General features: G+C 69.1%; 55 protein-coding genes and 2 pseudogenes. 9 read left to right on the forward strand and 48 right to left on the reverse strand.

Features of this window, described 5'->3' with window-relative positions:
* Window positions 1-645: 645 nt before the first annotated feature.
* Window positions 646-2463, forward strand: coding sequence for a DUF2637 domain-containing protein (locus AB0D12_RS33735; RefSeq protein ID WP_362691737.1), 1818 nt, complete (start codon window positions 646-648; stop codon window positions 2461-2463).
* Between the two features lie 183 nt (window positions 2464-2646).
* A complete protein-coding gene (locus AB0D12_RS33740; RefSeq protein ID WP_362691533.1) occupies window positions 2647-3087 on the forward strand; it encodes a hypothetical protein in 441 nt (146 codons plus the stop codon).
* Between the two features lie 32 nt (window positions 3088-3119).
* Here the strand turns inward: AB0D12_RS33740 and AB0D12_RS33745 are convergent, their stop codons facing one another.
* The 21 genes from AB0D12_RS33745 to AB0D12_RS33845 form a co-directional block, all read right to left on the reverse strand.
* Window positions 3120-6551, reverse strand: coding sequence for a hypothetical protein (locus AB0D12_RS33745; RefSeq protein WP_362691536.1), 3432 nt, complete (start codon window positions 6549-6551; stop codon window positions 3120-3122).
* Window positions 6551-7003, reverse strand: coding sequence for a Tad domain-containing protein (locus tag AB0D12_RS33750; protein ID WP_362691539.1), 453 nt, complete (start codon window positions 7001-7003; stop codon window positions 6551-6553). The genes AB0D12_RS33745 and AB0D12_RS33750 overlap by 1 nt, the downstream gene beginning before the upstream one ends.
* Entirely contained in the window at window positions 7003-7455 is a 453-nt protein-coding gene (locus AB0D12_RS33755; protein ID WP_362691542.1) for a TadE/TadG family type IV pilus assembly protein, read from the reverse strand. Before AB0D12_RS33755 ends, AB0D12_RS33750 begins: the two co-directional genes overlap by 1 nt.
* A 5-nt stretch (window positions 7456-7460) precedes the next feature.
* The gene (locus AB0D12_RS33760) at window positions 7461-7886 is read right to left on the reverse strand and encodes a TadE/TadG family type IV pilus assembly protein (protein ID WP_362691545.1); all 426 of its coding nucleotides are present in this window, start codon (window positions 7884-7886) and stop codon (window positions 7461-7463) included.
* Window positions 7886-8101, reverse strand: a complete 216-nt coding sequence (locus tag AB0D12_RS33765; RefSeq protein ID WP_362691548.1) for a hypothetical protein — start codon at window positions 8099-8101, stop codon at window positions 7886-7888. Before AB0D12_RS33765 ends, AB0D12_RS33760 begins: the two co-directional genes overlap by 1 nt.
* A 47-nt stretch (window positions 8102-8148) precedes the next feature.
* Window positions 8149-9033, reverse strand: coding sequence for a type II secretion system F family protein (locus AB0D12_RS33770; protein WP_362691551.1), 885 nt, complete (start codon window positions 9031-9033; stop codon window positions 8149-8151).
* Window positions 9030-9980 (reverse strand): type II secretion system F family protein, encoded by a 951-nt coding sequence (locus AB0D12_RS33775; protein WP_362691554.1) that lies wholly within the window; start codon window positions 9978-9980, stop codon window positions 9030-9032. Before AB0D12_RS33775 ends, AB0D12_RS33770 begins: the two co-directional genes overlap by 4 nt.
* Window positions 9977-11476 (reverse strand): CpaF/VirB11 family protein, encoded by a 1500-nt coding sequence (locus AB0D12_RS33780; RefSeq protein WP_362691557.1) that lies wholly within the window; start codon window positions 11474-11476, stop codon window positions 9977-9979. The genes AB0D12_RS33775 and AB0D12_RS33780 overlap by 4 nt, the downstream gene beginning before the upstream one ends.
* A complete protein-coding gene (locus tag AB0D12_RS33785) occupies window positions 11466-12293 on the reverse strand; it encodes a hypothetical protein (RefSeq protein WP_362691560.1) in 828 nt (275 codons plus the stop codon). The genes AB0D12_RS33780 and AB0D12_RS33785 overlap by 11 nt, the downstream gene beginning before the upstream one ends.
* Entirely contained in the window at window positions 12293-13000 is a 708-nt protein-coding gene (locus AB0D12_RS33790) for an SAF domain-containing protein (protein WP_362691563.1), read from the reverse strand. The genes AB0D12_RS33785 and AB0D12_RS33790 overlap by 1 nt, the downstream gene beginning before the upstream one ends.
* Before the next feature lie 21 nt (window positions 13001-13021).
* Complete coding sequence (locus AB0D12_RS33795) at window positions 13022-13909, reverse strand: ATP/GTP-binding protein (RefSeq protein ID WP_362691566.1); 888 nt, start codon at window positions 13907-13909, stop codon at window positions 13022-13024.
* Entirely contained in the window at window positions 13855-14460 is a 606-nt protein-coding gene (locus tag AB0D12_RS33800; protein ID WP_362691569.1) for a hypothetical protein, read from the reverse strand. The genes AB0D12_RS33795 and AB0D12_RS33800 overlap by 55 nt, the downstream gene beginning before the upstream one ends.
* Before the next feature lie 819 nt (window positions 14461-15279).
* On the reverse strand, window positions 15280-15603 hold the full coding sequence (locus tag AB0D12_RS33805; RefSeq protein ID WP_362691572.1) for a hypothetical protein: 324 nt from the start codon (window positions 15601-15603) through the stop codon (window positions 15280-15282).
* Between the two features lie 211 nt (window positions 15604-15814).
* Window positions 15815-16255: an NUDIX domain-containing protein gene (locus AB0D12_RS33810; protein ID WP_362691575.1), complete on the reverse strand. Its 441-nt coding sequence runs from the start codon at window positions 16253-16255 to the stop codon at window positions 15815-15817.
* Complete coding sequence (gene tmk / locus AB0D12_RS33815; protein WP_362691578.1) at window positions 16252-16908, reverse strand: dTMP kinase; 657 nt, start codon at window positions 16906-16908, stop codon at window positions 16252-16254. The genes AB0D12_RS33810 and tmk overlap by 4 nt, the downstream gene beginning before the upstream one ends.
* Entirely contained in the window at window positions 16905-18446 is a 1542-nt protein-coding gene (locus tag AB0D12_RS33820) for a radical SAM protein (protein WP_362691581.1), read from the reverse strand. The genes tmk and AB0D12_RS33820 overlap by 4 nt, the downstream gene beginning before the upstream one ends.
* Window positions 18447-18458: 12 nt before the next feature.
* Window positions 18459-19262 carry a hypothetical protein gene (locus AB0D12_RS33825; protein ID WP_362691584.1) on the reverse strand — a complete coding sequence of 268 codons (804 nt, stop codon included), beginning with the start codon at window positions 19260-19262 and terminating at the stop codon, window positions 18459-18461.
* Window positions 19263-19297: 35 nt separating this feature from the next.
* Window positions 19298-20575, reverse strand: a complete 1278-nt coding sequence (locus AB0D12_RS33830) for a hypothetical protein (protein WP_362691587.1) — start codon at window positions 20573-20575, stop codon at window positions 19298-19300.
* A gap of 350 nt (window positions 20576-20925) precedes the next feature.
* Window positions 20926-21654 carry a hypothetical protein gene (locus AB0D12_RS33835; RefSeq protein WP_362691590.1) on the reverse strand — a complete coding sequence of 243 codons (729 nt, stop codon included), beginning with the start codon at window positions 21652-21654 and terminating at the stop codon, window positions 20926-20928.
* Entirely contained in the window at window positions 21651-22079 is a 429-nt protein-coding gene (locus AB0D12_RS33840) for a DUF6415 family natural product biosynthesis protein (protein WP_362691593.1), read from the reverse strand. The genes AB0D12_RS33835 and AB0D12_RS33840 overlap by 4 nt, the downstream gene beginning before the upstream one ends.
* A complete protein-coding gene (locus AB0D12_RS33845) occupies window positions 22076-22555 on the reverse strand; it encodes an ATP-binding protein (RefSeq protein WP_362691596.1) in 480 nt (159 codons plus the stop codon). Before AB0D12_RS33845 ends, AB0D12_RS33840 begins: the two co-directional genes overlap by 4 nt.
* A gap of 291 nt (window positions 22556-22846) precedes the next feature.
* Here AB0D12_RS33845 and AB0D12_RS33850 point away from each other — a divergent pair, with 291 nt between their 5' ends.
* The gene (locus AB0D12_RS33850; RefSeq protein ID WP_362691599.1) at window positions 22847-24175 is read left to right on the forward strand and encodes a DNA-binding protein; all 1329 of its coding nucleotides are present in this window, start codon (window positions 22847-22849) and stop codon (window positions 24173-24175) included.
* 1 nt (window position 24176) lies between these two features.
* On the opposite strand, the gene AB0D12_RS33855 is transcribed toward AB0D12_RS33850, so the two are convergent.
* The 13 genes from AB0D12_RS33855 to AB0D12_RS33915 form a co-directional block, all read right to left on the reverse strand.
* Window positions 24177-25193 (reverse strand): NAD-dependent epimerase/dehydratase family protein, encoded by a 1017-nt coding sequence (locus tag AB0D12_RS33855; protein ID WP_362691602.1) that lies wholly within the window; start codon window positions 25191-25193, stop codon window positions 24177-24179.
* Window positions 25081-26418 (reverse strand): tyrosine-type recombinase/integrase, encoded by a 1338-nt coding sequence (locus tag AB0D12_RS33860; protein ID WP_362691605.1) that lies wholly within the window; start codon window positions 26416-26418, stop codon window positions 25081-25083. Before AB0D12_RS33860 ends, AB0D12_RS33855 begins: the two co-directional genes overlap by 113 nt.
* Window positions 26415-26846, reverse strand: coding sequence for a hypothetical protein (locus AB0D12_RS33865; protein ID WP_362691608.1), 432 nt, complete (start codon window positions 26844-26846; stop codon window positions 26415-26417). Before AB0D12_RS33865 ends, AB0D12_RS33860 begins: the two co-directional genes overlap by 4 nt.
* A gap of 362 nt (window positions 26847-27208) precedes the next feature.
* A complete protein-coding gene (locus AB0D12_RS33870) occupies window positions 27209-28123 on the reverse strand; it encodes a replication-relaxation family protein (RefSeq protein ID WP_362691611.1) in 915 nt (304 codons plus the stop codon).
* Window positions 28120-30750 (reverse strand): ATP/GTP-binding protein, encoded by a 2631-nt coding sequence (locus tag AB0D12_RS33875; protein ID WP_362691614.1) that lies wholly within the window; start codon window positions 30748-30750, stop codon window positions 28120-28122. Before AB0D12_RS33875 ends, AB0D12_RS33870 begins: the two co-directional genes overlap by 4 nt.
* Window positions 30726-31370: a hypothetical protein gene (locus AB0D12_RS33880; protein WP_362691617.1), complete on the reverse strand. Its 645-nt coding sequence runs from the start codon at window positions 31368-31370 to the stop codon at window positions 30726-30728. The genes AB0D12_RS33875 and AB0D12_RS33880 overlap by 25 nt, the downstream gene beginning before the upstream one ends.
* Complete coding sequence (locus AB0D12_RS33885) at window positions 31367-32473, reverse strand: bifunctional lytic transglycosylase/C40 family peptidase (protein ID WP_362691620.1); 1107 nt, start codon at window positions 32471-32473, stop codon at window positions 31367-31369. The genes AB0D12_RS33880 and AB0D12_RS33885 overlap by 4 nt, the downstream gene beginning before the upstream one ends.
* Before the next feature lie 41 nt (window positions 32474-32514).
* Window positions 32515-35226 (reverse strand): hypothetical protein, encoded by a 2712-nt coding sequence (locus AB0D12_RS33890; RefSeq protein WP_362691623.1) that lies wholly within the window; start codon window positions 35224-35226, stop codon window positions 32515-32517.
* A gap of 1 nt (window position 35227) precedes the next feature.
* Window positions 35228-35584, reverse strand: coding sequence for a hypothetical protein (locus AB0D12_RS33895; RefSeq protein ID WP_362691626.1), 357 nt, complete (start codon window positions 35582-35584; stop codon window positions 35228-35230).
* A complete protein-coding gene (locus AB0D12_RS33900; protein ID WP_362691629.1) occupies window positions 35581-38274 on the reverse strand; it encodes an ATP-binding protein in 2694 nt (897 codons plus the stop codon). The genes AB0D12_RS33895 and AB0D12_RS33900 overlap by 4 nt, the downstream gene beginning before the upstream one ends.
* Window positions 38271-38846, reverse strand: a complete 576-nt coding sequence (locus AB0D12_RS33905) for a hypothetical protein (RefSeq protein WP_362691632.1) — start codon at window positions 38844-38846, stop codon at window positions 38271-38273. Before AB0D12_RS33905 ends, AB0D12_RS33900 begins: the two co-directional genes overlap by 4 nt.
* Complete coding sequence (locus AB0D12_RS33910) at window positions 38843-39184, reverse strand: hypothetical protein (RefSeq protein WP_362691635.1); 342 nt, start codon at window positions 39182-39184, stop codon at window positions 38843-38845. The genes AB0D12_RS33905 and AB0D12_RS33910 overlap by 4 nt, the downstream gene beginning before the upstream one ends.
* Entirely contained in the window at window positions 39181-40113 is a 933-nt protein-coding gene (locus AB0D12_RS33915; RefSeq protein ID WP_362691638.1) for a conjugal transfer protein, read from the reverse strand. The genes AB0D12_RS33910 and AB0D12_RS33915 overlap by 4 nt, the downstream gene beginning before the upstream one ends.
* A gap of 716 nt (window positions 40114-40829) precedes the next feature.
* Between AB0D12_RS33915 and AB0D12_RS33920 the strand changes: the two genes are divergently transcribed.
* From AB0D12_RS33920 to AB0D12_RS33930, 3 genes are all read left to right on the forward strand, one after another.
* Window positions 40830-42296: a hypothetical protein gene (locus AB0D12_RS33920; protein ID WP_362691641.1), complete on the forward strand. Its 1467-nt coding sequence runs from the start codon at window positions 40830-40832 to the stop codon at window positions 42294-42296.
* 235 nt (window positions 42297-42531) lie between these two features.
* On the forward strand, window positions 42532-42822 hold the full coding sequence (locus AB0D12_RS33925) for a transposase (protein ID WP_362691644.1): 291 nt from the start codon (window positions 42532-42534) through the stop codon (window positions 42820-42822).
* 10 nt (window positions 42823-42832) lie between these two features.
* On the forward strand, window positions 42833-43756 hold the full coding sequence (locus AB0D12_RS33930; RefSeq protein WP_362691740.1) for an IS3 family transposase: 924 nt from the start codon (window positions 42833-42835) through the stop codon (window positions 43754-43756).
* Between the two features lie 380 nt (window positions 43757-44136).
* On the opposite strand, the gene AB0D12_RS33935 is transcribed toward AB0D12_RS33930, so the two are convergent.
* The 5 genes from AB0D12_RS33935 to AB0D12_RS33955 all read right to left on the reverse strand — a co-directional run bounded on the left by AB0D12_RS33935 (window position 44137) and on the right by AB0D12_RS33955 (window position 47109).
* Window positions 44137-44310 carry a hypothetical protein gene (locus AB0D12_RS33935; protein WP_362691647.1) on the reverse strand — a complete coding sequence of 58 codons (174 nt, stop codon included), beginning with the start codon at window positions 44308-44310 and terminating at the stop codon, window positions 44137-44139.
* A 38-nt stretch (window positions 44311-44348) separates the two neighbouring features.
* Window positions 44349-44492 (reverse strand): RCC1 domain-containing protein, encoded by a 144-nt coding sequence (locus tag AB0D12_RS33940; RefSeq protein WP_362691743.1) that lies wholly within the window; start codon window positions 44490-44492, stop codon window positions 44349-44351.
* Between the two features lie 2 nt (window positions 44493-44494).
* Window positions 44495-44941 (reverse strand): hypothetical protein, encoded by a 447-nt coding sequence (locus tag AB0D12_RS33945; RefSeq protein WP_362691650.1) that lies wholly within the window; start codon window positions 44939-44941, stop codon window positions 44495-44497.
* A 73-nt stretch (window positions 44942-45014) separates the two neighbouring features.
* Window positions 45015-45839 (reverse strand): hypothetical protein, encoded by an 825-nt coding sequence (locus AB0D12_RS33950; RefSeq protein ID WP_362691653.1) that lies wholly within the window; start codon window positions 45837-45839, stop codon window positions 45015-45017.
* Window positions 45840-46656: 817 nt separating this feature from the next.
* The gene (locus AB0D12_RS33955; RefSeq protein WP_362691656.1) at window positions 46657-47109 is read right to left on the reverse strand and encodes a DUF6444 domain-containing protein; all 453 of its coding nucleotides are present in this window, start codon (window positions 47107-47109) and stop codon (window positions 46657-46659) included.
* A 319-nt stretch (window positions 47110-47428) separates the two neighbouring features.
* Here AB0D12_RS33955 and AB0D12_RS33960 point away from each other — a divergent pair, with 319 nt between their 5' ends.
* Window positions 47429-48631 carry a hypothetical protein gene (locus tag AB0D12_RS33960; protein ID WP_362691659.1) on the forward strand — a complete coding sequence of 401 codons (1203 nt, stop codon included), beginning with the start codon at window positions 47429-47431 and terminating at the stop codon, window positions 48629-48631.
* Window positions 48632-48738: 107 nt separating this feature from the next.
* Here AB0D12_RS33960 and AB0D12_RS33965 read toward each other — a convergent pair.
* Together AB0D12_RS33965 and AB0D12_RS33970 are read right to left on the reverse strand one after the other, a co-directional pair.
* Window positions 48739-48879 (reverse strand): annotated as a pseudogene (locus tag AB0D12_RS33965) (IS30 family transposase); the annotation flags it as partial.
* Between the two features lie 114 nt (window positions 48880-48993).
* A pseudogene (locus tag AB0D12_RS33970) lies at window positions 48994-49173 on the reverse strand (IS110 family transposase); the annotation flags it as partial.
* A 35-nt stretch (window positions 49174-49208) separates the two neighbouring features.
* Between AB0D12_RS33970 and AB0D12_RS33975 the strand changes: the two are divergent.
* On the forward strand, window positions 49209-49340 hold the full coding sequence (locus tag AB0D12_RS33975) for a hypothetical protein (RefSeq protein WP_362691662.1): 132 nt from the start codon (window positions 49209-49211) through the stop codon (window positions 49338-49340).
* 268 nt (window positions 49341-49608) lie between these two features.
* Window positions 49609-50043, forward strand: a complete 435-nt coding sequence (locus AB0D12_RS33980; RefSeq protein ID WP_362691665.1) for a hypothetical protein — start codon at window positions 49609-49611, stop codon at window positions 50041-50043.
* Window positions 50044-50249: 206 nt separating this feature from the next.
* Here AB0D12_RS33980 and AB0D12_RS33985 read toward each other — a convergent pair whose 3' ends face one another.
* From AB0D12_RS33985 to AB0D12_RS34015, 7 genes are all read right to left on the reverse strand, one after another.
* A complete protein-coding gene (locus AB0D12_RS33985) occupies window positions 50250-50498 on the reverse strand; it encodes a hypothetical protein (protein ID WP_362691668.1) in 249 nt (82 codons plus the stop codon).
* The gene (locus AB0D12_RS33990) at window positions 50495-50878 is read right to left on the reverse strand and encodes an ice-binding family protein (protein WP_362691671.1); all 384 of its coding nucleotides are present in this window, start codon (window positions 50876-50878) and stop codon (window positions 50495-50497) included. Before AB0D12_RS33990 ends, AB0D12_RS33985 begins: the two co-directional genes overlap by 4 nt.
* A gap of 183 nt (window positions 50879-51061) precedes the next feature.
* Window positions 51062-52777, reverse strand: a complete 1716-nt coding sequence (locus AB0D12_RS33995; protein ID WP_362691674.1) for a YncE family protein — start codon at window positions 52775-52777, stop codon at window positions 51062-51064.
* 51 nt (window positions 52778-52828) lie between these two features.
* Window positions 52829-53746 (reverse strand): peptidase, encoded by a 918-nt coding sequence (locus AB0D12_RS34000; RefSeq protein ID WP_362691677.1) that lies wholly within the window; start codon window positions 53744-53746, stop codon window positions 52829-52831.
* Window positions 53747-53816: 70 nt separating this feature from the next.
* On the reverse strand, window positions 53817-55193 hold the full coding sequence (locus AB0D12_RS34005) for a YncE family protein (protein ID WP_362691680.1): 1377 nt from the start codon (window positions 55191-55193) through the stop codon (window positions 53817-53819).
* Window positions 55194-56055: 862 nt separating this feature from the next.
* Window positions 56056-56730, reverse strand: a complete 675-nt coding sequence (locus tag AB0D12_RS34010; protein WP_362691683.1) for an ISAs1 family transposase — start codon at window positions 56728-56730, stop codon at window positions 56056-56058.
* Window positions 56649-57317 (reverse strand): transposase family protein, encoded by a 669-nt coding sequence (locus tag AB0D12_RS34015; protein ID WP_362691686.1) that lies wholly within the window; start codon window positions 57315-57317, stop codon window positions 56649-56651. Before AB0D12_RS34015 ends, AB0D12_RS34010 begins: the two co-directional genes overlap by 82 nt.
* Window positions 57318-57407: the final 90 nt, after the last annotated feature.

The following is a 57407-nucleotide window of genomic DNA, read 5'->3' on the forward strand; positions in this document are numbered from 1 at the left end:
GCCGCCCGCTGCCTGCCCCTAACCCTCCGCGATCATGCCCTGCACACCAAGAAGCCCCTGCTCTCGAACAGGGACTCCCTTTGCCACGACGCACTAAGCACGGCATGCCCACAAAGCCGTGCCCCAGGCTTTCTGCTACATCGGGCGGGCCGAGTACGCCGTCGCCTCCCGTCTGCGGGATCTCTACAAGTCCGACAGCCTCGCCCCAGCTGACCCAACAGGGGGACGACCCCGTCGAGCTAGTGCCGCGTCAGCCAAGGTTCCGCCCCGTCGCGGCGCCCGGCATGCACTCTCGCCGCACCGGCTGAAAACAAAGCTTCCCGCAGGACCCCATGGAACATGGTGCCTCTCTTCGTACCGGAGGGTCTGCGCCCGGGTGACGTCATTACGTTCCGCTGCGGTGGCACCGACTGCTGTCCGTGAGCAGGGCAGCACGGACCCGGAGCGCCTACTGCTTTCGCGGACGATCCGCCCAGAGCCGATCCCGAAGGGCCACAACCCGCCGCGCATCGTGGGAGTGTGAGAACAGCTCAGTTGTGAGGCGAGACAGGGGAGTGGGACGTGAGCACGGGGAGCGGCGAGATACGCCGACCGGGCAGGGGGAACCGGATCGTGCTGACTCGGGCACACCGGATCCTCATTGGCATGGTCGTCACCGGCGCAGTCATCATCGCCGGGATCGGGTTCGCGGGCTCGTACGCGGCCGTCCGCGAACTCGCCCTCCAGAAGGGCTTCGGGAACTTCTCCTACGTGTTCCCCATCGGCATCGACGCCGGCATCTGCGTCCTGCTCGCTCTGGACCTGCTCCTCACCTGGATCCGCATCCCGTTCCCCCTCCTGCGCCAGACGGCCTGGCTGCTCACGGTGGCCACTATTGCGTTCAACGGCGCCGCGTCATGGCCGGACCCGCTGGGCGTCGGCATGCACGCCGTGATCCCTGTGCTGTTCGTCGTCTCGATCGAAGCCGCCCGGCACGCGATCGGCCGCATCGCCGACATCACGGCCGACAAGCACATGGAGGGCGTCCGGCTCACCCGCTGGCTGCTCTCCCCCGTGCCTACGTTCCTGCTGTGGCGCCGGATGAAGCTTTGGGAGCTGCGCTCCTACGAACAGGTCATCAAGCTCGAACAGGAGCGCCTGGTCTACCAGGCCAGCCTCCGCTCCCGCTTCGGCCGCGCATGGCGGCGCAAGGCCCCCGTCGAAGCCCTGATGCCGCTGCGGCTGGCCCGGTACGGCGTCCCGCTCGCGGAGACCGCGCCTGCCGGTCTCGCCGCCGCCGGCATCGACGAACCGCCGATCCTCTTCACCGTCGAGCGGCTCCCTGCCCCCGCCCAGCCCGAAAGCTCCGCGCTCGAGGCCACGCCAGACCAGGAGCCGCAGACAGCGGAACTGGCGAGCCCGGAGACGCGAACCGCACAGGCTCCGGCCGCTGTGCCCGAGCGGCCAAGTGAGCTGGAAGGATCCGCCGAGGAGGAAGCCGAGCGGTTCGCTGAGGCCTATCAGGCGTTCATCGCACAGTTCCAGGTCGAGCCGACCGCCACGCAGTGGGCCCTCTGGCTCCGCGACGCGTACGGCATCACCACGGGGGCTGGCGGCCCACTCTCCGAGGAGCAGGTGCAGTCCCTCCTCCAGGTCCTCCAGGAGCGCTACGCGGCGCACGCCGGGGAGCCGGCCGCCTCCGACGAACCGCAGCCGGCGGACCAACCGACCGACCAGTGGTACGACTACTTCTACAGCGCCTGGCGCACTTACGCGCAGGAGCGCGGCGCCTACCCCGATGCCGCTGCCCTTGCGGCGTTCGTCTACGAGCGGGACACGATCACCGGAGACGGCGGTCGGGCTATCATCGGCGACGACTTGGCTGACTTCGTCACGAGCTTCCAGGAGTGCCAGTTCGGTGGCAGGGGACCGGCAGCCGAGGAGTCAGCTGCCGATCCTGGCGAGCAGGCCGAGCCCCTCGCTCAGGAGGACCCCGAGGCGGTGCCCGCGGGCGCGGGTGCGCAGGCCGCGAAGGAGAAGCGCAGCCCTCGGGTGGACGCCGCCATCGACGGCCCGCCGCCAGGACCGGAAGGCTCAACGGGGGAGCGCAGTGTCCTCACGACGGTTGACCGTTACCACCTGGCGTGGATGGAGTACCAGACCGAGCACGGTGATGAACCGACAGCCGAGCAACTGTCCGCTTACGTTGCGGAGAAGGGCATGCACGGCCGTGGTGGAAAGCCGGTCAGCCCGGCAAACCTGCGCCGCTACTTCCTGCCGTCCCGCGTCTACAACGTCTGGGCCGAGTACCGGATGCGCAGTGAGGAGCCCGCGGCGGACACCGTTGCGCAGGAGTGCGCAGCCCGCGGAATCACTGCCCAGTACAACAAGCCCGTCACCCCCGGCTACATCACCGAGAACGCCTACGACTTCGAGCGGCGCTGGCAGGCTCTCACCCGCAACCACGCCGACGCGCAGCAGTAAGCCCGCGACCGCGCACTGGTTGCGCGTCGGGCATCCCATCAGGTCAGGCCCAGCAGTCTGCGCAATCAGCAAAACCCCTGATCAGCCAGGCATTGCGCAGACAGGGCGATCATTGCGCAGCCCTGAGTGTCGAGCCTCAACGCACTGCGCAGCCCCCACCCCCGCGAACGATGAGGAGGACCCATGCGAGCACTGCGCATCGACCCGGACGCCACCGTCACAGAACTTGATCTCCCCGCGACTGATGCGCATTCGGCGATCCGGGAACACGTCGGAACACCGGACGCCGTCGATCAGGGCGCCTATCACCGGCGGGCTGTGCTGCACATCCACGGCACGGGCCAACAGGCCGGGCTCCCGCAGAACCTGGCCGCGTGGGCCCTCGCGAGCGCTTGGCGCGGCATGGCCCTGTATCCGCTGGCCGGGCCCATCGTCATCACGGGCCTCACAGCGGCCGGGGACGTGACAGCACTCGACGACGACCTGGTCCAGCATGCGACGGCCGTTGCACAGACCGTTCGGGAGACGCTGGCGCAGTGGCGTACGCGACCTCCCGCCTCCAACGAGGCCGCCATCAGTGAACTGCTCGCCTACGCAGCCCGCGACGTCGCCCACAGCGGATAGCCGCGCGCGCTGCGAACCCGACTACCCAGCGGCTACCGGAACTTGCGCACTGGCCCGCCCGGGCCGCTTAGGAGCTCGTTGATGAGCTGCTCGGTTGCCATCTCAAGTGAACAGTCCAACGCCCGGTTGACCTGCTGGACGCGGGTGATGGCGGTGTGCAGCCCCTGCCGGTTCCCGGCCGCATGCTCGATCCGGAGCCAGTCCCGGTACAACAGCTCCGCCGTGTCGTCGACGTCGAGACCGGTCGCGACGGCCTGGCGTGCCGCGCTGAGATCGTGGTGCGGACCCGCGGGGGTGCGGTAGGTGGCCACCGTGTGCGCCACGTCGATGATCCGCGTGATCATCTCCTGCCGGTACGGCTCGGCCCAGGGCAGCGGCGTGCCTCCGAACGGCCTGCCCCGGACCAGGGTGAGCGCCTTCTCCAGATCGGTCAGGCCGGCCGGGCCCAGCGGCAGAGCGCGTTCGACGAGCTGAAGGAAGCGGGTCCAGTCGCACCGCACTCCGAGGGAGAGCCGGTAGGGGTCCTCGCCGGACCTGCGGCGCGGCACGTAGGGGTTGCCGGCGGGATCGCTGCCCAGGGAACGGCGCAGGCCCTGCATCCGGGCGTTGAGGGTACTCAGTCCCCACGGACTGACGGGATCCATGTCGGAGCACACGGCGTCCGCACTCCGCCCGGGCCGGAAAAACAACAAAGCGGCAAGCTGTGCCAACCGCGGGCCGTGGCCGGTGCTGTCCACTCCCGTCACCTCGACCGGGCCCAGAACCCGGATCTCCGGCGCGTGCAGGTCATGCGCCGCGCACTCAACCGCCCCCGCCTCCTCCGCCGTGCCCTCCTCAGCGGCATGTCCGGCGTCAGTTTCCTTGGCCTGCCGAACCTCTGCGGCCGGGGCCACCGGAGTCTCGGCGCCCGGTTCGTGTTCCTCTTCGGCCTGAGGTGTCGGTGTGGCGGTGGGCAGGAGACGAAGTCCGCTCGGGCCGGTGGTGGCGGCGAGCAGGGCCGGGAAGACGTCGCCGCTCACGTCTGCAGCCGGCGTCACCGAGGGGCTCGTGGCCGCATCGGTCGCGGGCGCGGCCGGCTCCTGGGGCTCGGTCTGCGCGGGCTGGTGCATGCTGGCGGGCTCTTCCGGGACGTCCTGCCACGGGCCCTCAGCCGGGTGGGCCGGCTGCGCGGACACCCTCAACGCGGTGGTGATCTGGAGGTACGAGGCGTGCTCGAGACGCTGAACCGTGATCTCGGCGCCGACGGCGTCGAGATGCTGCGGCGTGCTGAGCGAGGCGTTGAGGATCTCCGCCTCGGGGAAGTGCGCGGCCGCCGTACTCGCCGGGGCGATCAGAGTGACGGGAACCGTCCCGGCCTTGTCGATGACGTCCGCGAACTCCCAGGCCGTGTCCGCGTCCAGAGAGGACGCGCACAGCAGCAGATACGGCTGATGCTGGGTTTCGGGCATCTGGTGCGCTTCCAGCAGCCGTTCGCTCAGATCGCGCAGCGCGTGCGCGGCCTGCCGCATGTGGGCGATCCGCGCGGTGGGCAACAGTTGCGGCAGGTCCTCGCCGAACCCCACGGTGACGACCTCGACTTCGCTCGCCCACGGGCTCATGCCGAGCTCCAGGGCGAGCGAGGTGCACACCTCGGTGATGTGGACCGGGTTGCCGTCCAGCAGCAGCGCGGGCACTTGCGCGAGGTTGAGCAGCAGGAGGTCACCCGTCTCGGTGCTGCCGATCGTGACCAGCCCCGGATACGGTGCCGCCACCTCGCGGGCGGTCTCCTCGTCCAGGAGACCGGCATCGGCGGGCAGGACCCACCATCCGCCCTGCCCAGAGACGAAGGGCGCCTGCGGTTCCTGGGCGAGGTCCTCGGGCAGCACCTCCACCGCGCGGGCACCGATCCGGGCGGCACGCAGCGGCGGCAGGCCCGTGGCGCCTTCCTCTTGGTCCAACTGGTGGGAGGACAGGGTCCGTAGGGCCACGTCCAAGCGGGCAGCTCCGCCTGGCTCGGCGGCCGCCGCCAACTGGGCCTCTGCCGTGGATGTCTCCGAAGCAATGGCGATCTTCTCTCCGGGCTTGCGGCGGCGGCGCTGCAGCGTCCTGCGCAGGGCGAGAGCACCAGTGACCGCAGCGGCCAGCAGGGCGCCAGCGCCGAGAACGATGCGCAGGTTCAGCGGTCTGCCAGCCGACGCCGACGCTGGGGGGTCTGACGCCGCTGCGGCGGGGGAGGAGGAGGCGGCGGCAGAGGAGGAGACGCTGGCGCTGGGCCCGGGCGTCCCGGAGGCCGTTGCAGAAGGAGTGGCCTGTTCCTGACCGGGCTGCTGGGCCGGGCGGCTGGTCGGTGTGCGGGGAGCCGACGCCTCGGGTGCGGGCGCTGCGGTATGGCTCGGCGCGGGTGCCTGCTCATCTCCCGCGTCATCGCCCGGCTTCTGCTCGCCGTCGGGGGTCTGGGGGGCCGGGGGAGTGGTCTCTTGGCTGCCCGCCTCATCGCCATGGTCACTGCCCCCGGGCGGCTGGTCAGGCTGGGCGCCGGGGACAGTGACCCGCTGCCCCGCATAGATCACATCCGGGTCGGAGATGGCGGGCAGGTTGTCCGGCTGCGGCTTGCCCCGGCTGGCCTTGAACAGCTCCGGCCACGCGTCGCCGTCGCCGAGCTCCTCCTCCGCGATCTTCGACAGGTAGTCGCCCGAGTGGACCGTGACGACGTGCTCGCTCTGCCCAGCAGAAGCCGTAGGGCCGTCACTCAGCTGCGTACGGACGCCTCCCGCCCCAACGGAGATCTCGGGCATCTCCAGCTGCCAGCCGGGCTGCAGAAAGCTGTTGGCTTTGAAGACCTGGCCGTCGGCCATGACGTGGCCCTCGTTCAGGGCGGCGATCTCCCGCCACCGCTCGCCGTTGCCCAACTCCCGCTCGGCGATGCCCCACAGGCTCTGGGCGGGCCGCGTCTCGCGCACCGTGTACGACGTACGGGACGCCGGTGTGCTCGCCGTGGAGGACGTCGGGGCCTGATCTGGCTGGGCGGCCTGCGGGGCCTGGGCCTGGCCGGGGACGCGGGCCGCGGTGGTGGCCGGTGTGGCCTGGGCGTCGGACGCCAGGGCCGAACTCGTGGGCAGCAGCACGAGGATGCTGCCGATCAGAAGAGCCGCGGCGCGTTGTGAGGAGCCCAGACCGCGCGGGGCGTGCCAGCTGCGGCCCCGCAGCTGGGCGATCAGCTCGCGTACGGCGCAGAACGTGAACTGTGCCCACCCGATCCAGCCCACCGCGACGAGCAGCAGCAGGAATGCCGCGCCCGTGTCCTGCCGGTCCAGCAGGTGCGTGAGGTCGTCGTGGCTGGAAGCCCAGATGACGGGCGTGACCCAGGCCAGCAGCAGCGGCAGCCCGGCGACCGCGGCGGTCAGGACGAGCAGGCTCAGTACGGCCTTGAGAACACGGGCCAGGGTGCGGCCGGCCGTTGCAGCGGGGGAGTGGTTGGTGCGCATCAGTTTCCTTCGGGAGCGGTGACGCCATGCAGGAGGGTGGCCTTGCCCCGGCCGGTCACCGACAACGATCCGATCCCGACCACCGACAGGAACTTCGTGTTGTAAGTGCTGGTGACGGTGACGTTGAGGGTCTTGCCGTCGCCGGACACGGTGACCGTGCCGGTGGCGCCGGCGGAGCGCAAGTACGCCTGGGCTGCGGCCTGGGCGTCCTGCGGATCGACGACGATCGCGTTGCCGCTGATGGCCTCGGCGGGGTCGATGGCCTGCCCGCCTGCCCGGGCGGCCTCGCCGGCGATGTAGTCGGCTCGTTCCACCGCGCGCATTTTGCTGCCGCCGTCTACCGCGACGCCGATGATGCCTATCAGCGCGATGACGCACACGGCGACGAACACGGTGACGCCTCCCCGGTCGTCATACCGTGCCCGGCTGGGGCCCATCTGCCGGAAGATCATCAGTCACCTCGCTGCCTGTACTGATCCACTACCGAGGTGGCTGTGGAGGTGAGTGTCCGGGCCCCTGGCACGCCTGGCAGCAACAGGTCCGACAGATTGACCGTGCAGGTCACGGTCACGGTGACTGTCCCGACCTGGCCCACCGGCACGCTGAGGCCGCCCGTGTTGACGCTGACGCTGGTTGACGCACACGTGATGCCCTGGTCGTTCAGGGACTCGGCGGCCGCCGACTGCGCGGCACCCTGCGCAGCGGCCGCCGTGCGGTGAATGGACGCCTCCCTGGCCGCGTCCTCGGCCGCAGAGTCGATCTTCGCGCCAGAGGTGACGAGGCGTCCGCCGGCGATCGCCAGACACAGGAACATGATCAGTGACGGGAGGATGATGGCGGCCTCGATCGCGGCGCTGCCCTCATCGCTGCGGAGTCTGCGAGCCCATCGGGCCGTGTATCGCACGTGGTTCACCCTCCCGGGACCGTCCAGCGCTCCACCGGGCCGGACGCCGACTGGGTGACCTGCAGGCCAGAAACGCCCGGGATCATCGACATGGCCGTCCCCGAGACCTGTACCCGTACACGCTGCCCGTTTGTGCTGGCGGAGACGCTGTAGCCGTGCAGGCTGTCGCCCGCGGTGCGCGCCAGCACGTCCCGTGCCTGGGCTGCACCATCGGCCGGGCCCGACTGGTAGGCGCGGGCCGCGGTGGCGCCTTCGCGGGCAGCGGTCAGGGCGATCTGCCGTGCGTAGTACCACATGGAGGCCTGGATGACGGCCGCCGTGGCGAGCAGTACGAACGGGAAGATGATCGCCATCTGGATGCTGGTGTCACCGCGGTCGTCGCGCCATTGTCGTCTCTGCCACCGGTCCGTCAGCCGCTCTGGAGGGGACATCACAGCCCGCTGAGCCTGCCGTTGTACTTGGCGATCACGATGGCGATGGTCCCGGCGATCAGTACGGCGCCGGTGACGGCGGCGACCCAGATGATGATGGTCGTGGTGCTGATGTCTCCGCGATCCGGTCGGCGCCTGGCCTCCTCCAGGCTCTCCTGTAGACGCGTGGTCAGCCAGTGCACCGCACGGTAGGTACGGGCTGCGGTGTTCTTCATGATCTGTACTCCTTGCTCCTTCAGCGGTTCAGCGAGTCGAGGTGGTCTTAGACGGTGAGCATGCGGATGACCGCGGGGAATGCCATCAGGAGCATGACCAGGACGGCGAGCAGCGCTCCCGGCGCGGTCATCTTCTCGCTGGCAGTGTTGGCCTCCGCGGCCTGGTCGGCCAGCAGTTCGGCGTTGAGGGCGGCGGTCCGGGCGCGCAGTGCCTTGTAGACGGCGGCGCCGTCGGTGGCCGAACCCCGCATGATGTCGGCGACGTCGTCCAGGACGGGCAGCTCGTACTCGTGGGCAAGTTCCGTCAGTGCCTGATAGGGCGGGATTTTTTCCAGCCGTGCGCGGCGCAGCGCGCCCTGCAGATACAGGAAGGGCCAGCCGGTGCCGACCTCGGCGGCCTTCTCCAGCGCCTCGGAGGGGCCGGCGTCGGCGGCCCGCTTGAGTGCGACCAGGTCGAGGTAGGCCGACAGGGCGTGTGCGAACTCCTCCCGCGCCCGCTTGGCCTGGTCGCGTACCGCGAGATCGGGCGTGATGAACAGCAGCCCCGCGATGAGGAGTCCGACCCCGGCGGGCACGTAGAACGGCAGGGAGATGCCGGCGATGATCCATGGAATTGTCGCGATGATCGGGCAGAGCAGGCCGAGAGCGGCGAGCGCCGTCTTCTTGAGCATGAACTGGCCTGGGCCCTGGCCGAGGAGTGCCAAGTTGGCGGTGGGGATCCGAACGCCGGGCAGGCGCTCGAGGCGGGCCATCAGCCACCGGCCCCACACCTCCTCGCGGTCCAGGTCCGGCTCGGGCATGGTCAAGGTGGCAGGGGCGCTACGGGCGAGGGCTGGCCCCAACGCGGGCTGGGGGCGCAGCAGTTCCCGCACCAGCAGGGCGAGGCCGGCGCCGACCGTGCCGCCGGTCAGGACGACGGGAAGCAGGTTCACGAGGTGACTCCTTCCGGCTCACGACCGGCGACCGGCACGTCCGTAGCCGCCGCAGGCGCGGGCAGCCGGACCGTGCTGGACGGGTCGGTGATCATGAAGCGGGGGATGCGGCGGAAGGAACCCAGCTGCCGCATCAGGGCGAGCACCCCGATGAACCCGGCCGTCAGGAAGGCGAGCACCAGCTGTCCCAGGAGCGTGGAGTAGGGCTTGGTGTAGGAGGGCACGAAGAACCCGGCCACCACGACGCCCACGGTCATGATGGTCATCCACCGCACCGTGGTCCGCGGCTTCGCCCGGTCCGCTTCGATGGCGCGTTTCTTCGCGACCTCGTCGCGGACCGTGCCTGCCAGGTCCTCCAGCGCCTGAGCCAGGCCCGGGCCGCGGTCGTTGACCGACAGGATGAGCGCGGCGACCACCTTGTCCGCGGTGACATCGTCCAGTTCCTCGGCGAACGTGCGGAGCGCGAGCTCCGGGCGCCACCCCAGGCGCAGCCGGTCGGACAGGTTGATGATCTGCGGGGCAAGTTCGTCCGGGGCGCCCTGACGGCTGGTCATCATCGCTTGCTCCAGCCCCATGCCCAGCCGGAGCAGGCCGGCCAGCCGCTGGGTCCACTCGCTCAAGGCCTCCAGCTGACCGATGCGCTCCTGCGCCATCTGCCCTGGCGTGATCAGCCAGGGCACGCCGATGACGGCCGCGCCGAGCAGCGCGCCGCCCACGAAGTTCCCCGAGACCAGCCACACGCCCGCGAAGACCACGACCGCCGCGACGGCAAGGGTCCGCCGGCGCAGCCGGACGTCCTCACTCTGGTCCTTCCCGGCGCCCAGAGACCGCCACCGCTGCCGCAACGGAGCCCGGCGCGGCGCCGTCGTGCCCACGATCCCCGCCACGACACCGATCAGCCCGCCGATGACGGCCATGCCGCTGAGTAGCCCCCACAACAGGGTCACCGGCTCACCCCCACCTTCAGCGGCAGCGGCGCCTGCCAGTCCCCGTAGATCTGCTGCAGCAGCGCCGAGTCGAAACCGACACGGCGAAGGTCGTCGATGCAGCCCGGGTCCATATGGGGCACTGCCCGCAGCTCGCCGAACTCGGTTCCGGGGGAGAAGACGGTGTTGGTGGCGGGACGGCCGTTCTCGCTGATCCCGGTGAGCTCCAGGACGTGGGAGACGTAGCGGTGACGGCGGCCGCCGATCTGCGTCTCGTCCGTCATGTCGACGTACACGATGAAGTCCAGGCCGTTCGCGGTCTGCCGGTAGGCGAGCTGCTCGGACAGGTTGTCCTGGGCGAGCGCATACAGTTCGGCGATCCGGTCGAAGATGATGTCCGGGCGGCGGGCGTGGATGGTGCACAGGTTTCCGCCGGACCCGTTCGTCAGCGCCTGCATCATGGCGACGACTTCGGGTCCGCGGACCTCGCCGACCACGATCCGCTCCAGCGACATCCGCAGCGCCGGGTGCATCAGGTCCAGGAGCGTGACCTCGCCGGCACTGCGGCCGGTGACGTCTTTCTCCCCGTTGGACTCGCGCCCGACCAGGGAGACGACCTGGCGGTGGTAGCCGTTGGCGTGGGCGAACAGTTCGTCCTCGGTCTGGATGGTGGCAAACCGTGTCTCGGGGTCGAACTCCTTGAGCATCGCCCGCAGCAGCGTTGTTTTCCCCGCCTTCTGTTTCCCCGCGATCATGATGTTCTTCTCGGCGCGGACGCACGCGCCGAGGAACTGCCGCAGGATCGGGTCGATCGTGCCCAGCCGTACGAGGTCGTCCAGGTCGGCGTGGGAGACCCGGTGGCGGCGGATGACCGCATAGGTCATCGGCCCAAGGCCAGTGATGGCCTGCAGGCGGGAGCCGTCCTGCAGGGACAGGGCGAGGGTGGGGTTCGCCGTGGAGATGGTGCGCTCGTTGTGTCCGGACCCCCGGGCCAACTCCCTCAGCAGCTCCAGCAGTTCGTCTTCCGAGTCCGCGATCGGCCCCACCATGCGGCGTTCACCGTCGCCGTAGTCGAGCCACACCTCGCTCGGGCCCTGGATGATGATGTCTTCGACCCGCTCGTCGTCCAGGTACGGCTGGAGCCGACCGGCACGGAAGAGCAGGTCATAGACGGCACGCCGCAGTGCTTCGTCTTCCTGCGGCGCCATCGCCTGGGCGTCCGACCACAGCGCGACCGCCTCGTTGATCCAGTCCAGGCAGCGCTGCTCTTCGCTGGCCCGGTCCATATCAGGCGTCGTCTTCAGCAACTCCTCGCGCCGCTTGGCCACCTGGGCTGCGATGTTCCGGGCGACCTTGTAGTCGACGGTGACCTGAGGTGTCGCGGCACCGAGCACGTGAGTACTCGACGCAGCACCGGCTGGGACGGGGGCGCCGTTTACCTGGTGCTGCCACGCCTGCTGGGGGCGGCCGGGCGGCGGAGCCACCGTGGGATCGGTGTGCAGGGGCTTACCGCGCACGGGTCACCTCGCCACCTGCGGCGCGCACGCTGCCCGGATCGAGGCGGGCCCGGCGCATCGCAGCCCGCTGAACCACCAGGGCGCTGCTCGTCCGGGCGGCCTTCATCAGCGGCGACTTGGTGAAGCGACGCGGCTGTTCCACGCCGTCGGACAGCACCCTGGCGTCTTTCGGCGCGTACGGAAGGGTCGCGACCACCGGTACCTGCAGCACGCGCTGCACCTCGCCCGCTGGATAGGGACCCTCGTTGATCATCAGCACGCTGACGTCACCGACTCGCTCCTCCAGCGCGCGCACCCGGCCCTCGGCCGCCTGCAGGCAGCGCAGCGTGTTGCGCACCACCACGAACACAGCGTCGGCCTGTTCGGCCAGGACACCGGAGGGACCGAAGGCCCCCCGTCGGCCGAGGTCGATCAGGACGTCATGACTGTGTTCGGCCTCGATGCCGCGGAACATCTGCGCCAGGGCCTTCCACACCGAGCCCAGGCTCGCTGCTTGCGCGGGGTCGGTGATGCCGGGCAGCAGCAACCGGTCGCGCGGCGATTCCCTCTTGCCCTCCTCGCTGCTCAGGTCGATCAGCTGACGCCAGAAGGCGTCGCCGAGGTCGCCCTGCCGGGCGGCGACCGAGAGGTTCCGCAGCCCGTACCGGTCGCCGAGTGTGCCCTGCAACAGCCCGTGCAGTACAGCGCTGCCGTCCGGGTCGCACTCGGCCAGGATCATCCGCCGACCCGGCTCCAGCGGCCAGGACAGCAGCAAGGCGAGCGCGCTCGTGGTCACACCGGGCGCGCCACTGCAGCCTGCCAGCGCGATGACAGCCATCAGTTACCGTCCGGAGCGGTGAGGACCAGGCGCAATGTGCCAGCCGCCACCCAAGCGGCTGCGGTGGGGCCGTCCGTGGCGGATGTGGCAACGTCGACGACCACGATTCCGGTGCCGGGGGCGGCGCTGGAGGCCTTCACAACCCGTCCGTCGATGGTCTGCGGAGCGGCGTCGGACGTCTTGCCGGTGTCCGTCGCGCCCTGGGCCGGGACGTGCACCAGCTCCACCTTCTGGCCCGGCACCAGGGCGGTGGCCGGAATCTGCTTGGGCTCGAGACCGATCGGCACCAACTGCTCGCCGGCCTTCACCAGCGAATCCTTCGTCACCTGCGAGGGGGCGAGGAGGGACCCCGGTTTGAGCTCCACGGCGGCCCGCTTGCCCACCACTGAGCCAAGGTCGTCGGAACGCACCGCCTTGACGGCCGGGTCCAGGGCGATCGAGGCCTTGCCCAAGTCGTCCTCGGTGAGGACCTGGCCGACCTGGACGTCGCGGACCACGGCCACCACGTCAGTGCGGTTGCCAACCTGCAGCAGCAGGACGGCAACACCGGTGCCTCCGGCGGCGATCAGCGCCAGCGACAGCGCGATGACACCCGGGCGGCGCCTACGAGCCGACACCCGGGGCGGAGCCACCGGTCCGGCCACGCGCCCCTGCTGGGGGACTCCGTTCGGGCTGGTTGCGTCTACACGTTCTTGGGTCTTGCTCACCGTTCTGTCCTTCCGGCGGCGTTACCTGACGACCTGTACTTCGCCGATCGCCACCTGCACGTTGGTCTGGCGCACCTCGGTGAGCTGGCCGGCCGCTCCGCCGCCCTGCCAGTCGATCGTCCACGTCGAGGTCGCGGTCACCTGGTACTTGCCGTTCTGGGAACCAGCTGACGTCTTGGAGTACACGTGTCCGCAGGTCGGTGACTGGGACATGCCTTCGGACGCCTGGTACGGCGTGCCGGGACCGTTGCACGTCACGGAGTCGCCGCCGCCCATCTGCCACACGACCTTCGACACCTTCGCAGTCGCCGTGACAGTCACCCCGTCTGCCGATGCCGAAGCGGTGTTGGGCCCGTAGGTCGTGGCGCTCTGGTTGACCCACATCCACATCGGGACACCCACGGTGTACTTCCCGGCCGCCTTCGGGCTGGCGATGTCCGGGCCGAGCAGCGTCATGGAGTCGACCGCCCGTTGCGCGAGTTCCTGCGGATCAACTTGGGGCGCGGGCTGGCCCTGCGGAACGACTATGAAGCCGTCCGGGTTGTTCTGACCGCCGTCCGAACAGGCGCGGAAGTACAGGTCGTTCTTCTCGGGGTCGGCACCCTTCCAGGCCGGATGGTTGGCCGGCGGCTTCGGGACGACCTTGGTCAGCTTGCACTCCAGCTTGCTGTCACTGCCGCCCTGCGAGCCGCCCGCCTGCCCGCCGCTCCCGTCGGTCTCGTCGTCCACGCCGACACCGACGCAGAACTTGACGACATGGCATTTGCCCGCACCGACATCGGGATCGTCGTCGGCGTGCGCGGTGCCTGCCGTGGCCAGGACGACGGAGCCGGTGAGTACGGCGAGGCGTCGGGTCAGCAGGCTTGATCTTGAGCGGTCAACTCCGTGACCATCCACTTCGTCCCCCACTTCTCAAGCGTTGCTGTGCTGACGTATTTGGTGAGCCGCTCCGATGGCAGCGGGACCTTCTTCTTCGAGGCCTTCTCGATCAGGGTCCAGTTCGTTGTGTCGACGCAGTCCCTGAGGGTGGCCTTGGGGATCTGACCGTCGGAGACCTTGGGCTCCTTCGGGTGGATCGCCGGCTTCCCGGTCGTCACCTGGCCGGCCTTCCGCATGGCCTCCAGGTCGCTCTCGACGTCCGAGAGGGCCCGCAGAGTGGTGTACTTCTTCAAGTCGGTCCCCGTTGATGACGCCTTGGCGTAGGCCTCGATCTGGGCATCCCAGGAGTGGTTGTACGCGGCGAGGACCGCAGCTTCCTCGGCATCGGCTGTGGAACTGGGGGACGGCGAAGAGTCAGCCGTTTGGGTAGGGCTGGATTTGGGCGGTGAGGCGTCCGCGTCGCTGTCGCTGCAGCCGGCCAGCGCCAGCAGACTGCCTGCGAGGAGCAGGGCGGTTGCGTGCTTCCGGGTGCGACCAGCGGTGCTCCCGATGCGTGAAGGGCGTGGTTGTGTTGCGGTCACGTTGTCTCCCCGTACGACGCGGTGCGGTGCGGCCGCTGCCCCGGCCGTCCGACATTCGCCGGCACAGAACCGCGGCCTGGTCGAGCAGCGGTAATGCGTTTGCGTGACCGCAAGGCTACGCATATGCCAGTCAAGTTCCCAACTCGATATTTGAGACCACTCGCATAACTCGGGACGTATCCGGTCACTTTCGTAACCGAATGTCGATTTGTAGTTCTGTGTCTTCGCTATTCCCGCCCGCATACGATCCGTGTTGTCCGCCGGGTCGTACGGATCGCGTGATTCCCCTGTGTGCGAGAACGAGATTTCGGCCGTCGGGTCCTTCCGGCCGAGGGGCGGCCTGACCTGATGTCGCCCCTGGAGTCACGGAGAGGGAGTCCTCGCTCGGTCGGGCGAGGAGTCGGCCACACGGTGATCGCGTCTCCGTCGAGCGTGACGCGCCGGCCCGGGAACCGATGGCATGCCAGGTCGTCCAGGTCGAAGTCGCCGGCGCAGACGGCCCCGCGGAGGATATCGGCCCGGCGAGGTGCGTCCGGCTTGGGGGCGATCAGCAGGCCTGTGGCAAGGATTCCGCCCATGGCGGCGGACAGGCCTGCAGCCCAGTGGAGTGAGCCCAGCGCCACGAGGACACCAAGCGCGCCGAACGCGGTGAGGAAACAGGCCGGCGGCTTCGCGAGCGAGCGCCCAGGAGGTTCGCTGAGTAGTCACGCCACGCACCATGGACAGCGTGCGGCGTTAGTGTCGCCGCCGGGGAGATCCGCGCGTTCACGGGGGGCGTGGGAACCTTCCGCTTCGCGCGCTTGGTCTGGTCTCCGCCAATCAAATGCGTGTTGTCGATCTTGGCGGCGCAGTCCTGGCCCTTGACCTCGTCGTACGGGCGGCGGCAGCCTTGCAATAGACCTCGAGCGCGTCGACGCGCAGGCCTTCGGCGGCCTTGAAGCTGCCCCGATAGGCGGCCACGCTCGCGATCTTCGGGGTGACCTCGACCTCGGCCGCCACGATCCAGACGTGGGAGAGGTCCGGCGCCTCCTCGGCGGTCGGCTGCTCCGGCGGCGGAGCGGTCTTCTGCTCAAGTTCGGGCGTCTCGACCGGAGTCGCGGACGTCGTCTCGGGCTCGAGCCAGGAGAACAGGCTCTCCTGCATCTGAGAGCGGCTGGTCTCGGGCAAAAGGGGGGCTGTCGCGGTAGTCACCGTTCCTCCGGAGCGCTGCGGGGTTGACGTAAAGCGCAACCCCCTTCGCTGCCCGAACGTCAACGGCCGCGATCTGTTACACCCAGGTCATAGGGAAGGCTCCGCCTATACGCCACGGGGCGCATGGGCGGAGCCAGTACCGCAGTGCGGGCGAGGTGGCGGGTTACCAGCCGTGTTCAGCGAAGGGGCCGGTCTCGCGCAGGTAGCCGAGCAGGCCGGCCTCCGGGTACTCGATGATGTCCTCGGGAAGTTCGTGGGTGCTGAACCACGCGAGAGCCTGGCATTTCTCGGGTTCCCGGTTCACCGGTTCTCCCTGCCATTCGGTGGCCTCGAAGAAGAACCCGACCCGTTCCACGGCTTCGTCCTGGCGGTGGTGCACGACCTGGACCAGCCGCAGGTGGGCAGGGTCGACCGTGACGCCCGTCTCCTCGGCCAGTTCGCGGGCGGCACCGTCGGTGAGCGGTTCCCCTTGGTCGAGCTTGCCGGAGGGCATGTGCCATCGCCCGTATCCATAGGGGCCGCCGCGCTGCGAGAAAAGGATCTTGTCGCCGTCGCGGAGGATGACATGCGTGTCGATGACGGGCTGTGCCGGTTGTCCGCTCATGATTCCTGTGGGGTCGACTGGTCGGATGGGACGACTGACGCTATCGGCAGGCGAGGGATGGCGTCGGCGATTGTGCTCACTACCTCCGATGGGGTGGCCTCACTGGTGTCGAGGCACAGCACTTCAACGCCTCTGCTCATTAGGTGGGCAGCCGCCTGCGCGTAGAGCTCGACTTCGCGGCTGGGGGCTGTGGGGTCAAGGTGGAAGCGGTGGGTGATGCCGCGAGCTGCGAGACGTTCGGCGATCAGGCCGGGCTGGGCGGTGAGGATCACGGCCAGATCCGGCATGAGCACATCGCGGTTGATGTCGAGCAGGAACTGCAGCGGTACCCCGTCGAGGTGCTGGAGTACCAGCGTTGAGGGCATGTAGCGGTCGCTGATGAGGAGATCGCCGGCGCGCAGGGCGGGCTGTATCACCTGCTCGATGTGTTCATAGCGCGTTGCTGCCACGAGGCATGCGAGCGCACGCCCGTGGATGCGATCAGCGTGCTGGCGGGTGAACTGGCCAAGGTCGCTGCGGGTCGGTTCGACGGTCAGTCGTGACGGGATGCCCCGAGCGGCGAGCTCGCGGTGGAGTGCCTTGACCGTGGTGGACTTGCCTATGCCGCTGGGTCCGTCGATCGAGACGAAGCAGCCGCCGCGCTCTCGGGTCATGCAGCTTCCTCCCGGCCCTGGTTCCGCACGTGTTGTTCACGGGTGAGCGTGGCCAGGGTGCTCCGCACTCGTTCCAGGGGCACGTCGCCGAATTGGATGCCGACGGAGAAGTTGAACTCGTCGCGCTGGCGCATGGACTCGTGGGCGCCGTCCTGGGTGAGATCGACATCGCCGTAGGCGAGCAGTGCGTCCGGGCTGTATCCGGCCTCGATGAGCGTCTGCCACACGGGCGTGCCAGGGTAGGGCCGAAACTCGAAGACGCTGGCCCGCACATCGCCGGGGTGGCGGTCTGCGATGTCCCACAGGTTTTGGATGTGGCGCACGGTCGCGTCCAGGTCCTCCTGCGTCTCGCCGGGAAAGCCGAGGATGAAGTAGCCCTTCACGCCGATGCCGTGGGCGACGAGGCGGCGGGCGACGCGCTCGGTCATCGCGGCGTCGATTCGCTTGTCCATCGCGTGCAGGATGCGGTCGCTGCCGGACTCGATACCGAGGGCGACCTCGCGCAGTCCGTTGGCGACGAGCCGGTCGAGTTCGCTGTCGTCGAGCCGGTTGAGGACGTTGATACGGCCGGTGGCGTCCCACACATACCGTTCGCCGATCCGATGTCGGGTGAAGGCCGCCATCTGCTCCTCGATCACGCGCCCCACGCCCAGGAACAGATCGTCGACGAACCTGAATGCGGTGACCCCGTACTCGGCGTGCAGCTCGTCGAGCTCCCCGATGATGTTCTCCGGCTCGCGTACTCGGATGGTGACGTCCGGGTTAGCGCTCACCGCGGCCCCGCAGAAGGTGCAGTTGTAGGGGCAGCCGCGGCTGCCGACGATGTTCGCCTCCATGTGGCCCTCGCGGGCGGCCGTGTGCAGCAGATCGAGACGGCGGCTCGCGGCCAGGCGCCGGTCGGTCTCGGTCGGCGCGGCCCGGTAGGGGTCCTGGGGCAGGAAGGCGCGGTTGACGTACGGCAGGGCGTTGATGTCCGGGCCCAGCATCTGCGAGCTCGTGCGCGGGGCCGGGATACCGGCGGCGCGGGTGCCGAGGAGACGATCGCGCCACAGCACGCCGGGGAGTTCCCGTCGGCGCTGCTCGTCTTCAAGGAGCGCTGCTACTCGTAGTTCTCCCTCGCCGAGGACCAGGGCCCGCAGGTTGGCCATGCGCGGGTCGGCCAGGATGCGGTCAGGCATGGCCTTGGCGTGGTGACCCCCGACCATCAGAGCGATCCCCGGATCGAGCTTGTCGGCGATCCGCGCGGACATCTCGTACGTCGGGGCAAGGAGATTCATCGCCGCCCACCGGGGCGCGGCTTCGTTGACCAGTTCCGCAGTTTCCTCGATGCCCAAACCGTGGGCTTCTGCGTCGAGTACGCCCACGTTGAAGCCGCCGACGCGCTGCGCGTAAGTGGCGATATAGGCCATTCCGAGGACCGGAAGGGTGTAGTCGTTGGTGCGCGGCCGCTGGTCATAGTCCCGCAGGGGCGCGTTCACGAACAGCGCGTCGAGTGCGCGGGTGGGATCGGCTCCGGTGATCAGAGATAACTGCCGCATAGATCCTCCAGGTCATCGGGCATGGGAGCCCCAGGTGAGGGTGGAGAGAGTCAGGGTGTGCAGGGTGGTGCGGTCGGTGGCGGCCCAGCCAGTCCACAGCGGGCCGAAGGCCCGGTCCTTCTTGTCAGGCCACGGGTAGGCGGGGGCGATCTGCGCGGCCCAGGTGCGCACGGCGAGGTCGTCGTGCGGGTAGATGTGGAAGTCGCCGGTGTAGTCGGCGGCGGCCGCGGCCGCAGTCCACGGCCCGATGCGGGGGATGCTGGTCAGCGCATCGACCAGGTCGCCGGCGTCCATGCGCCGCCAGTGGGTGCGGTACTCCTCGTAGTGGGTGGCGGCCGCCTGCAGGGCGGTGCGGTGGAACTTGGCGCCCACCACGGCGAACGCCTCGTCGGGGAGCTCCAGCACCGTGCGGTGGTCGGGTGCGACGGCCAGCGTTTGCTCGCCGACCGGGACGGTTGTGCCGTAGGTGCTGCACCAGGTGCGGTACAGACGGCGGGCCTGATCGGCGCGCACCACCTGGCGCAGGATCGCGGTGGTGATGGCGTCCCACAGCCACGGGTTGGCCATGCGGTGAGACGTGCCCAGGGTCTGGAGCCCGTCGCGCAGGGCGGCGGGCACAGTGTCCGGGAGTGTCGACGGGTGGGTGGTGACGATGGTCGGCTTGTGGTCCTCGCTGCCGGACACACAGCGCATCTCGAGTTCGTTCGGTCCCCAAGTGGCCACCCACAGGCCGGAGCCGCTGTTCACGGCCCGGACGGGCAAGCCGTCGGCTGTCTTGTCCCACGCCGGGTGGTCGATCGTCAGGACTGCGCTCATGGTGTTCTCTCTCCTCGTCGCTGGTGCGTGCGCCCTTAGCTTGCCGCGCTGGCGTCGGGGGTTCGTACGAGTGGCCTGATTGGTGCCGGGTCGATGAGGCCCATGTGGGCAAGCTGGTCGCGCATGGACCGGTACTCGTCGAGGGACGCGGGGCGCGAGTGCTGCTGTGCCGGCCCGCCGTCGGCGGCCGCCGGCCAGGTGTCTGGCGTGGGCATCAGTTCTTCGGCGGCGTGCGTGCGGGTCTTGAGCCGGGGCCCGCGGACGAAGAGGGTGGTCGTGCCCGGGAGCATGATCGCTTGGTGCACCGCGGTGTGGCGCAGGGTGTAGGCGGAGCCGGGCCGTTCGACGGCGACGACAGCGGGCAGGAGATCCTTGCCTGTGAACGGTCCTTCGCCGCTGTCGGTGCGGCGGCGAACGACGTGCACGTAGCCGCCGGTGAGGATCCGGGTGGCGAAGTTGTACCCGTGATCGTGCGGCACCTCTTGGTTGACGCGCCGCGGGTTCATGTTGAGCCGGACCTCGAACCCATGCTCCGGCGCCCGGTACAGGCACAGGCGGTCGAGCAGGAGGGTGACTCGGCTCCCGGCCCGTCGTTCAGGATCGTCCTCGATCCCGTGCACCAGGCGGCTGAGGAGGCCTCGATCGGCCACCAGCCGCTCCAGCAGCTCCGTCGCCGGGGCGAACGTGCTCTGCAGGTCGGGGCTGTTCATAGCGGGCCAGTCGTCGAGCCATGACGAGCCTGAAGCGGGGGGAGATGGCTGTCTGTCGGTGAAGCGGCTGAGACGGGCGCGCAAGTTCACCACGGCAAGCCGGTACTCCTCAGGGGTCAGCACCCGGCCGACGGGCGCGGGGAGCCCGTCGGTCACCACGAGCTGGACGGCCTCGGTTTCGCTCTGCACCAAGCAGAGAGCCCCCGGATGGATGGCGAAAGTAGACTCCACAGGGAAGTGGCGCACGTACTGCGGGTTCTCACCGGGCTGCTGCTCGGCGTGCAGTTCCAGGAGCGCCGAGCCGGCAAGGGTGAGGACGACGGCCGTGCGGGCAGCCGGCCAGGGCACGGCCTCGGGGGTAAGAGGGATGCGTACGTATACCGACGCCTCGTCCGTCGCGAGGCGGGGGACCGGCAGGTACGCGTGCCCGTTGCTGAGGAATGAGGCGCAGCCGTCGCTGTGCATCAGCGCCCCGAATACAGCGCTGGCCAACGGCGTGGCCCAGCCGACGATGTCGCTTGCTGCGATGGTCGGTACGTCGCGCGGGTCTGTCCCCTGTCGTAGGAGTTCGGGGACGAACGCCGGGAGACATAGTGCGTTCACGGTGTTCCTCACAGGGTGGTGGGCCGGTCCCGGCTCCGGCACGGCGCGACAGTCCTGCCGGGGATCGCGCGCCGTTCTGGATGCCGGAGCCGGGAGATCAGGAAGACGGCAGGTCGGCCAGGTCGGCCAGGTCGACGACCGTGTAGTCGCGGATGGTCCGCACGAGCTGGGAGGCGAGGAACCAGCCCAGCATGGGCGCGTGGGGCCCCTTCGCCCCCGCCCCGGGGGAAAGGCGGGCGGCGAAGGGGGGTTTAGCACCAGCGCGGGGAGTCGGGACAGCTCCCCGCGCTGGGCGTGCGGCCTGCCCAATGACCCAGGCCTGGACGGCAACCGGGTCACCGGGCAGGGGTCTATGCGGTGAGCGCGGTCAGCTCCTGCGTCAACTCGTCCAGACCGACGACGCGGAAGGAACTCAGGCGTCGAATCAGTTGAGAGGCGAGCAGCGTGGGCACGTTCGGATGTCCGAAAGGCAGAGCGTGGTACGGCTGCGCGACGACATGCACTTCGTTGTTCGCGTTGAGGCCGTAGAGCATGCCGTGGACTCCGTACAGAGGGGCGCTCCGTGCGAGGAGGACCATTGGATTCCTCTCGAGGTGTGGGCAGAGGGCGGCCGCGGCGCGGGCGTGCTTCGGGCATACCGGGGGCTGGTTTGTGTGGATCGTGGGCTGTGTGGGGTCCTCATCCTTCGGACCGGCGAGGAAGATGAAGCCCAGAGGGGTTCGTGCCGGCCCTGAACAGATCTGACAGCGCAGGGTCTGCATGGTCAGCATCTGCCGGTACGGGTGCATGAACTTCCACTGCGGTTTGCCGGTCGGCATCTTGTGTTCGTCCACGGGGTTGAAGCCGCACCGGGCCCACAGCACGCCCCGGAGAGGCCGGTCCCGAGGGTCTTCGTCCCCGTAATACAGCCTGGGGCCGGAGGGGTGTCGGATGATGAGGAGGTTGTCCGGCGCGGCTTCCTCACCCTCTCTCTGGGTGATGAAGGGGATCAGGCCCGGCTCGCTCGCGGTGCGCACGGAACGGTTCGTCTCTCTCGTCTGGGCAAGTGGGCTGTACGGGAGCAGCGGGCCGAGGATCACGCCGCCTCCTTGAGGCACTGGTTCTCCACCAGGCGCTCGAGCAGCTCGTTGAGCGTCCAGGCCAGCCGCCGGACGTGCCCGACGGCCTTCCGGTGGTCCCCTGGCAGCTCCTCTGCGCGGAAAGTGCGCGCCCGTTCGACGAGTTGGGCTACCTGCTCGTCTTGCTCAACCACCTTGGCGGTGACCGCGAGGTTCACAAGCCGCATCAGGTGCCCGCGGAGCCGCATCGCGTTGTCGTCGATCTCGTCCTCGCTCGGCGTGTAGTTGTCGAGCACGGTCGCGACGTCGTCGAGTAAGGAGCCGTCGACGTAGGGCTGCCACTTCTGGACCCTGCCCAGGACCCACCGCAGCCGCTCGGGGTCGAAGGGCAGGTCGGCCGCCCGTACGGGGTGATCCCAACGCGGGATCTCTATCTGGGCGGTCACGACCGTTCCTCCGCCGGCACGGCGAGCATGCACCAGGTCCCCGCACCAGCGTTGCAGGTGCCCCAGTTCCCACCGTTCTCCTTCACCACGGCCTCGACAAGGGCCAGGCCGCGCCCCGATTCGGCGTTCGCGTTGGCGTGCTTGGGTGTGGCGCCGCCCGGCATGCCGTCGACGATGGTGATGCGCAGGAAGCCGTCCCGGATGGTCATGCTGAGGCTGATCTCCGTGGTCCGGCTGTGCAGTATCGCGTTGGTGAGCAACTCGGAGACGATCAGCATCACGTCGTCCGTCATCGCCTCGAGCCCGCAGTAGCGGAGCCGTGCGGCAGCGATCCGGCGCATGTTCCCTACTCGGCATGCATCTGCGGCACGGGGCGGCGCGTCGCCGCGGCGAGGGGCGACGGCAAAGGTCAAACCCATGACGTCCCCGTCGCGGTAGGGGACCGTGCGAGGCGTCCGTACGGCTGTCGTCGTCATCACGTCCTCTGGGGGTCGTGGGTCCGCTAGCACAGCGGGCCACTGTCCTGGGTGCTCGTTTGAACACGCTCAGCGAGGGTGGTGATCAGCCTGGTCCCGAATGCAGTGTCACCGCCATGTCAGGGAGCTGCCGTCTCGGCGCCATGAGGACGGCAGACTGACACCTGACTGCCAGCCAACTGCCATCTATCAAAGATGTGTTGTGCTGAAGGACGACAGCGGTATCCCCTTCATGCAAAGGGATCCGTAGGTGGGCTGCCAACAGGCCAAGGCTTGATATCTGGGGGCGATGTGACGGAACAATCCGAGACGCTGCTCAAGCTCCTCTGCGACCGCCGCAACTTGGGCGCCCCCGACTTCGTCGAGCTGTTCGACAGGACCGCCAACGAGGTCGTTGGGAAGGGTGGCAACAACCCGACCTGCAGCGAGCGGACGGTGTTCCGATGGAAAGCGGGCCGGACCCGCCCGGAGTCACTGTCTGCAGACACCCGCCGCGTGTTAGAGGCCATGTTCGGCCGCGACGTCACGGTGCTGTTGACGCCTCCGCCGCCCACCGAGGATCCCCCGGCATCCGCGTTCAACCTGGAGCACGAGATCAACATGACCGCACGCGACGCTCAGGACGACGCCAGCGCAACAGCCGCGGCGTCCGTCTCCGACACCAGCCTCGACCAGCTCACCGACGACGTGGCGTCGCTCGCGCACGCTTACGCTTCCCTCCCTCCGATCGAGGCCTTCCGGCGCGGCCGGACGCTCCAGGAGGAATTGCAGAGCCAGCGAGATCGCACACAGATCCCCACCCAGCAGCAGCGTCTCCTCGAACTGACCGGCCAGACGATGGCCCTGCTCGCCGCAGCGGCCTTCGACCTCGGCTCCTTCGCCAACGCCCGCCGCCTTGCCCGTGCGGCTGACCTCTACGGGGAGAGTGCACGCTTCGAGCCGCTGCGGGCGTACGCGGACGGCATCCTCGCGTACATCGCCTACTTCACGGGCATGCCTGCCGAGGCCGTCAGCAAGGCGCGGCGCGCCCAGACATACGGTGGCCTGGGCGACATCGCCCGGCGCCGGCTTCTGGCGATCGAGGCGCGCGCGCACGGATACCTCGGCGACACCGACGCCGCCCACCAGGCTCTCCGGCTCTCGCTGAATGCCGTGAGCGGGGCCCGGGACGACCTTCACGACGGTGTCGGAGGCGAGTTCGGATTCACCGCTGAGCGTCTGGCCATGTCCAGCAGCTCAACCGCACTACTGATTCACGACGGGGACCAGGCCGAGCAGTCCGCGCGGCGCGCTCTGGACCTCATCGGCCAGAAGCCGCAGGCCAGCCGTTCGGCGCACGTCCTCGGAGGTGCCGCTGCCGATCTCGCCATGGCTCGGCTCCTGTCGAACGACGTCGAGGGAGCCGCCGTCGCGCTGACCCCCCTGTGGGACATCCCCGGGGACCAGCGCGTGACTGGGATCCTCGTGCGCACGGGGCAGATCCAGCAGTTCCTCGCACAGCCCGCGTACCGCGCCTCAACGCTGCCGCGCGAGCTGCGCGACCGCGTCGAGGACTTCACCCGCACCGCGAGCACTCACCAGCTCGGCATGCGCTCCATGCTGCTCGAGTTGGAAGCCTGAGTCAGGCCAGAGAGGCGAGGATCTTCGCCTCCTTCTCTGAGGCGATCCCGTGTTCCGCGCACCTCGGGTGGTCCACGGGACGCCCGTCCGCGGCAAGCCACGCCCAGGTGTCGCGGATAGTGTCGGCGATCGGCCGGCATTGGAGGCCCGCGGCCACTGCCCGACCAGAGTCGACCGACCACACGCCCGCGTGCGTGCGCCACAGCGGCAGTTCGGTCCACTGCGCGACGCCGTGATCGGTGAGGATGCTCGGTTCCACCCACTCCGGCTTCCCCGCCCCGCCGGTGACGGCCAGGCACTCGCCGAGGAATGCGGCGAAGGTGATGCCCTCGGGGTGAGTGACGTTGTACCCGCCGCTCGTTTCACTGGCTGCCTGGTCCAGGGCGAACTCGGTGACGTCGCGGACGTCGACGGGCTGGATGCGCTGACTACTCGGGCCGGGCGCCAGAATCCGCCCGCCGCGCTTGGCCCGGGTCAGCCACCACGGAAGCCGGCCAACGTACTCGCCGGGCCCCAGGATGACTCCAGGGCGGAGAAACACCGCGGCGTCGCCGAACGCCTCGGTCACGGCACGCTCTCCGCCGGCCTTCTGGAAGCCGTAAACGGTGGGGCCGCCGTCCTCGCCGGTGTACCCGTACGAGTCGTCAGCATCCGGCGGGCACTCCAGCAATGGGGAGACGTCCGTGAGGGCTTGGTGCGGCCAGCCCTGATAGACGGACACGGTCGAGATATGCACCCACCGTTGGGCCGCGGCACGCAGGGAAGTGGCCGCCAGGAGAACATCGCGGGGCGGGAAGTCGGAACTGGACGTGTCGATAACGGCGTCCCACGGCCCGCGTTGGGCAAGACGGTGGAGGTCATCTCGGTCCTTACGGTCCCCGTGGATCGGCTCGACACCCTCGACGTCACGGCCGGACCGCCCCCGGTTGAAGGTGGTCACAGACCACCCTCTCGCCAGTGCTCCCTCCGCAATGCACTTGCCCAGGAACCAGGTACCGCCGATGACGAGAATTCTCATGGCTGCGATCCTGCCGTCCCTGTCCACCTCGCGGAAGGCCCATTGGCGGCCGCCGGGTCGTGGACGGAACCTTGTCGAACGGGTCCTTCTTCCCTGCTTCGGCCGGTCGCACGTAGACCCTGCGTGGGATGGACGACCCCTTGGCCCACCGGCCGGCTTCCTCGAGCTCCTGATCGGTGGCGCCTGCTTCGGCGAGGTCGGTGGCGCCCGCGCGCAGGCCATGGGAGGTGACCGGTCGGCCGTCGCTCACCAGCCCGGCCTTGGCGAACCAGTGCTTCACCCCCTCGTTGACGACGTGTCCCCGAAGGTGCACGCCGCGCGTCGTGGCCGTCCTCGCCCGGGTCTCCTCCGTCGCGGGCATGCCGTTCTTGAGGAGGTGCCGGAAGACGGGACCGGTCGTGATGCCCACGCTGGCGAGGTACTCCAGCCAGCGGCGCAGCCGTCGGACGAGCTGGATGTCCGGCCGGTCCTTGAGGGGGATCGTCTGGGCCTCGTTCTTGTGGGTCTTGTCCTCGGCGAGCCACACGACGACGCGGTCGTCGAGGACCGTCAGGTCCTCGATCATGACGTCGGCGTCCTCGATGCTGCGGCCGAGGAACCGGTACCCGAAGGCGAACATCGCCGCGTCGCGGATGCCGATGGGCCGGCCATCCGCCTCGGCCTTCTCCATCATCGGCACGACGTAGGGCAAGGTGAGCGGGAACGCCTGCCGCGTGCGCACGGCCCGCTTGTTCTTCTTCCGGCAGTTGGCCAAGAGCCGCAGGTAGAGGCTGTTATCCGGCTTCTTCCCCGCGGGCATGGCCGTCTTGATCCGCGACATGTAGTTCTTGATGGTCGAGACCTTGAGCTCCCGATTCATCAGGTGCCGCCCGTACTCGGTGAACGTGGCGGTGGTGCACGGCACGGCTACGCGCCCCTGCTCAGCGCACCACTCTTTGAAGGCCCGCATCGGGCCCGAGTCGGTCGGGTCCGTCTCCTCCAGAATCTGCCTGGTCTCTTCACTGACGTACAGGTCCCGCTCGGTGTACTGCGTGCTGGGGTCGGCGGTGGTGGGGACGGCCTGACCCGGGTACAGCACCGTGTTGTGGTCGACGCGCGGCCGCACGGGCGGTTCCTCGACGATTACCAGGGCGCCCTCGTCGACGATCTCGGCGTCCACGACGATCTCGTCCTCGGGCTGGTCTCGGAGGCTGAGCGCATCGAGCGCCTGGTCGACGTTGCTCACGGCCGCCACTCCGCTGGGTACTCGGACGGGGGGCCGCTGAACCGGGCCCACAGCAGGGACTCGAGGGACCAGCGCATCCCTTCGACGAGGCCGGTGTCCTCGTTCGGCGTGTGGGACAGGACCGCGCTCTCGTGCCGCATCTCGTAGTCGTCGAGAATGCGCTTCACCCCGCCAAGGAGGCGCCGCTCGTTCTCGCTCATCTCCCCGGGGCGCGCGGCGACTTCGGCGAGGTGGTCGTGGGCGAAGGTGGTGAAGGCCCGGTTGTCCTCGATCTGTTCGAAGGCGCCCGCCGGGGTGTGGATCCCGACGTTGTCCGGCACCTCCCACGACCAGCGCTTGCCCTCGACCCGCATGAGGAACTGCGGGTACCGCTCGGCCGCGTTCTCGAGGTTGGCGTGTGCGCGCTCGAGAGTGCAGTCGAACCCCATACCCTGGTACGCGTCGAGCGTGCGCTTGCCGTTCCAGACTCCGCCCTCGATCCGGATGCGGGCACAGAGCTGTGCGACCCAGTCCGGTGTGCGCGCTGTGGCCCCTCGGCCACGCAGGCGCTCCCGACGTATGGGACGGCCTGCGTGTGGACGGGCTATACTTCGGTAGACGCTGTTTCAGGGATGCGAATTTCACGAGTAGCTTGCGGCATCTGGATCTCCCAAGTTCGGAGCACGCAGGGCCGATCGACGGGCATGGCCCTGTTACGCGGAAGTAAACTAGTCATTCGCGTAAGCAAATTTCAAGTGGGTTCTGGAGCAGTTGCAAGGCTGCGACGTTCGGTCGGCACCAGGCCGCCGCGTCACAGCTCGGTCCATGGCCGCGGCTCGCCGTCGGCCAGAGGCACCCAGACATCGCCGGTAGGCCCCTGGAGTTCGAGGTCGTCCAGGACCGCCGCGCCCAGCGGCACTTGCCGGGCCAGCGTGCCCACGAGCGGGTGCTGCGCGACCATGGCCTGCAGGTCGCTGATCCGGTTGTCCAGGACGTACCGGGAGGCCCCGGTGAGCACGAACAGGACCCGGGGAAATACGGGATACCAGCGCAGCCAGACAGCACCGGGAACGGCCGACTGCCGCGAGCGTTGCCGCCCCACCGGCTGCGGCTCGTACGACCACAGCCTCGCGTATTCGATCAGCTTCGACGCGAGCCGCTCGCTGCTCATGGTCGTTCGGTCGACCTCGACGAACGCCCTGAGCTTCGTCCTGTGATCCTCACCGATGAGGGTGTAGTGCATCAACGCATCCGTGATGATCTTCTCGCCGTCGCTGAGCGGGTGGGAGACCTCAGGTGTCCAGTCCAGGTGACCGTGTTCGTCCCCGCGCCTACGGGCATCGGCGACGAACGCCAGGTGGGTGCGGACCACGGTGAGGGTGTGCGGCGTCTTCAGCGAGGCCGCTGTGGCCGAGGTGATCGGATACGGCGGACGCCCCCGGAGCGCGGGGAAGTCCCGGACCAGCCGGGCCCCCTCACCCGTCAGGTACCAGGCACGGGCGCGGTTGGACTGCGGCAGCACCGTGTAGTCCACCAGACCCTCGCGGCGCAGCTTGTTCAGAGGCGTGGAGACGGTCTGCCGCGCCGCGTGGGGCCGCAGCAGGTCGTGGAGCTGACCGGTGGTCGCCATCCGGTGCTGCCCCAGCGCGGCCAGGAGCTGATGTGGCAGCGGCTCGACCGGACTCGGAGTGCGACCGGACGACACGGTCTCAAAGGTGGTGGTCACTGGTATCCCTTCTTCTGCAGCCGTACGGCTGGCGGGGTGGTGGGGGCGAGCTGGGCCAGGAAGTCGCCCACCCGGCCCAGCTGGTCGGTGGCGCGGGTCGTGAGCTGGTCCAGCGGCGCAGCGCCGGCCATGGACCGGGCGGCGCGCTCCAGTGCTGCCGCCTGGCGGGGGCGGGCGTAGTCGGCGAAGACCTCGTCGAGGTGCGGGCCGGTGATCTGGACGGGACCGACGCGATGGCCCTTGACCGTCAGCGACATGTAGTGCTCGAACCGGTCCAGGGTGGCGACGACGTCAGGTCCGGGCCGGTCGCCCCATTCGGAGGTGATCGGAGCGATGGCGGACTGCGAGCCGGCGGTGGATGCCAGGGTGGAGGCGTTCTGGACCAGGGACAGCCGCACCGGGATGGGCAGGCGGGCCAGCAGCTGGGTCATGCCGTGGACGTGGACCTTGTACTTGCGGAAGTCCTCGAACATGCTGGCGATCGTCTCTGCGGCCGCGCCGGTCAGGGTGATCAGCTCGTCGAAGTACAGGCGGAACGGCACCCGTTGGGCTTCGGGAGTGTCGCGGCGAGAGCGCACGGCGCGCAGCAGGTCGCGGGCGAGCAGGGCGGTGATCAGCCGGTCGGTGGGCCCGTTCCCGCCCGGGCACACCCACACGATCATCTTCGAGTCCATCGCGGCGCGGATGTTGTAGCGGCCGGCCGGCTGCCCGAGGAACGCGCGGGTGACGGGGTTGGCGGCGAGGCGGGCGATTGGATTGAGGACCACGGCGAAGGAGTCGACGGGCAGCGTCGGAAACACTGTCTGCCACCAGGATCTGGTCTCTTCGTCCAGGCGCCCCCGAACCCCGGCGAGCGCCGCAGCGCGGAAGACCGGGTCGGTGAGCAGCGCCCGCACGTGGAAGACAGTGGCCTGGTCTTCGGGGCGCCCGGCCTGGCAGGCGGCTTCGTTGACGGCCACCAGCACCGCCAGGGAGGCGGTGAGGATGGTCAGCGCGCGGGGTGCGCTGGCGTCGTCCCAGCCGAGCGCGAAAGCGTAGGCGTCTGCGGTGGCCTCGACGACCTCGTGCGCCACCTGTCGCTGGTGCATGCCGAGCGGGTTCCACGAACTCACCTGCGGAGCAGGCCCATGGGCGTTGAGGTCGATGAGCGCGATCCGATCCATCAGCGAGTCGTGGGCCAAAAACGGCAGAGCGCGGGGCCAGGAGTCGCGGTGCGGGTCGACGAACATCAGCCCGCCTCCGGCATGAGCCCAGCCGATCGCCTGCGCAAGGGCCCTCTCCGTCTTGCCGCCGCCGGCCTTGCCCACGCCGACCTCGAACAGCGTCTCTTTCGCATAGCTGGCGACCAGACGCCGGCGGCCGTCGGGGCTGCGGTAGATGCCCTGCAGCAGCAATTCGGGGTTCCCGAACTCGAAGGTCGGCAGGTCTCCGGCGAGCAGCGGCAGTCGGCAGTGCACTGTGGGCGGCTTGAGCAAGCCGATCAGTTCGTCCAGGCGCACCCAGTTCGGACGTGGCGGCTGGCAGTGCCCCAGCCGCCAGCGGCGCTCGAAGCCGCGCCGGCTGGGCCAGCGGTCCGCTCCGAACCGCCACGGGCCAACCCGCCACCCGCGCATCGCCCACCGCGAGCCGCCGCCGAACACGTCGAAGGCGGCCTGGAGCTGGGCGAGCCGGGCCTGGGACCGGCCTTCCGTGTTCGAAGCGCACATCACCAGCAGCTGCACGCGGACGAGGTGGTCGTCATCGGCGAGCTTGCCCAGAGCGTCCTCGGGGTCCACTCGGCGCGGGACGGGCGGCATGACCAGACGGCGCCCGCCCCCGCCCCCGCCCTGCTTGCCGCTCACCAACTGCTGTAGCTGCCCGGCCAGAGAGTCCTCGATTCCGGTGGCGTCCTGCCGCACCCACCTGGCAGCCCGCTGGGCCTCGCGCCGCTCCCTGCGCCGGGCGTCCGTCATCAGCTGCAGACGGCGCGTCCGCAGCGCCCACTTGGGGGCCCGCTGGATGTCGAGGCGTATCTCGGCCAGGTCCCCCAGCTCCGCCCGCAGGTCGGAGACGGCATCGATCAGGGGCTGCAACGGGTCGGGGTTCAGCGGAACTTCACGCAGTGGGGCAGTGGGCTTGCCGCGCAGGACGAACTCCGCCCGCACCACATGGTCACGCGGCTTGTCGACGAGGGGGCGGGCCCGGTTCACGGTGACGGCCGGGCCGAAGGGAGTGATCGACAGCAGGCGTTCGCCGCCGGCGGGACCTTCGATCCGGTAGCGCAGTGGCCTGGAGCCGTCGGCGCGCAGCCGGATCTGCACCGCCTTCGACCGGCGCGGCGCCCACCACGGCATGCTCGTTGAGGCCCGGGCGAGCTGGACGCCCCGGCGGAAGATCTCCTCCAGGCCCGGGTCGAAGTGCTGCGAGGGCACGAGTTCCAGCGCCATCCGTTCGGCCGAGGCCTTCCTCGCCAGGCGTCGCACCACCATCTCGCTCACGGCCCAGACGATGATGGAGGCCGCCACGGGCACGTACCAGTAGGTGATCACCCAGCCGACGGCGTGGATGATGCCAGCGATCAGGCCGAGTACCGAGCCGGAGGCCGACGGGGCGGCCTGGCTGGTCAAGTACGGGGCTGCGGAGTCCACGTGGACGCTCCTTTGGCGGTGGTGGGGGTGAAGTGCCAGTCGGTGATGCGGCCGTCGGTGTAGGTGCCGCCACGGTCGACGCCCGCCCACACCAGGTGCACTACCACCCGGTCGTCCCGACCCTCGCGGCGGGCGATGGCGCACTGGATGCGGAAGCGGACGGAGGCGAACGCCGGCGCGACCGCCTGGTCCGGGTCGCCGAAGACTCCCGGCCACTTCGCGCGGCCGATCCCGGTGGCGTCCGCCCGCAGCAGCTCACGGCCGGCTGCGAGCAACTGCCGCTCGTCTTCAGCGGCGAGATCGGCGGGCCAGGCCGCCTCCAGTGCCTTCTGAATCTCCCGGTCACCGGCAGCGCCCTCCCCGTGCGGCGGCAGCTCCGACGCGCTGGCCGGCTCCGTCGGCGAGGCGGCGGTGGGCGTGCCGTCCTTGGCCGGGGCCGAGCCCGTCGAGAGCGCTGAGTGCGTCGCCGGAACGGTCGCGGGCGGGACCGAGGGGGCAGCGGAAGAACTCGGGCCGTCGGCAGGCAGGGACAGGAAGACCATCCCCACCACGGCCAGGACAACGGTGGTGATGAGCAGCAGGCGCGGCGAGCGCGGCGAGCGCGGCGAGGAAGAAGTCATAGCAGACGGGCACCTCCCGCGAAGCCGGACATCGCGTCGACCGCGTCCAGCCGTACGACCGTGCCGGGCCGGGCGGCGTTGATCATCTGGCCGCCGCCGACGTAGATCCCGACGTGGTAGATCGTCGAGTCGCGGCCTGGGGCGTAGGCGTAGAAGACGAGGTCACCTGGCTTGAGGGCGCTCTTTGCGAGGCTGGCGGGGATCCGCTGGCCCACCCCGGCCTGCGCGGCCGCGGTGCGCGGCAGTTGGATACCGGCCTTGGCGTACGCATAGGTGCTCAGTCCCGAGCAGTCGAAGCCCTTGATGCTCACGCCGCTCTTTCCGCTCGGTGAGCAGCAGATGCCGTAGGACGTGCCCTTGGCGTTGCCGCCGCCCCACGAGTACGGCACCCCCCGCTGGGAGAGTGCGACCTCGATCACCGTGCGGACCTTCCCGGAGACGTTCTTCAGGTTCGGGTCCTTGGCGGCCGCCGTGTACTGGTCGATCCAGCCCAGCACGCCTGCGACGTACTCATTGGAGTGGTTGTACTGCAGGATCGCGGCCTTGAGCTGGGCACGCTTGGTCAGGTCACGGCCGTTGCCACACAGGTAGATCGCGGCGCCGAGCGCTGCGTCGTCGGCATTGTGCGGGTCAGCAGTCTTGTCGCCGCCTGCGTCCTTCCCGGTGCCCTCCCAGGTGGAGGGCAGGAACTGGAAAGGGCCGACGGCGCGCTCCCCGCTCGCGGTGCCGTCCCAGCGGCCGTTGTCGGTGTCCGGGAAGACGGCGGTGTTGCCGCCGGCGCCGGAACCGTTGAGGAGCACCCCGTAGATGCGCGGGCGGATGTCTCCGCCTGCGGCGATGTTGCGGCCCACCGCGTGGTTGGACTCGACCTTGGCGATCCCGGCGAGGATCGGCCAGCGCATGCCCTGACACTTCGGCACATGCTTCCCGACCTGCTGGACTGCCTTCTTGTAGGCAGTCAGCATCCGCGGCGGGATGTCCGCGGCCGTGCCGCCCTCGGCAATCCCTCCGTCGCCCTGCGCACCCGTCTTCAGCGCGACATACGCGCTGATCGCGTTCCCCACCGGCGCGGCACAGCACACGGCGGCGAACAGCAACAGCACCACCACACACCCCCACCGCGCCATGCGGCGCCGGGCCGGCCTCACCCGTCCTCACCGTCCTCTGGCGGCCAGTAGTCCCACTCCTCGCGCTCCCTCTCGGCGCGGGGCGCGGTCCGCCGCATCAGCTCCTGGAACCTGGCGCGCGCCTCGTCACGGGTACTGCTGCTTGCGCCTGCGCCTCCGGGGAAGACCGGCCCGGGCCCAGTCGGTGCAGGGCTTGCCGGACGCCGGGGCGCACCGCCACCGAGCCGCGTCGGGGACGTCGGCGGAGTGCCGCCTCCGGCCGCAGACGTGGGCGCGCTGGGCCGCGCGGAGGTGTGACTGGTGGGGCCCGTGGAACCGGAGGAACCTGTCGGAGGCTGAGGCGGCGCCGTCCGGGTCGGCAGGCGACGGCTGACAAAGGGGCCGGGCCCGCCACTGTCGTCGGTGTTCTCCCGCAGGACACGGGACACATCACGCCCCGTGTCGGCCCAGGCACGGCCGTCCTCGCGGATCGTGTTGCCCCACACCCGCACCTGTTGGCGGGCATCCTGGGAGTAGCGCGAGCCGCCCGCCCGGGCCCGGCGGACGTTCGCGGGCAGACCGACCGTCGCCCCGTACGCAGTCCTGCCGCCCCGATTCAGGATGCGGTACCCGCGGAAGCGGACCAGCCGGTTGTGGGCGCGCGTCGACAAAAGAGTGCGGTCGCTGCTCTGGTCGTGCAGCACCTGGCCGGAGTTGCGGTCGACGACCTGCCCTTGCTCGTTGCGGTACCGGTCGGGAGGGCCTCCGGGCCGACGCGGCCCCGTGCCACGGCCGTCTCCGCCGTCCCACGGGCCGCCCGTGTTCGGGTCGCCGTGGGCGGTGGCCTTGCGCCACTTGGCCAACTGCTCCCTGTCCGGACGGCGGCCGATCAGCAGCCAGTGCGCGCCCTTCGCGCCGAGGCGTGCTCCCAGCCCGCCCACGGCCGCGGCGGCGGTAAGCGGGGCCAGACCGCGCCCGGCTTCGGCAGTGGCATCAGCGAGCACACGGCCGGTGTCTACCGGCATGCCCGCGCCGTCGAGCAACGAGGTGAGCCCGCCCATCAGCCGCTGGCGGGTGCCGAGCATCCCGAACCGGCCGCCACCGCCGCTGGTGAAGGCACGCAGGCCTCCGCCGTAACCGCCCAGCGCGGCAGGGGAGTTCATGGCGAGCGCCGCGCCGAGCTCGGACGTGTCGCCGGGCATATGGGTACCGCCGACCTTGGCGTAGCGCATCCGCAGGGCCATGCGCCGGCCGAAGGAGGAGATGCCGGTCAGGAGCCTGCGGTGTCCGGCCGCGCCGGCGATAGCGAGGACGTCGATCAACAGGATCCGCTCCACCATCAGGTCGGGGCCTTCTGTGATGGTGGCGTCGACGGCGATCCCGAAGAACGGCACGAACGCGCAGATCCCCACCACAGCCAAAACCGAAATGCCCCAGATCGACAGCCACTTCCACACCGACTGGCGCGCGGGCCCGGGCAGCATTCCCGCGATGAAGGTGACGCCCCCGACGGCCGCGGCCGCGGCGCAGATGCCCTGGGTGCCGAGCAGGACGATCGCGCTGCTCAGCAGCATGCCGCAGATGAACAGCGCGGCGATCAGCAGCAGGGCGGCGCCGCCGACCCTCCACCAGGTGGGCTTCTCGGCGTAGGAGGCACAGGACTTGCCGACGTCGCCGGCCTTCTTCATGTCCTGCAGGAAGGCGCCGAACTCGCGGTCCTCGTCGGTGACGATCGCGTTGGAGGCGTCCAGGAGTTCTCCGCCTGGGGTGAGCTCCGGCAGATCGGCAGCAGGCTGGGACCCGGCCGGCCGGCAAAAGTCCCCGGCGGGGCCCGCGATGTCATCGCACGCGTTGCGTTTGCCGTCGTCGCTCGTGGCGGGCCGGTAGCCGCCGCTGATCCACTTCAGGTGAACGGCGTAGGCCTTGCGGTCGGAGTCCTTGGCCGGGTCGAGGATGCGCCCGTACTGCAGAAGCATGTACGGCTTCACGATCAGCGCGTTGGTGATCGAGTCCTGGATCGGGCGGGCCACCTCTTCCGCGGAGACAGGGCCTTCGCCTTCACGTTCCAGGCACTTGACCTCCTGCATGCCGGCCATGCCGTCGCACGGGCCACGGCTGGCGACCTTTCCGCCCCAGTCGTAGGAGTTGACGCTCTGCTGGGCCACCTCGGCAGCCACCTGCTGGCCCTGCCCCAGCGGTCCGTCCTGGGTGAGCAGGTAGTCGGGGCGGACGAACGCGGACGTGGCGAGGGCCGCGATCAGCAGGGTCAGAAAGATTTCGCCCAGGCCGCGGCCCACGCGGCCGCGCACAATCATGAAACCGGCGAACACGAACGCCCAGGCCAGCAGCAGACCCTTCAACCCGAGCGTGTCTACGACCACGTTCTCGTAGCTGTCGGCGACTTTCTGCGCCGGGCGGGTGAGGATCTTCAGCAGCGGGAACCGGAAGGCCACCTCGATTGCCCACCCCGCCAGGCCGACCAGCAGCCGGATCAGGGTGAACAGCCCGGACAGGGCGAAGGTCAGGGCTTGAGACTTGAAGGCGACGATGGAGCCGCCCTCGGCGTTCAGCTCGTACCCGTTGATCGGCACCCCCTCGGAGGAGGTGATGTTCAGCGGGGCGAGCAGGTCTCCGGTCTCGCCGGTGCTGCTCGCCGCGTACACGACCTGACTGTTCACCATAAGAAACACACCGGTGAGCAGCACGACGAAGCCGGCCGAACGGAGGGTCCCGCGGTCTGGACGGAACATCTCAGCGCCGCCTCTGCCCAGCGGCGCTCCGGCGCCGCCACACCACCAGGGCGGCCACTCCCGCGCCTGCCGGCACCAGATTCCACACCGAGCCGACGGCACCGTGCTGCTCGGCGGAGGCGGAGTTCAGGGTGCCGCGCTCGCAGTACGCGCCTGCCGGGCCCACGACCAGGGCGCACGGGTCCTGGTTTGCGGGGCGGGCGTCGGCGGCGAAGGCATGCCCGGTGTGCGGCCACCAGGGCTCCGGCACGCTCATCCCGAGGGCCAGGATGAGCACGCCGACGGCAACAGCGAACACTGTAAGGACGCTCACGGCCGTACGGATGCCCCGGGCGCGGTCCCAGGAAGAAGTGGTCATCGGATGTGTTCCTTCGGACGGGCATCGGCGGTCTCACCGGCGAGCGGCTCAGATACTGAAGGCGAGGCCGTGCTCGTGCGGCGCCCTGGTGTGGTGGTGATGGACGTGGTGATCCGCGCGATGCGGGGAATGTGGGCCTTGACCCGACCGGTGTTCTGCCGCGGGCAGGTCAGCAGGAACTCGCCCTCACGGCCGCGTTGCCCGACGGGGGACAGGCCGGTGGTCACCAGCCGCAGCAGCTCCGGGTCGTTCGGGTCCAGCCCGACGAACTCCAGCCCACGGCGGGCGCGTTCGCGATCGGCGGTGCGGGCGAGCGCGCGGTAGGCCATCAGCCCGCGGTCGGGGCCGAGTTCCTCGACGTCGTGGGAAGCGGCGAGCAGACCGGCGCCGTGCTTGCGGCCGTCGTGGAGGATCTCGTGGACCAGAGCGGTGCCCTCCGCGGAGGACGTCAGCCAGTACAGCTCGTCCAGCACCACGGCCGTGAACCGCTCGGGGTCCTCGAACGCGGTCTGCCGGGCGATCGCGGCGATCAGGTAGAGCACCGCCCGTCCGATCAGCGCCTCCAGCGGCTGCTGGTGCAGGACCTCCGGCTTGTCGAACGCGGCCTTCGGCGGCAACGTCAAACCGGTCGTGGTGATCACGATCATGTCCGAGGCACTGGAAGCATCCAGCCGCACCGGCGGCAGCGCCGGGTCGAAGACCATCCGGGCCAGCGAGTTGGTGGCGACAACCCGGACGAGTCCGGCGAGGGTGGCGGCCGCGTCCTGCCGCTTGCCCACCTCGCGTACGGCCATCTCCTCGAGGACCTGAAGCACGCGATGCATGGAGGGGGCGTCGCCGGCGGCGGCCTGCTCGACGGCGTGGTGCAGGACCTCACCGTTGGTACTCATCGGGCCGATGCCGAGCTGCAGGGTGAGGTAGGACAGGGCGTAGTGGCGGCCCTCGGGGCCGTCGAACATCCTCAAGGGGTCGATGGACACCTCGGCCTGGGCGGCGTCGATGATCTGGACGCGGCCTTTCGCTGCGGTGCGGGCGAAGGTGGCCCACTCGCGTACGGGGGTGCGGTCGATGCAGATCGCGCAGCCGCCGCGCGCCCACACCGACTCCGCGATCAGCTTCTCCAGGACGCTCTTGCCCGCTCCCAAGTCCCCGACGATGCCCATCGAGGCGGACGCATCCACCTTGGGCGCATCCGCCACATTGATCATCACGGGGCGGGTGGTGCCGCAGTCCAGGTCGAAGCCGAGGAACATCCCGTTCGGGTCGCCGACCTCGCCCACGGTGAAGGCGCCGCCCAGCGCCCAGTCCTCGGAGATTTGGTGCTGGGTGAACTCCCGCACCACACCGGGCCGCACCGTGCCGGGCAGGCCCAGGGTGAACAGGGCCTCCTGCAGACCGGCCGGGCGCACCGCTCGGTAATCGGCGCCGCCGAGCAGCGCGGCCAGCGCCCGCGCCCGCGCGTCGCAGACCCCGGCGGTCGGGCCCCACACCGTCAGCACGGTGACGGACTGCACCTCAACCTCGACCGACGTGCGCGACAGGCGGGCGTCCAGCTCACCCAAGTCACGGGCGGCCTCGGCGAGCGAGGCCGGCATGCCCGTGGGGCGGGCGTCGTACTGGTCTGCCTGGTCGATCAGCTCGTTCTTCTTGCGCCGCACCTGGTCCCGCGCCTTCTCCGCCGGTACCAGCGTGAGATCGACGGTGTAGTCGACGGGGAAGTCGAGAGTCTCCAGCTGGGCGAACAGGTCGGCGGCGTCCTGGCTGACCGCGGGCGGGCACTCCGCCAGCGCCAGCTGCGCCTGATAGCCCACTCCGGTGTCGGACTCGACCTGCAGCCAGCGCCGCCGCAGCGGCGACGCCGTGTTCAGCCGCCACCAGGCCTTGCGCCCCGACCGCGTTATCTGTCCCGCCCTCTTGAGCTCGTCGACATCGTCGAGAGCGGGGTCAACGCCGCCTTCCTGCAGGCGCACTTGCCCGAGGTCGGCATAGCTGGGGGAGCGCAGCACGCCATCACGGATCTGCCCGCCGAACAGATCGCTGGCTTCGGCTTCCGCCAGCAGCGGCTCCCGCAGCCCACGGTGGACGGCGTGCTGGAGCATCCACACGACCTCCGCCGGGCGGGCCGGACGAAAGGCGATGCCGCCGGCGAGCGCGGCCTCCACCCGGGCGGCCTGCTCGCGGTAGGCAGTCACCTCACGCCGCGCCACCGGCACCGGCTGCATGCCCAGCACCGGGGACAGCTCCGCCCACGCCGCGCCGAATGATGCCGACACCTTGAGGCCGCCTGTCTCGGTCTGCAGCGGCACCGCCAGCCACAGCGTGCGGCGGTGCATCTCCTGACCGTCCAGAAGATCCAGCGTCGCTTCGACGTTCTCCACCCACGGATGCGGACCCTGGCCCGGACCCGTCTCGGCCGGCTCGATGCCCTCGATCATCCGCAGGGCGACCTCACCCGGATCGACCTGCGCACACAGACCGAACAGCCGCGGCGCCCCCGACAGGGAGCGGATCAGGTGGGTGATCTTGGCGAGCTGTTCGTCACGGACCGCCGCGGGCACGTACGTGCCCTGGACGGTCTCCTCCAGGCGGCCCTGTGCGTCCGGACCTGGGTGCAGTCGGTAGACGCCCCACACACTGCCGTGTGCCGACCAGACCAGGTGCCCGGCGATGTGACGGATCGGCACCCTCACCGCACACCCCCGCCCTGCTGGGTGAGCGCGAGCAACTGCTGCACACCCGACACCGGCCGCACCGGTGCCGCGGGAGCAGCCGACACCGTGAGGCGTCGCGCCGACAAGCGCGGCATGGCAGGACGCCGGCGCGGTGTCCGCACGTCCGGCCGCCGAGCCGGACGGAACGGTGCAGCCGCTGAGGGGGCGAACGCGTCCTCCACGATGAAGCCGCCGAGCAACGGGCGGGGAGCGCGGTCACGAGCAGCGCGGCCGCCGATCCGCCCCCCGTGCGGCTGCCAGCCCAGCAGCATCCAGCCCAGCGCCGCCTGCATCGGGGCGCGGCCCCTGATCTTCGGACGGCGCACTGCCCAGATCGCCAACAGCCAGGCCGCGATCGGGACGGGGCCCATACACGACCACCACGCGATCGTCTTGACCAGAAGGAAGCCGCCGCCGACGGCGACCGCGATCTGCGCAGGTGTGTAGGGACCGAGCGGGATGCGCCAGTCCGCCACCTTCCCCAGCACCCAGGGATGCCGGCGGGCGGCGGTGTAGAAACGCCCCACCCGCCCCGCGGCCGCCGCGCTCACAGCCAGCCTCCAGCACCGGCGGAGTGCTCCCGCGGGGCCGGATCGGAACTGCGCACGATGCCAGGGACGGCGGGTGCGCCCTTGGCCGGGTTCTTCACCTCGTCCTCGAACATGCCCGCCAGGTCGTTGCGAGAGTTGTAAAGACCCAGCGCGATGATCATCAGCAGCAGCGCGCCGATTCCCGCCTTCAGGCTGAACTTCTGGATCATGATCACGACGACCAGGCAGACCAGACCGGCCTGCAGACCCTTGGTCGCCCAGTCCGTGAACATGTTGATCCACGAGTCGCCGAGGTCGTCCAGCTGCCCGGCGAGCATCAGGCTCTGCACGGTGTTCACCGGGCACCCCCGTCCTGGGCGGCCCCGGACTCCAGCGCGGCAACTTCCCAGCGCCCCGAGCGGGACTTGAGGGCGAGCTCGTACCCCAGCGGCCACCGCCCGTCCTCGTCCCGGCCTTCCACCTGGGCGAGGACGCGCACCGCGGTGCCGTCGGCCGGCACATGCTCGGCGGCCGCCGCTTCCTCGACAGCGAGCACATGCTGGACGGTGACCGCCTGGTACGGGGCGGGGGAGACGGCCGACAGCTTCACACCGGGAGCGAGGTAGCGGCCTACCTCGCCGCCGCCGGTGAGGTACGCGGAAAGGAACTCCCCGACCGCGGACGACAGATCCCCTTCAGGGACAGTCACCCCGTACGGCGACTTCGGCGCCTCAGCCCGTGCCGGTCCGCTCACCACGCCGGGCGCACCGGTCACCGTGAACGAACTGCCCGCACGGTCGGCGACGACCGGCACGGCGTAGTTGCGCACCCGGCCGTCGGCGTACTGCGCAGCCACCGTCACCGACCACGTGCCCCCCTCGCGCTGCGCACTGCGCACCGCCGTCACGGACTCCGGCTTCGACTGCGCACCGGAGACCAGGTCGGGCAGTTCGACGTCCGGCGCCATCGACTGCGCGAGACGAGCCTGCGCACTCGTGGCGTCGTCCGCGCTGCTGCGCAACCACGCGCTGACGAACAGCTGCGCATAGCCGGCCGGGTCGGCCGCGACGGGTGCGGTGCGCACAGCGGCTGGCTTGTCCGAGGGGGCGGCCTTGGCCGTGGCCGGGCCGGACATCACCGCGACACCCAGGGCGATCGGACCGGCCGCGATGGCGGTCAGGACCGCCAGACGTGAAAGGCGGACGCGGCGCCTCATCTTCTCCAGCTCGACGCCTGCGGCCATCGCAGGAGCAGCGTCGCTCTCCGACGCCTGCTTGCCAGGGGACATGGTCAAACTCCCAGGTCAGATCGTGTACTTGCTGACCTTGAGAAAACCCGCAGGCCCCGACCAGACCACCGACCATGAGCCCCCGACCACGGTGACGATCCGGCAACATGCGCACTGGGCTGCCGTGGTCGGGGCTGTGGTCGGCCCGACCACAGCCCCGACCACGGGCCCCGGGCATGCCAGAACGGACCACCGTCGTGAAGGGGGCGGCGACGGGGAACTGGCCCAGCGAGCCCAGGAGGTACAGAACAGAACAGAGGGAGAGGCCGCCGACAGATCGGGCGCGCGCCACCTTCGGAAGGAGGCTGTGGCAGCCCGGTTGCGCACGACTCCGCCGGTTGCGCACCCCCGAGGCCGACGGCGCCTTCCCACTGTGCGCAGTCGGCTACGCATGCCGACTGCGCAGGACCCGGACTCGTTGCGCAGCCGCATGCGCAACGAGTGCCGCCGTCGCTGCGCAACCGCGGTTGCGCATCCTCCCCGAGCACCGGAGAGACCCGTGGTCGGCCCGACCATGAGCCCGACCACGGCAGCCCAGTCGCATGTTGCCGGATCGTGACCGGTGGTCGGGGGCTGTGGCCGTCAGCCTGGTCGGGGGCGCCGGGTGAGCTGACGGCATGGATCTCGCGTACGTCTCCTCGCTCAGCGGCCCCGGCCACCTCGCGCCCGCCCCAGGGCGTCGGCGGCCGCGCCCACATGGCGCGCAAGGAAGCACGATGAGCCGCTTCGGGGCGGGGATCCGCCGTGGGGTGATGGCGGCGGACCAGTTCACCCAGATCGCCAACGGCCTGTTCCGCGACTCAAGGCTGCCCTTCAAGGCGAAGGGGATTTTCGGCTACATCAGCACCCACCGCGCTGGCTGGCAGGTGACGGTCGCCGACCTCGTGCGCGCCGGACCCGACGGGCGGGACGCCGTACGCGGCGGCCTGAGCGAACTACAGAGGCACGGCTACCTCATCCGCGAACAGCTCAGGCACGACGACGGGACGCTCGGCGAGATCGTGTACTCGATCACGGACCGCCCCGCCCCCGTCGACGCCGACCTCGCGCCAACGGCTGGCACGGCGTTCGCCTCCGTGCCGGCGGATGAGGCGGGGCCCGGCTTCGGGGCGGGGATCCGCCGTGGGGTGATGGCGGCGGACCAGTTCACCCAGATCGCCAACGGCCTGTTCCGCGACCCTCGGCTGTCCTTCAAAGCCCAGGGCCTGTTCGGGCTCATCAGCACGCACCGGGACGGCTGGCGGATGAGCGTCACCGACCTGGCGCGCCGCGGCCGCGACGGTGAGGCGGCCGTCAAGAGCGGGCTCAGGGAGCTGGAAAGGCACGGCTTCCTGCTCCGGGAACGCGAGCGCAACCCCGACGGCACCCTCGGCGCCGCCGCGTACTTCATCACCGACCTGCCCAGCCTGCAAAACAGCAGGTCGCAGCCGATGTCGGGTTTTCCACCGGTGGATAACCCGACGTCGGTTAATCGCCCCACTAAGAACACCAACAGAAAGAAGACCAACAAGCAGAAGACCAGATCCGTCCCTCCGTGCGACCGGAGCGACGTCGCGCGAACACTCCAAGGGACGGACCAGCCGGACGCACCCGCGTCCCCGCCGGCCGCGCTCCCGGCGGACGAGATGCATCCGGGGATCCAGCTGCTGCTCGAGATCGGAGCGAGCCGTCCGGAACTCCTGCTGACCGGGAAGGTGCTGACCGATCAGGGTCGCGTGCTCACCGTGATGATGGACGCCGGCTGGAGCAGCGAGCAGCTGCGCCACGTCATCACCGACCGGCCCTTGCCGCAACCGGTGCGCACCACGGTCGGTGCGATCATCGCCGCCCGCCTGCGGGCCGCTCAGGCCTACCCGCCGCCCGCCACGCTGGACAGCCGCCATCACCGCGGCGAGGTCCTGGAGGACGAACCGTATGGGTGGCCGGTGACCGAGCGGTTGTCCACGAGGTCCGCCGCACGCACGGTGACCGAGGCCCTGACCTACCGAGCGCTCGTCGAATGCGCCGGCTGCGGCGTTCCCGGAACCGCTCCTGGTGAGGACCTCTGCCCGGCATGCCTGGGCTGGCCGCCGTGCCGAACCTGCCCCGGACCCACACCCCGGCGCGCCCACCCCGACGGCGACGGCCGCTGCACCACCTGCGCCACCGCATCGACCAACCTGCTGGAAGGAAGCACACCATGACCCATGCACCGCCAACGGCCGGGATCACTCAGCGGCTGAGCCCGTTCTGGCAGCAGCCGCAGCGGTGGGAGAGGAAACGTTCCCCTGCCGCGCGCGGACGGCCACGTCTGCTGCGGCTCCGGTTGCGCGGCCACCTGCGATCCCGTCCTGATCCGTGAACGAGCCGGATGGGGATGGATCGACTGTCCCTCCCCTCGTAGCGTGAAGGCTGTGACTGCAGGGGAAGTTGGGAGTCATGGCGGAGAAGCGGCGCAGGTACGACGCAGAGTTCCGTGAGGGGGCTGTGCGGCTGGTGGCCGAGACGGGGAAGCCGATCGCTGAGGTCTCGCGGGACCTGGGGATCAACGAGGGCACGCTGCATTCCTGGATCGGCCGGGCGAAGAAGGCCGGCGGGGACGGCAGTCTCGCAGAGAGCGAGCGGGAGGAGCTGGCGCGGCTGCGCGGCAGGACGCGGAGAAGTCCAAGCGGATCAAGGAGCTTGAGATGGAGCGTGATGTCTTCAAGCGATGCATGGCCCTCTGGGTGAAGTGACCGAGATGGATCCGGCGGCCGTCGTCGCCTTCATCGGGGACCAGAGGGCCGAGCATGACGTGCCGTATACGGTGGCCTGCCGGGTAGTGGGTGTCTCCGGTTCGTGGTTCTACAAGTGGCGCCGGCGTCCGGCCGAGCCGACGAAACGGGAGGTCAGGCGCGCTGCACTGACAGAGCGGATCAAGCACTTCTTCAAGGAGTCGGGCGGCACGTACGGGTCGCCACGGATCACGCTGGATCTGTGGGCCGAGGGCTGGCAGGTCTCGGTGAACACCGTCGCGCAGGTCATGGCCGAGATGGGGCTCCAGGGTCGCAGGCTCCCGCGCCGGCGCCGCTCGCTGACCCGGCAAGGCAAGCGAAAGGCGGCCCGTGATCTGGTACTTCGGCGTTTCGATGCGATCGCGCCGGACGTGTTGTGGGTCGGCGACATGACCGAGATCGAGACCGGTGAGGGCAAGCTGTATCTCGCGACCGTGCTGGATTTGTTCTCGCGCCGTCTGCTCGGCTTCGCGATGGGCGCTCACCATGACGCCGCCCTGGTCGGCGCGTCGCTCACAATGGCTGCCGCGACCCGCGGCGGCAGCGTGGACGGTGTGATCTTCCATTCCGATCGCGGATCGGAATATACGTCCGGGGCGTACAACAACCTGTGTGACCGCCTGGGCGTGGTGCAGTCCATGGGGCGCGTGGGGTCGGCGTTGGACAACGCCTGCGCGGAGTCGTTCAACTCGACAGTCAAGGTCGAGTACATCCACCGGCACCGCTTCGCCACCCGCGCCCAGGCCCGGCTGAAGATCGCCACCTGGATCGCGGACTTCTACAACACGCGCCGCCGACACAGCGCGGCCAGCGGCCTCCCGCCCGTGGAGTTCGAACGGATCATCAACCACAAGCGTGCCGAAGCCTGTTCACAGGCCCAGGCCGCATAAAGGAAGCCTCCACGTTCTCAGGGGATTGACAGCTGTCGGTTCCCCTCCCGGGAGCGGTGGTCAGCGCGAGACCGCCGGCCGGGCGGGAGGACAGGACTGTGACGAGTGCCTGGGGCAACAGGCTCCTATTCGGTCACTGCCCGCGCGGCCGGCGGCCCGCATCAAGCCCGCCGCCGGAGTGACCGACAGATCAACAGCAAGGACACCCGAGGGGTCAGTCGTAACACCAGTCAGGCCGCCCCGGCGACGGTGACCCCATCCTCACAGTCATAGCTCGAGCCGACCCGGCCCATGCTCCTGCGGATCCCGAAACCGTCGCAGACCTGTGCGAACGCGGCGCTCCTGTAGTGGAGACGAAGTCCCAGCGGCGGGTCTTCACTTCATCTCCGATGGAAATAGGCCGCCGCCCGGCGCAGGATCTCCCGCTCGAGCTGCCATTCCTTCTCGGCCTTCCACAGCCTGGCGGTCTCCGTCCGCAGCCGAACGAGCTCCGCCTTCACGTCCTTTGCCTCCGGCCCGCCGCCGGACACGGTGCGGTCCTCCGCCAGGCGCACCCACGTGCGCAGCGTCTCAGAATTGACGTAGCGGAGTGCTATGAGGACTGGAGGACCTTGATGGGGCGGTACCGATCGGTGGTGGTGCCGTCACCGATCTGCCCGTACGCGTTCCAGCCGCATGCCTTGACGCTGCCGTCGGACATCAGGGCGATGGTGTGGCCTTCGTCGGTCGCGATCATTTTCACGCCGGCCAGGTCCACGGGCTCGACCGGGCGGTGGTGGTGCCGTCGCCGAGCTGGCCGAACGCGTTCCAGCCCCAGGCCCGGATGCTGCCGTCGGAGAGCAGCGCCATGCTGTGGTGGCCATGGGCGGAGATGGCCCGCACCCCGGTCAGCCCGGGGACCGTGACGGGGCTGTGGCGCTCGGTGTTGGTGCCGTCACCGATCTGGCCGTTGGTGTTCATACCCCAAGCCTTGACGGTGCCGTCGTTCATCAGCGCCAGGGTGTGGCTGTCCCCGGCGGCGATCGCCGTGACACCGGTCAACGGGACCGCACTGGGGGCGCGGGAACCCCCGAACGCCAGTGGCGTGACAAGTACCGACACCACCAGGGAGAACAGCAGGGCCAACAGGATTGCGGGAGCCGGTGTTCCGGCCCTCCGCAGCGGCAGGGAAACCGGGATCTTCATGCGCTGCTCCTTCTGGGCGATGGGTGGGCCGGCCCGATGTGACCGGCGCAGCCTGGCGATCAGTCCAACGGTTCTAGGATGAGATCGCGACGAGGTTCCTGAACTGGAAATTGGCGTTGTCCCCCCGAACTCCGACGCCGCCGGCGATGAGCAGATTTCGGGGAGTCTTGTCCACGACGTCCAGGACCCGCCGCCCGCCGACGTCGAGGGTGAGCCGGACAGTGCGGTTGGAGAGCGTGGCGACACTGGACCTGACATCCACCCAGGTGTTGCGTGGGAAGACGTTCTTGGCGGTCGAGCCGATCTGGTAGTACGTACCGCCGTTGGAGCTTCCGGGGGGGGTCTTGCGTTTGATGACGCAGACCCCGTCACGGCGTGCGACGCTGACCGCATAGAGCTCCGTCTCGTCGTGATAGCGAAGCCAGATGTGCAACCCGTCCCAGTCGAGCGCGGGGGTGCGCGGCGTGCTGACCAGCGCGGAGAGCCACATCTGCAGGGTGACGACGGTGTTCTCGAAGTCGTGCCGCTGGCTGGCCAGCCGAAACACACAAGAATTGTTGCCGTTTGTGGAGCCGGCGTTCGGGGAGATGCTGTCCGGCACCCCTGACCAGGCGGCCCCGTTGAGGCCGAAGACGGAACCGCTGGTCATGTCCCAGACGGATAACAGCTTCGCCCCGGGCTTGTCCGGGTTCCAGTGGGCGTACTCATTGGTTACCAGCCCGCTCTTCGGAAAGGTCGGACGGAACGGCGCCGGCACCTCGGCCCTGCGCATCAGGGCCGCACCGACCGGAGGCGCGGCGACCGCGAGCGCCGCGCCTCCCAGGAGTGCACCGCGCAGCCATGCCCGACGGGACGTGGACGGGGCGCTCGGGCCGCGGAATCGGGCCGTATCCGTCAACGCTTTCCTCCTGCAGATGTCTGTGAAATACGGGAGAGCGGGATGACGCACAGGCCGGCGAAGGCAGGCCGGCTGCCGGCCCGGTCACTGACCGCCGATGCCACTGCGGCTGGAAGGCCCCCGGGGGCTGTCCACGAAGAGCGGGACGGTGCCGCCGACCACAGCGACAGTCCGCGTGCCCCATGGCTATGATCGGAGCCACTCTCTGCTGCCAGGCATCGAGGGATTACTTGAGATGGCGCGTGTCATCAAAGATCACCCGGCACCTCACCCAACAAGTTGACAACGCCTCCCGATCTTGAGTCACCTGCTCTGTCCCGCGCGGACATGTTCGACGGCCTGTCGCCCGGTTTCGTTGTGTCCGCGCCGTTCGGCGCCGACCAGGGCACCGGAGGCAAGTGATTGCCCTGGCACACCGAGCAGCTGCGCGGCGCCCGCACCGTCGTCATCTGGGCCGACCGGGACGGGGCCGGACTCACCCATGCCGGGTATGTGGCGAACGATCTGCTGGCCTCGAACGTCGTGCACGCCGAGCCGAGCCGTGACGGGTACGGCGTCGGCAGAGTCGGCAGCCCAGTCGGCAGAGGCAGAGGGTGTCGACCGGGGCGCCGACCGCGACGGAAGGAGAAGCCGTCGCGGGTAAGCATCGCACCGGGCAGGCCCGGCCGGCACCAGGATGCCGGCCGACACGCTGACCGACACGCCGACCATCGACGAGCCAACGACACACCGCAGCGGCAGTCGACTCAGCAGGGCGCGTCGAACAGCTCGGCCAACGCGGTGGCGGTGCGGTCCTTGGACAGGAACTGCCCGTGCATCAGGTACGCACCGGCAGCCGCCGGCCGCGGCCCGTACTGCCACCGGGGCGTTCACCCCCTGCGGGGCCGGGGCTTGGCGGTCGCACCGCAGGCGCACCGGCAGGTGACCAGCCGGTGCGCGGTGACCTCCAGCCCGATCCGCTCGGGCAGGTCGAAGACTTGGCGCCGCTCGACCCCGATCTCCGCCGCGCCGGACCCGCCCCGCAACCGATGCGGGGACCCTCAGGCTGGTGTTCCTGCCCGTGGTCCGGGTCGGAGACCTGGGCCGGCCTGGCGCCGGGTTGCCCCTTCGGACGCCCCGGTCCACGACCGGACTTGCCCCGAGGGCACGTCGGGGCGGGCTTGGCCATCCCGTCCGAGGACGGCGGCTTCGAGGAGTTCTTCGAGTTCTGCCCCAGCCGGGCCTTCAGGGTGCGCAATCCGGCCCGGGCATCCGCCAACTCGACACGCACTGCCGCCTGCTCATTCCGCAACTTGACCCCAGCGAGGCCAGTTCCTCATAGGTGGGCAGCGGACCGGCAGCGGACGTAGCCCCAATCAACGAACCGGGTGCCACCAAGATCAAACCGTTCGTCGAGACCACCCATCCAGTTGCGGTGGATCTACAACCTCAACTGACCGCTCACCCGGATGGACGGCTGTCCGTGGAGAAACCGATCTCATGGCTCCCCAGGTCGTTAACGTGGCAACACCCCCTCGGCACTGGCCTGATCACCGGGCTGCGCCGGTCACATCGGGGCCGCCCCGCCCATCGTCCAGAAGGAGAAGCCCATGAAGAACCCGGTTTCCCTACCGCCCCGGAGAGCCGGAACACTGGCGCCCGCAATCCTGTTGGCCCTGTTGTTCTCACTGGTGGCGTCGGTATGTGCCACGCCGCAGGCGTTCGGGAGTACCCGCGCTCCCAGTGCGGTCGCGTTGACCGGTGTCCAGGCGATCGCCGCCGGGGACAGCCACACCGTGGCGCTGATGAAGGACGGCACCCTGCGGACCTGGGGGCTGAACAGCAACGGCCAGCTCGGTGACGGCACCAACACCGACCGGCTCACCCCCGTCACGGTCCCCGGGCTGACGAACGTTGTGGCCATCGCCGCCAATGGCCACCACAGCGCGGCGGTGTTGTCGGACGGCACCGTCCGGACCTGGGGCTGGAACTTCTACGGGCAGCTCGGGGACGGCACCACCACCGACCGGAACCACCCGGTCAGTCCCGTGGGGCTGACCGGCGTGCGGACCATCGCGGACGATGACGGCCACACCATCGCCCTGATGTCCGACGGCAGCGTCAAGGCCTGGGGCTGGAACGCGTACGGGCAGCTCGGGGACGGCACCACCACCGACCGCCACACCCCCGTCACGGTCCCCGGGCTGCACAACGCGCGGGACTTCGCCGTGGGGCATTCGCACACCGAACTCGTACAGCCCGACAAGACCGTCGTGGCCTGGGGAAACAACAACGACGGCCGCCTCGGAGACGGCACCATCATCCACCGCCACACGCCTGTCAAGGTCCTGGGGCTGACCCGCGTGCGGTATCTGGCGTCGCACAGAGCCCACAGCCTGGCCGTGCGGAACGACGGCACCGTCCGGGCCTGGGGCTGGAACTTCTACGGGCAGCTCGGGGACGGCACCACCACCGACCGCCACACCCCGGTGCTGGTTCCCGGACTGAAGGATGTGCGGGATGCCTCGGTCGGCGTGGCCCACAGCCTGGCCTTGCAACAAGGCGGCAGAGTCAAGACCTGGGGCTGGAACGCGTTCGGCCAGCTCGGGGACGGCACCACCACCGACCACCTTCTCCCGGTGACCGTTGCCGGGCTGTCCCGCGTGCGGGCGGTCGAGTGCGGTGACAACCACTCCGTAGTGCTGATGTCGGACGGCACCCTCCGAACCTGGGGCAGCAACGAAAGTGGCCAGCTCGGTGACGGCACCACCACCGACCGGTACCGTCCCGTCAAGGTAGTCCAGTCCTCATAGTGCTGGGCCTGCCCCTGCGCCCACCGGGCGGCAACGCTCCGGCGGGAATCGCCGAGCGAAGCCCTCGTAGGCGGGCGAATTCCAGGGGGCGTTGCAACACGTGTTGATCAACTGGCTGTGGCCAGGAGCTTAGCGAGACGCTCGGCTGGGGTTTCCCAGCCGGGCGTCTCGCGTGGGCGGCTGTTGAGTTCGGCGGCGACGGCGTCCAGGTCCCCGCGGCTGTAGCGGGAGAGGTCGGTGCCTTTGGGTGCCTCTGTGTTTGTCAAGCCGGTTGGGGCGGTGGGTCCTTCTGCGAGTTTGGCCTGGTAGTAGGCGTGGCCCCGCGTGCCGGGCATGCGTATCTGTGTGATCGCCACGGTGAGGAGCGCTGCGTTGAGTTGGCGGCCGCCGCGCCGGGACAGGCGGTGGCGTGCACGGTCCGCGCTGGCGATCTCGATGGGAGCGGTGCCGGGAGTACTGCGCGAAGGCGCTGGCGGTCGGGAAGCGGGTGGGGTTTCCGGTCCGGCCGAGGAGGCGGGCGCAGCTGGTCCCACGGCCTTCACCGACCGCGGCTCAGCCGCCTCACTGTGCGCGGAGTGTGGGACGCCGCCGTGGACACGCCTGGCTCAACGACGACGACAACGTCCTGGACGTCACCTGGGACGACATCATGGCTGATCTTGGATCCGACTACGACAGCTACGTGTCCTCCATCGGCTGGTCCGCCTGAACGCTACGCGGCGACCTGAAAGATATGCGATTGCAGGCGATGCTTTGCGATCCCCAGCCGCAGATCGCCTCAAATGGAGTGCACGGCGCGCTCACAGGGTGAAGGCCGGACTGCTGTGTCATACCGTCTTCTCATGGCATGCACTGACAGTAGTGGGTGGATACCGGCCCGAGGCCTCATAGTTACGGCCGGGGTCTTCGCTGCGCTGGCTAACGCTGTCGTCGGTGCTGGGTCGGCACATGCTGACGACAGCGCAGATACCCGGGTGGTGTTCGAGGTGGTCACCCCAGGGGGTTTGAACGTCACAGCGCCCACTGCGGCCGTGTTGTCCAGTGCAGCTCCGGGCGGCACTGCCTCGGGTCACCTCGGCGAGGTTCGGGTAATCGACGAGCGGGCCGCGCCCGATGCCCAGTGGATAGCCACCGTCGCGTTGAGCCAGGACTTCACCACCGGCGGAGGCCGGTCCAACGAAACCATCTCCGGAGGGGGCGTCGACTACGACCCTGGAGCGGCAATTGATCCGGTCAACGGCCCCTTCATTCCCGGCCCCCCGGGAACCCTCGCGAACTCTCGCGTGGCGTTCAGACATGCGAGTGGTTCCGGCAGCAACTCTGTCGCCTGGGACCCGACCCTGGACGTTCATGTGCCCGCACCCGCCGTCGCCGGCACCTACCACGGCACTGTGACACATTCGGTGGCCTGACCCAGCTCCTTCGGGTGCGACCGGCCCGGACCGGCTCCACCGTCTGGCGACGGAATCCCGGCGGGTAGGCCGGGCGTGCTCTCGGCACGAGGGGGGTTTCGTTCTTGCGGGGACCAGCACTCAGGCGACGGAGTGCGTCACAGTTGCGGTGTAGCTGCCTGCCACGGCGAAGGTGGGCACCGAGACGATCAGAGTCGGATTCCAGGTCACCAGGGTGACTGCGGTACCTGACTGCAGGCTGAACGCCGTGCGGGGGTGCTCAGGCTCTGCGCTTGCGCCGCTATGGCCTGCCCCGGGGTCGCGATACCGGTGCCGGTCTTCGCGGTGGCCGGTCCCGACCAGTAGGCGAGACGGCTCTTCGGGATGGTCTCGGCAGGTGAGCCGCCACCCGTGGTGCAGTTGGTCACGGAGACGGTGGCCGTCCAGGAGTCGACACCGCTGGCGTCGACCGTCACCGGTCCCAGTTGCCCGGTGATCGTTCCGTCGGGTGCCCCGCTGCCGGTGTCGTGATCGACAGTTGCGGACCGGTGCAGTTCGCCGTCGTGATGGTGTTGGTGTCCAGCGCGACCGCGGCATTCTGCGCAAGGACCCGGCCCTCGATCACCGCGTTGGTGTTCACCGTGATGGCCGTCAGGGCCAGGACGTTGCCTTTGAAGGCGGAAGTGGTGTCGAGGGTGGCGGAGCTGCCCACCTGCCAGAAGACGTTACAAGCCTGTGCTCCGCCTGCGAGGCTGACATGGCTCCCCGGCGCCGTGATCAGGGTCGAGCGGTCCACGCCCCAGCGTTCCGCGGCCTCGCGCTGGGTGTGCTGGCCGGTGAGCACGGCCACGAACATCTCGTACTTCTCCGACGGCGCCAGCCGCTTCTTCGGCCTGCGCGGGGGCGGTGCTTCCTGCCATGAGCGGCAACCTTCCAGATCAAGGGCTCCGGGCCCGGGACCTGGCTGGGTGTTTCCTCCCGATCTTGGATCATTTACTCAGACGCATACCGTCGGTGGCGAGTCCCGGGAGATGGCTTGTCAGGCCACGGAATGGGTGACTGTCCCGGTGTAGGTGCCGGCGACTGCGTTATCGGGCACGTCGACGTCCAGGGTGGGGTTCCATGTGACGGTGTTGTTGCCGGATCCGCTCGGTTTGCTGTAGGCGGTCCGGGGGGCGGCGAGGGTTCCGGGTGTGCCTGGGGTGAACGGCCCGTTGACCTGGGCAACGGGAGTTCCGGGTGTGTAGGTGACGTCGTCGCCAGCGATGGGATTGCCACCAGCGGTGGTGAAGTCGGTGGTCAGGGAGACGGTGGCCACCCAGCTGGCGTCAGCCAGTGAACGCTGGTCGTCCACTGTGACGTTGCCGAGGGGGCCGGTGGCGGTCCCGCCGGGAGCTGCCGCGCTCAGTGTGGCTGTGGCGGGAACGGTGATGGTCAGGCCGTCGGTGGGGGTGACCTCGAATGTGATTACTGTGTCGCCCTGGCTCGGGGAGGCCGCCGGTACTGCCGCACCGCCGCTGACGGTGAGGAGGGTGGCGCCGGCCGTGTCGGTGGCGGTGTCGATCACCGACACGTTGCTGGAGTCGAAGTTCGTGACGTAGGCCTTGGCGCCGTTTCCGGTGACGGCTACCCCGGTCGGGCCGGTGCCGATGTTGGTGGTGATGGTGGAGGAGACGGCGTTGGTTGTGGTGTTGATCACCGACACGCTGTTCGAACCATAGTTCGCGACGTAGGCTTTGGCGCCGTTGGGAGTCACGGCCACCATTCGGGGGGTGTCGCCGACGGCGATGGGGGTACCCGTGGTGTCGGTGGCAGTGTTGATCACGGACACATTGTTCGAGCTCGCGTTCGTGACGTAGGCTTTGGCGCCGTTGGGAGTGACGGCCACCCCGATGGGATTCGTGCCGACGGTGATGGTGGAGCTGACCGTGTCGGTTGCGGTGTTGATCACCGAGACGCTGTCGGCGTTGAGGTTGGCGACGTAGGCTTTGGCGCCGTCAGGGGTGACGGCCACCCCGATGGGATTCGTGCCGACGGTGATGGTGGAGCTGACCGTGTCGGTTGCGGTGTTGATCACCGAGACGGTGCTGTCGCCGGAATTGGCCACATAGGCTTTCGTGCCGTCAGGGGTGACGGCAACCCCCTGGGGCTGGCCGCCGACGGCGATGGTGGCGCTGACAGTGCTGTCGGCGGTGTTGATCACCGACACATTGTCCGAGCCGTTGTTCGCGACGTAGGCCTTGGTGCCGTTCGGGACGATCGCCACCCAAAACGGACTCGTGCCGACGGTGATGGGCGTGGCGCCGACGGTGTCGTCCGTGGTGTTGATCACCGAGACGGTGCCATCAGCGGGATTGGTCACATAGAGAAAGTCCGACGGGTCGGCGGCTGCAGGAGGTGCAGCGGCCATGGGCAGGGCCAACGACGCCAGCGCGATCAGGCCTACGATGGACCGCTGCCTGGCTGGTACGGGCTTCCTCTTTCGTCTGAACCGTCTCTCAGGCGACCCTTCGGGGCGGTCGCCTGCTGCTGGCCGAAAGGCCCGATGTCCGAGCACGGAGACCTCCGTGTCCACGATGATGACGCCCGGTATCTGCCGTGGCGCCGAGATCATCTGCGATGACTTGAGGATCACTTTATAGATGTTGTTGCTGTGCTGATCCTCATTTAAATAGCGCGTGTCGCTTTCTTCGTATATGAACAGTAAGGGTTCGCTGAAAATCAATGTGTTGCCTGGCGCGCGGGAAAGGCGCATCGTGACGCGAATAATTCGTCCATTCGCTTCTGTATAGGCGGAGAGACACGCCTAGCCGGCGCGCCGACGGCGTCGCAGGCCCGCCAGGACGATTCCGATGACGGCCAGGGCAGCGGCTCCGACTCCGGCGTAGAGGAGTGTGTGAGATTTGGCCTCCTTGGAAAGCGTCAGCGTTGCTGTGGCCATTCGTTCCACTGTGCCGCTCCGCAGCCTCACCTTGGCTTTCCAAGGACCGTCGGGCAGTCGTGGCTCAAGGGGAATCGTGACGGTACCCGTTCCGTGCGGGGGAAGTGTGGTGCCGAAGGGTACCCGGAACGGGCCTGCGCTGATTCCGCCAGGGCCATCGCGTAGGTCGAGTGTCCCGCTCAGGTCCACTGCTCGTCTGCCGAGGTTTCGCACGGCGGCGGTGACGCTGGGGCGGCCCTTATTGTCACGCGCGCCCCTCATCTTCTCGATCTTGAAGTCGGAGAGGGGCTCTGCGCCGGGCCCGACGTCCAAGTAGATCCGCACCCCCACGCGGTGGATGCTGGCGACATTGTGGGTGGCATCCGCTGCCGCGCTGCTTTCTGCCCACACGACGGCGTATCGCTCTCCGGCTTGCGCAGTCCTTGGCACATTGATCGTGATCTCGGCCTCTGCTACTGAGTGCGGGCGCAGATTCACCATGCCAGGTTTGGCTCTTGTCCACTGAGTCAGTTCGTTGGCCGTGCGCTTCGGGGCGAAAGTGAATCCGTTGTTCGCGATCGAGGCGGCGGCCGCATACAGGTCGATGCGACGTGGGACTGACGACTTGTTGGAGATCTCGATCCGCCGTTGGATGGTGACGCCCGGATTGAGGTGGTCAACGATGTAGGTACGTGCGCGCGGATCAGCGCGCCGGGCCACGGGGGCTTCGAGGAGCCGGATTCCGAAGAATTCCGGCTCCGCGTCCGCGGCTGCCGCTGACGTGACGCCGACCGGAGCGAGCACACTCATGCCGACCGCCGCTGCGGCGAGGGCCGCAGCGGCGATCAGGGTGAAGATCCGGCGAGACGGCTTGTCAAGCCACAGAATGGGTCACCGTCCCGGTGTAGGTGCCGGCGACTGCGTCATCGGGCACGGCGACGTCCAGGGTCGGGTTCCACGTGACGGTGTTGTTGCCGGATCCGCTCGGTTTGCTGTAGGCGGTCCGGGGGGCGGCGAGGGTTCCGGGTGTGCCTGGGGTGAACGGCCCGTTGACCTGGGCAACGGGAGTTCCGGGTGTGTAGGTGACGTCGTCGCCGGAGATGGGGTTGCCACCAGCGGTGGTGAAGTCGGTGGTCAGGGAGACGGTGGCCACCCAGCTGGCATCGGCCAGTGAACGCTGGTCGTCCACAGTGACGTTGCCGAGCTGGCCGGTGGCGGTCCCGCCCGGAGCGGCGTCGCTCAATGTGGCCGTCGCGGGAACGGCGATGGTCAGGCCGTCGGTGGGGGTGACGTCGAACGTGACCTCCGTGTCCCCTTGGCTCGGGGAGGCCGCCGCTCCTGCCGGACTACCGCCGACGGTGAGGAGGGTGGCGCTGGCCGTGTCGGTATCGGTGTCGATCACCGATACGTTGTTGTCGTTGAAGTTTGCGACGTAGGCCTTGGCGCCGTTTCCGGTGACGGCTACCCCGGTGGGGCGGCCACCGATGTTGGTGGTGATGGTGGAGCTGACGGCGTCGGTGGTGGTGTTGATCACCGAGACGGTGCCGGGGTTGGCGTTGGCGTTGGTGACGTAGGCCTTGGCTCCATTGGGCGTGATGGCCACCCCGATTGCGCCCGCACCGACAGTGATGGGGGTGCCGACGCTGTTGTCGGAGGTGTCGATCACCGACACGGTGCCGGCATTGGCGTTGGCGACGTAGACCTTGGCGCCATTGGGGGCGACGGCCACTCCTTCGGGAGCGTCACCTACGGCGATGGTGTCGGTGACGGTGTCAGTGGCGGTGTCGATCACGGACACGGTGTCCGATTGGTTATTGCTGACGTAGGCGAAGTCGCCGTTGGGGGTGACGGCCACCTCATGCGGGCTTGTGCCGACACCGACGGAACCGGTGACGGTGTTGGTGGAGGTGTCGATCACCGAGACGGTGCCGGAGTCGGCGTTGGTGACGTAGGCCTTGGTGCCGTCGGGGGTGAAGGCGAGCCCGTGCGGACCGTCGCCGACAGCGATGGGAGTACCGACGCTGTTGTCGGAGGTGTCGATCACCGACACGTTGTCGCCGTTGAAGTTTGTGACGTAGGCCTTGGTGCCGTTCGGGGCGATGGCCACCCTCAAGGGACCACTGCCGACGGTGATCGGCGTGCCGACCACGGTGTCGTTGGTGGTGTCGATCACCGAGACCGTATTGCCGGTGAAGTTGGCCACATAGAGGAAGTCCGAGGGAGTCGCGGCTGCAGGAGGCGCGGTGATCATGGGCAGGACGACCGAAGCCGCCGCCGCCAACCCCAAGGCGGCTGCCCGCTTGCGGGCCCACCGCAAGCTGGGTCGGTTCCGTCTTCCAGGCCGTCCTGCGAGGCGATCAGCCACTTCTGGCTGATGAGCCCGTTGTCCGAACACGAGGACCTCCACTTTCACGATGATGACGCCCGCATACGCTGGGCACCGAGATCATCCGCGATGACTCGAAGATCACTATATGAAAGCAGATGCCGTGATACTCGCATTAGTTCGGTTAGTTCGTTGCGTGTCCATTTTTCTTCTGCCTATATGGCAAATGGATACACAGGATTATCCGAGGGCCTGAAGCGAACAGCTAGTGCGCCCGGTGCTGATTCCCGAATCTCATGACGAAGCTCGTGAATGATCTCCGTGGCCAAGCGCTTGACGAGGTCAAGCGCGCGGTCGCGATAACGGGCTGCCCCGCGATTGATCGTGGGCGGGCCGTGACATGAGGGTGGCCGCGCGGGTTCTTGAGGTGTGGAGCCCTCGCAAGCCCGCGCGACCATGTCCTAATTCTTCCTTTTTCTTCCTTCTGTGGCGTCGCGCGCCAACATCTCGGCATGTTGATCGAGGAACTCGCGCCACGCTGGGAAGCGCGCTGTGAGTCCGGACGCCGTGAGCGGCGCGAGGGTGCCCGTATGCGGGTGGCCGGGGCCGGACCGAAGTACGAACTCGGCTGGGGGGCGTTGTCAACCTACCGCGGTCATGGTGGGTTGATGGTGCGGGCGGTTTCCATCAGTGGTTGCGAATCAGCTGGTCAATGCTCGTGCTTTCATGGCCTCAGCGGGTCACGGCCCCGGCGTAGTTCCTCTGTGTCCGGTTTGATGGTGGTTGGTCAGATGCCGTAGGCGGTGAAGGCGTCGTCGTGGTGGTGGAGGTCGCGGCGGGCGTGGGCGATGTTGGTACGTCCGGCGAGGCGGAAGGCGTTGATGGCCAGGTTGCGGAAGCTGGCCATGGCTCGGGGTGCGGTACCCGTCCTGAGCTGGGAGTTGTCCTCGTGGAAGGTCACGTCGCGGACCCAGTGGAGTCTGTTCTCCACGGTCCAGTGTTGTCTCTCGTGGTAGTTGAGGTGTTCGGGTCCGGCGAGGTGGGTGGGCAGGCTGGTGACGCCGAGGACGATTTCCTTGGCCGTCCAGTCGCCGTCGAGGCCGCCGGTGTCCCGGCGCAGACGGAAGACCTGGTGGGCGCCGGGGAACAGGGTCTGGTCGGCGGGGGCGGTGCGGATCGTGCGGCGCTCGGTACGGGCGTGACCGCGGTCGTCCTCGATGGCCATGGTCTGGGTGAACTCGGTGTCGGGGCCCTCCAGTAGGAAGCGGACGGCCTGACGCGCGAGTGGCTGATTGCCCTTGAGGATGAGCAGGTAGTGAGCGTTCAGGGTCTCGGTGATCAGGCGTGCGGTCTTCTTCGAGGTGTGCAGCGCGTCCAGAGTCAGCCCGTCCCGGATACGTCCAGCGGGGTCAGGAGTTCGGGCACCACGCTCGACTCCCCGCGTTTGTCCGGGACTTGACACTGTCCCAGGACGATGCCGCTGACGTGGGCGATCGCGGCGACCAGGAAAACCCGGCGGCCGTCGGCGGTGCGGGCACCGCGCAGGGCCTTGCCGTCGATCGCCGCACCGGGCAGCAGACCGGCGGGGGCGCGATGCCCTTCCGCACGCTGCGCGGCCCGACGCTCCTCACGCTCCGGTGGCCCCGGGGCGCGGGGAATCACGGGCACGGGGGCCTGCCCGCGGACGACATCCGTGGCGTATCCGCAGATGGCGAGGTCCAGGGCGTCCGCGTCCAGATCGGCCAGGATCCGGCGGAAGGTGCGCTCGCTGGGCACCATGTACCGATCGCGCAGCGCGTCACGGCGTGCGCCGATCCGCTGAAGCTTCTCCTGCGAAGCTCCCGCCGTCCACTGCCATATCGCGGTGATCGAGTCGTTTCCCACAACCAGCGTCGCGCACGCCGTCAGGACCAGAACCACCACCAGCCGGTGGCGTCGGCCACGCCGCTTCCGACGGTCCGGGACCCGCGCCAGCCTGCTGACCAGTGAAGACTCCATCGCTCTGGGTTCGACTGCCAGCTCCCTCTCCCACAGTGCCAGGTCGTTCAACTGGGCAAGGGCAGGGCTGATCGGGGAAGATGCAGACACGAGCGCGACTCTGTGACGATCTTTTGGCCTAGAGACCTGAAAGATCATCAG

It is taken from the genome of Streptomyces sp. NPDC048479, from assembly GCF_040651435.1.
Classification (GTDB): Bacteria; Actinomycetota; Actinomycetes; order Streptomycetales; family Streptomycetaceae; genus Streptomyces.

Bases quoted from the DNA above. Each gene is read 5' to 3' on its own strand.
- AB0D12_RS33960 (WP_362691659.1), top strand. From the start codon at position 47,429: ATGAAGAACCCGGTTTCCCTACCGCCCCGGAGAGCCGGAACACTGGCG.
- AB0D12_RS33865 (WP_362691608.1), bottom strand. From the start codon at position 26,846: ATGGGGTTCGACTGCACTCTCGAGCGCGCACACGCCAACCTCGAGAAC.
- AB0D12_RS33890 (WP_362691623.1), bottom strand. From the start codon at position 35,226: ATGTTCCGTCCAGACCGCGGGACCCTCCGTTCGGCCGGCTTCGTCGTG.
- AB0D12_RS33820 (WP_362691581.1), bottom strand. From the start codon at position 18,446: ATGCGGCAGTTATCTCTGATCACCGGAGCCGATCCCACCCGCGCACTC.
- AB0D12_RS33930 (WP_362691740.1), top strand. From the start codon at position 42,833: ATGGATCCGGCGGCCGTCGTCGCCTTCATCGGGGACCAGAGGGCCGAG.
- AB0D12_RS33925 (WP_362691644.1), top strand. From the start codon at position 42,532: ATGGCGGAGAAGCGGCGCAGGTACGACGCAGAGTTCCGTGAGGGGGCT.
- AB0D12_RS33785 (WP_362691560.1), bottom strand. From the start codon at position 12,293: ATGGCTGTCATCGCGCTGGCAGGCTGCAGTGGCGCGCCCGGTGTGACC.
- AB0D12_RS33855 (WP_362691602.1), bottom strand. From the start codon at position 25,193: ATGAGAATTCTCGTCATCGGCGGTACCTGGTTCCTGGGCAAGTGCATT.
- AB0D12_RS33895 (WP_362691626.1), bottom strand. From the start codon at position 35,584: ATGACCACTTCTTCCTGGGACCGCGCCCGGGGCATCCGTACGGCCGTG.
- AB0D12_RS33915 (WP_362691638.1), bottom strand. From the start codon at position 40,113: ATGTCCCCTGGCAAGCAGGCGTCGGAGAGCGACGCTGCTCCTGCGATG.
- AB0D12_RS33825 (WP_362691584.1), bottom strand. From the start codon at position 19,262: ATGAGCGCAGTCCTGACGATCGACCACCCGGCGTGGGACAAGACAGCC.
- AB0D12_RS33750 (WP_362691539.1), bottom strand. From the start codon at position 7,003: ATGATCTTCCGGCAGATGGGCCCCAGCCGGGCACGGTATGACGACCGG.
- AB0D12_RS33945 (WP_362691650.1), bottom strand. From the start codon at position 44,941: ATGAAGATCCCGGTTTCCCTGCCGCTGCGGAGGGCCGGAACACCGGCT.
- AB0D12_RS33990 (WP_362691671.1), bottom strand. From the start codon at position 50,878: ATGTTCGTGGCCGTGCTCACCGGCCAGCACACCCAGCGCGAGGCCGCG.
- tmk (WP_362691578.1), bottom strand. From the start codon at position 16,908: ATGACCCGAGAGCGCGGCGGCTGCTTCGTCTCGATCGACGGACCCAGC.
- AB0D12_RS33740 (WP_362691533.1), top strand. From the start codon at position 2,647: ATGCGAGCACTGCGCATCGACCCGGACGCCACCGTCACAGAACTTGAT.
- AB0D12_RS33765 (WP_362691548.1), bottom strand. From the start codon at position 8,101: ATGAAGAACACCGCAGCCCGTACCTACCGTGCGGTGCACTGGCTGACC.
- AB0D12_RS33805 (WP_362691572.1), bottom strand. From the start codon at position 15,603: ATGCAGGAGAGCCTGTTCTCCTGGCTCGAGCCCGAGACGACGTCCGCG.
- AB0D12_RS33995 (WP_362691674.1), bottom strand. From the start codon at position 52,777: ATGCGCCTTTCCCGCGCGCCAGGCAACACATTGATTTTCAGCGAACCC.
- AB0D12_RS33760 (WP_362691545.1), bottom strand. From the start codon at position 7,886: ATGTCCCCTCCAGAGCGGCTGACGGACCGGTGGCAGAGACGACAATGG.
- AB0D12_RS34005 (WP_362691680.1), bottom strand. From the start codon at position 55,193: ATGATCACCGCGCCTCCTGCAGCCGCGACTCCCTCGGACTTCCTCTAT.
- AB0D12_RS33735 (WP_362691737.1), top strand. From the start codon at position 646: ATGGTCGTCACCGGCGCAGTCATCATCGCCGGGATCGGGTTCGCGGGC.
- AB0D12_RS33920 (WP_362691641.1), top strand. From the start codon at position 40,830: ATGAGCCGCTTCGGGGCGGGGATCCGCCGTGGGGTGATGGCGGCGGAC.
- AB0D12_RS33880 (WP_362691617.1), bottom strand. From the start codon at position 31,370: ATGACTTCTTCCTCGCCGCGCTCGCCGCGCTCGCCGCGCCTGCTGCTC.
- AB0D12_RS33940 (WP_362691743.1), bottom strand. From the start codon at position 44,492: ATGATCGCGACCGACGAAGGCCACACCATCGCCCTGATGTCCGACGGC.
- AB0D12_RS33845 (WP_362691596.1), bottom strand. From the start codon at position 22,555: ATGACGACGACAGCCGTACGGACGCCTCGCACGGTCCCCTACCGCGAC.
- AB0D12_RS33810 (WP_362691575.1), bottom strand. From the start codon at position 16,255: ATGAGCGGACAACCGGCACAGCCCGTCATCGACACGCATGTCATCCTC.
- AB0D12_RS33745 (WP_362691536.1), bottom strand. From the start codon at position 6,551: ATGCGCACCAACCACTCCCCCGCTGCAACGGCCGGCCGCACCCTGGCC.